Here is a 57,069-nt window from a genome sequence, read left to right as displayed (position 1 = left end):
CCTTCCGCGGCGACCTCGCGGCCGGCCCCGAGGCCAGCCTTCGCATCAACGACTACGCGGCCCTCACCCGGCTGTTCCTGAAGGGGGACACGGGCTTCGCCGAGTCCTACATGGACGGCCACTGGGATACCCCCGATCTCGTGGGCTTCATGACCCTGGTGAAGCACAACGAGGACCATTGGAGCCGCCAGCTGGAGGGCAGTGTCCTGAGCCGCGCCGTCAACCGCATGTTTCATCGCCGGCGGGATAACCATCGCCGCGGCAGTCGCCGCAACATCGAATACCACTACGACCTCGGCAATGCCTTCTATGCCGCCTGGCTGGACCCCACCATGACCTATTCCGCCGCCCTCTTCGGAGCGGGCAGCGGCGAGCCCGGCCAGGGGGATCTGGAGACCGCCCAGCGACGCAAGTACCGGCGCATCGGGGAACTCGCGGGGATCCACGGCGCCGCCGACGTGCTGGAAGTGGGCTGCGGCTGGGGCGGCTTCCTGGAGCATGCCGTGGCCACCACCGGCTGCCGGGCCACGGGCATCACCCTCAGTCGTGAGCAGCTGGCCTACGCCGGGGAACGCCTCGCCCGCGGCGGTCTGGCGGAGCGGGGCCGGGTGCGCCTGGAGGACTATCGCGACGTGGCCGGCAGCTACGACGCGGTGGTGTCCATCGAGATGCTGGAGGCGGTGGGGGAGGCCCACTGGCCCGACTACTTCCGTACCCTCCACGGGCGCCTCAAGCCCGGGGCGCCGGCGGTGGTGCAGGTGATCACAATCGACGACAAGGTGTTCGAGAGCTACCGCCGGCGCCCGGATTTCATCCAGCGTTATATCTTCCCCGGCGGCATGCTGCCCTCCCCGGGCCGCCTGCGCCGGGAGGCCCGCCGCGCCGGCCTGGTGCTGGACCATGTGGAGACCTTCGGCGCGGACTACGCCACCACCCTGCGCTTATGGCGCGAACGCTTCCACGCCGCCTGGCCGCGGCTGCGGGAACTCGGCTACGGCGAGCGCTTCCGGCGCTTGTGGGAGTACTACCTCTGCTATTGTGAGACGGGCTTTCGCGATGGCGTCATAGACGTGGGGATCTACCGTTTCCGCCGCCCGCTCCAGGGGTAACACCCTCGGCACGGGCACCGTAGCCCTCTACGGCCTGCCGGGGCTGGTGACCGCCATCCCCATGATCCCGGTGTTCACCCTGCTGCCGGCCTTCTATGCCGAGGAGGTGGGCCTCGGGCTCGCGGTCACCGGCGCGGTGATCTTTCTCAGCCGGCTGGTGGACGTGGTCACGGACCCCCTGGTGGGACGCTGGGCCGACCATGCCGGCGGCGCCTCGGTGGGGCGCCTGGTGGGCGGCGGGGCCCTGCTCGCCGCCCCCGCCCTGGTCCTGCTGCTGGCGCCCCCGGCCGGGGTGGGCTGGTTGTGGTTGCTGGCGTGGAGCGTACTGCTCTACCTGGGCTGGACCCTGGTGCAGATCCCCTACCTCACCTGGGGGGCCACCCTGTCGCCCGACTACCACACCCGCACCCGCCTCACCGCCAGCCGCGAGGGGGCGGTGCTGGTGGGCATATTGCTGTCGGGCGGGCTGCCTGCCGCCTTCGGGCTGCTGGGCTACTCCACCGCCGCGAGCCTGGCGGCCATGGGCTGGGTGGCCGTGGCGGTGGGTATCCCGGTATTCTGGTTGCTCCTCACCCGGGTGCCCCGCCCCCGGCCCCATACCCCCGCCCCGGGGGGCTGGCGGGGTCTGCAGCGCAACGGGTTGTTCTTGCGCCTTCTCAGCGCCTGGTTTATCAACGGCCTGGCCAACGGCTTCCCGGCGGTGCTGTTCCCCCTCTACTGCGCCCACGTCCTGGCCGTGGACGACGCCACCCGCAACCTGCTGCTGGCGGTGTACCTGGTGTGCGGCGTGGCCGGCGTGCCCCTGTGGCTGATCTTGAGCCGGCGCCTGTCCAAGCACCGGGCCTGGGCCAGCGCCATGCTGGTGGCCTGCCCGGCCTTCGCCGTGGCCGCCACCCTGGGGTCCGGCGACATATACCTGTTCATGGCCATATGCGTGGTCACGGGCCTGTGCCTGGGGGCGGACATGGTGCTGCCCCCGGCCATCCAGGCGGACGTGGCGGACTGGGACCGCCTGCGCTTCGAGCGCAACCGCACCGCCGGTCTGTTCTCCCTGTGGAACATGTCCACCAAGCTGTCCCTGGCCCTGGCCGCCGGGGTCGCCCTGCCGGCACTGGGGGCCCTGGGCCTGGAGGCGGCGCCGCCCACCCCCGCTTCCCTCTTCGGCCTGACGCTGATCTACGCTCTCGTGCCCTGCGTACTGAAACTGACGGCGGTGGTGATGATGCTCCACCTGCCCCTCACCCCCCGGGCCCAGCGGGCCGTCACCCGCGGCCTCGAACGCCGGGACGGGCGGCGGGCCGAGGGGCACGCGGCCGGGGCAGACCCTGTCGGGTCCCCGGGGCCGCGCCACCACCTCCAGGAGACACCCTCATGAAACGCCTGTTCATCGCGGCCCTGTTGGTCGCCGCCACCACGGGATGCACCACCATGAAGCCCGAGACCTTCGCCCAGGGCACCCCCGCCTTCGATGTATTCGAGTACTTTATCGGCACCACCCGCGCCTGGGGTGTCTTCGAGGACCGCTTCGGCACCATCCGCCGCCAGTTCACCGTGGACATCCACGGCGAGGTAAGGGACGGTGAACTGGTGCTGGAGGAGAGCTTCCAGTTCGCCGACGGCGAGACCGACCATCGCACCTGGACCATCCGTCGCGACGGCGAAGGCGGCTACCGGGGAACCGCCGGCGACATCATCGGCGAGGCCGTGGGCCGCGCCGCCGGCAACGCCCTCAACTGGCGCTACGACATGGACCTCGAGATGGGCGACAACACTCTGCGGGTGACCTTCGACGACTGGATGCTGCTGCAAGCCGACGGCGTGCTCATCAATCGCGCCTGGGTGAAGAAATTCGGCATCGAGATAGGTTCCGTGTCCATATTCTTCAAGCAGCAGGACACCGGGCCGGAGGCCTGAGCGGCTGACCCCGGCTATCGATGATTTCACTCAACTACGAAAGACGCGAAAGAACAAGAGATGATGGCGGGCGCGTCTGGCCCGACACCCCGAGCCCACCGGCCCCTCGCCCAGCTTGCCTTCCCTTAACTTGTACTTTCCGCGTCTGCCGTAGCTCCCGTTTTCTTCCTTAATTGAGTGTGTAATGCGTAGGTTGGGATGAGGAACGAACCCCAACATCGGTTTTTAGCGACCAACGCGCCCCCGTTATTTCGAACCGATCAGCAATCAGATGGCGGCACGCGCCTTCGATCACGCCGGTTGCTATCGGGTAACCCTGTTGCATGAACTGGTCGTAACGCAACATCGCAGTATGGTTGGTCAAGTAATTCGCCACTGTCGCGATGACCTCTTGCTGGGGGTGGCTGTAACCCTTTCTGCGGTAGATGACTTCGCCAAACATACTCTCTATCTGACGCTCGCAGCCTTCCCGGTAATAGGTGCGCCCGACGTTGTCATGACCCGTCACCGCTTCCCGCTTCACCTCTTCATTCGAGCGCACATCAAGCCTCGCCTGATACAGCAGCCGGCACAGCTCCTGCCCTTCCTGGTGGATCATGCTTTCCAGTTCGTCATGGAGTTGATTGGACACTTCAGGTGACCGCAAACGGCCGATCACTCGCTCTAGCCGATCCCTCGTTGCGGTGAATTCATCGAATGTGGTCGGCTCGACTTTCGTATATGCTTTTTGCACAGGGTGTCTCCAATGGGGGGGGAGTTGGCCTCAAACTGCTTGTCTCCCCGTTGGTTACACCCTGTATTCTCTCCGCAAAATATGAAACTGCTTGTTTCTATTGGCCGATCAACTAGTTCTATAAGATCTGCACCCGAAGCATTTAAGAACGGCTCGAACTCGACAGACGTCTCGCGTGGCGCTGCGAAGCCGGCGGCTTGAACTGGGGTGGAGGAAAAGTGCCCGTGAGAACGAAGGGGAAAATTGCATCGTGGAACGATGACAAGGCGTATGGCTTCATCTCGCCGCTGGCAGGAGGTGAACGTGTATTCGTACACATCAAGGCCTTCGCAAATCGCACCCGCCGCCCGGTGGTCGGGGATATCGTGACCTATGGGGTGGCCACGGATAGGCGGGGCAGACCGTGCGCGGAAGGGGCCACCATCGCGGGTGTGCGGAAAGCGGTAAGGCCCAAATGGTCGTCCGGCGCGCTGCCGGTTTTTATGGCCGCAGGGTTTTTGTTGGTGGTCGGTGTCGGGGTTCTTGTATCGGCAGTTCCCGCGCCCCTGCTGCTGATTTACCTGGGTGTCAGTGCCATTACGTTTGCTGCTTATGCCCTCGATAAAAGGGCGGCTGCAGAAGGGTCCTGGCGTACCAGCGAGGGTACGTTGCACCTTTTGGCCCTCGTTGGGGGGTGGCCTGGCGCGGTGGTGGCGCAGAGTCGGTTACGGCACAAAACGAGAAAGCAACCATTCCGAGCGGTTTTCTGGGTGACGGTGGTCATGAACTGTGGTGCCTTTGGCTGGTCGCTGACTTCGGAGGGTACTGAAGCATGGCGCTCGGTTGCGGCTGCGGTGGCGTGAAGGCCGACGACGCGTTCGAGGTATTCGCTGGGCTCAGGTGGGTGGCGGGCCCTCGGCGCCTTTCCGCCTGTGGCCTTCCGTTTTTTCGCATGCGCCCGTTGCGGGTGACCGCTCAGCCCCCCGTTGGGGGTCATTCCAGCTGGATCCCGAAGGATCGGACCTGTGTACATATTGGGGGGGCTATTGGGGGGTCAGAGTAAAAACTCTCCCGCCAACATGACGTAGCTGCATTACGAACTCAACGGTCTGCTCTTCCTGGTTTTTACTGACCCCAACTTGCGCTAGTTTTTACCCTGACCCCAAATTGCGGTCCCGTGCTCCCGGCTTCGGGGCCAAGATGGCGCGGGGTGCTCCGCAGTGGTGCGTGCGCCGGGAGCACGGCCATGATCGCCGGCGGCGGCCCGCCGGAGCCGCCGCCGGACGTCTTTCGGCCACTTCACTCTAATGGCATGAAAACATAGCATTTTGTTGGGGCCGGGGGGCGCTGCTGGTGGAAACGCCCGGGGCAGTGCGCCGGTTGGCCTTTATGGCACGCGCCTTGCTTAGCATATTCCGCACCTTCCCCGCGGCGTGGCGCCGCGAGCCCTCTCTCCTACCCGAGGACCCATCCCATGCCCGGAAACGAATCCCGCCTGCAGGCGATCGACCATATCGCCAACCGGGCGGCCATGCCGCCGAAGACCCCGGAGCCCCTGGAGAACCTGTGGGCCGTCGACGTGTTCAATCTCGCCAAGATGCAGGCCAGCCTGCCGAAGGCGGTCTTCAAGTCCCTCAAGAACACCATCCAGACCGGCGCCGAACTCGACCCCACGGTGGCCGATGTGGTAGCCGCGGCCATGAAGGACTGGGCCCTCAAGAAGGGGGCTTTGTACTTCTCCCACGTGTTCTATCCCCTCACGGGCCTGTCGGCGGAGAAACACGACGGCTTCATCATGCCCGACAGCGACGGTTCCGCCATCACCGAGTTCACCGGCAGCCTGCTGGTGAAGGGCGAGCCCGATGGCTCCTCTTTCCCCAATGGCGGTATCCGGGGAACCTTCGAGGCCCGGGGCTACACCGCCTGGGACGTCACCAGCCCCGCCTACATCATGAACACCGACAACGGCAAGACCCTGTGTCTGCCTACGGTCTTCATCTCCTGGACGGGGGAGGCCCTGGACAAGAAGACCCCCCTGTTGCGTTCCAACGCGGCCATGGACCGGGCGGCCCGGCGGGTGCTCGGGCTGTTGGGTGAGACGGACATCGCCCCGGTCAACTCCAGTTGCGGTGCGGAGCAGGAGTACTTCCTGGTGGATACCAATTTCGCTATCGGTCGCCCCGACCTGCTGCTGGCCGGGCGTACCCTGTTCGGCCGACCGCCGGCCAAGGGGCAGGAGTTCGACGACCATTATTTCGGCGCCATCCCCGAACGCGTCCAGGTGTTCATGCAGGACGTGGAGGAGCAGCTCTACCGCCTCAGCATCCCGGCCAAGACCCGCCACAACGAGGTGGCACCGGGGCAGTTCGAGATCGCGCCCTACTTCGAAGTCGCGAATGTGGCCGCCGACCACCAGCAACTGTTGATGACCCTATTGAAGAGCACGGCGAAGCGCCATGGCTTCACTTGCCTGCTCCACGAGAAGCCCTTCGCGGGCATCAACGGCTCCGGCAAGCACGTCAACTGGTCCATCGGCAACAAGACCCAGGGCAACCTGCTGGACCCCGGTAAGACGCCCCATGACAACGCCCAGTTCCTGCTCTTCTGCGGCGCCGTGATCCGGGGTGCCCACAAGTACGGCCCCCTGCTGCGGGCGGTCATCGCGTCGGCGGGCAACGACCACCGGCTGGGTGCCAACGAGGCGCCCCCGGCCATCCTGTCGGTCTATCTGGGTAGTCAGCTGGAGGATGTCTACGAGCAGATCCGCCGGGGTGAGCTGACGGGTTCGCGGGCGGGCGGCATCATGGATATCGGCCTGCCCACCATCCCCACCTTCAATAAGGATGCCGGCGATCGCAACAGGACCTCGCCCTTCGCCTTCACCGGCAACCGCTTCGAGTTCCGCGCCGTGGGTTCCAACCAGTCGGTGGCGGGCCCGCTGATCGCCATGAATACCATGCTGGCGGATTCCCTGAACTGGCTGGCCGACGGCATGGAGGCGGAGATGGCCGCCGGTGCCACCCTCAACGAGGCCATCCTTAAAGTGCTCAAGGTCGTCATGGAGGAACACGGCAACGTGGTGTTCGGGGGTGACGGTTATTCTGCCGAATGGCACCGGGCGGCGGTGGAGGAGCGTGGGCTCATGAACATCCCCACCACCGCCGATGCCCTGCCGGCCTTCAAGGACCGCGACATCGTCCGCCTGTTCGAGTCCACCGGGGTGCTCACCCCCGTGGAGTTGCACAGCCGCTTCGAGGTCTATGCCGAGCAGTACATCATGGCCATCTCGGTGGAGGCGAAGCTGGTGATCAGCATGGCCAAGACCCTCATCCTGCCGGCCGCCACTCGCTATCTCAGGGAATTGGCGGCAAGCACCGCAGAGGTGGCCGCCATGGGGCTGGAACTCGGCAAGGAGAGCGCCACCCGCATCGCCGCGGAGATCGCCGCCATGATGGCTCGTGTGGACGAGTTGGGGGAGGCGGTGGAAATGGCAGATTTCGCGACCGATGAGGAGCATCTGCAGCACTGCGCCGGCACCATCCGCAGGCTCATGGATCAGGTCCGGGTGCATGGGGATGTCCTGGAGGGGGAGGTGGCCGACGACATGTGGCCCCTGCCCACCTACCAGGAGATGCTGTTCATCAAGTAATGCGGGCGCCCCGATGATGGCCTCTCATTACGGATCAGGCGCGGCCCAGGGCCAGCAGGCCGCGCATGAGGGGGCCGATGAGGGGCAGGCGGGCGTAGAGGCCGCCGGCGGCGTCCCAGTAGTCCACGTGGGCGCATACCCGGCCATCCGCGGCGAAGGTGATCTCGCTCATGCCCGTCACCCGCCAGTCGCCCAGGTATTTCACCCGACCGCCCAGCTCCCACTTGATGAAGGCCACATCGCCGGACCAGGCGGTGTCCAGCACCGTGAGGCGGACGTCCCGGATGTTGCCGAGGGTGTGTGCGAGTACCCGCAGCATGGCGTCATGGCCTCGCACCTCGTTGAAGGGGTCTCTGAACAGGACATCCTCGGTGGCGCAGGCCGCCAGGGCCTCACGCGCCGGCAACCGCCCTTCCCGCAGGACGTCGAACAGCCCGATCCAGGCCGCCAGGGCGGCCTTACGCGCGGCGGGCGCGCCATTGTTCATTCTTTGGCGAGCCGTGCGGCCAGGGGAAAGAACAGGCCGTAGGGCAGCAACCGGGCGAGCTTCATGACCAGGGCGAAGCGTCGCGGGAAGGCGATCTCGAAGCCCGTGCCCCGCAGGCCGGTGATGATGGCGGTTGCGGCGTCTTCCGCTGTCATGAGGTCCGGCATGGTGAAGTCGTTCTTCTCGGTGAGGCGGGTGGCCACGAAGCCCGGGTTGACGATGCGCAGATCCACGCCGCTGCCGCCCAGTTCGGTGCGCAGGGTCTCGGCGAGGTTGATGAGGGCGGCCTTGGTGGGGCCGTAGTAGGCGGCTTGCGGCAGGCCACGGTAGCCCGACAGGGATCCCATGAGGGCCACTTGGCCGCGGCCCCGTTCCTTCATGGCCGGCAGCACACCGTGAAGGCCGTTCACCACACCCATGTAGTTGACCTCCATATGGCGGCGGAACACCGCCGGGTCACCGAGCCCTCCGGGCAGGGGATCGTAGGTGCCGGCATTGAAGAGCGCCAGGTCCAGGGGGCCCTGACGGCCCTCCATATCGGCCACCGCCGCGGCCATGGCCGCGGTATCCGTGACATCGAGGGGCCGGGGGGTGATGGCGGAGTGTGCGTCATGGAGTTCCTCCAGGGCTCCGGCGCTGCGGGCCGAGGCGGTGACCGCGCAGCCCCCCGCAGCGAGCCGCAACGCCAGGGCACGCCCGATGCCGGCGCTCGCCCCCGTCACCCACGCCGAGGTCCAGGGCAGGTCTTCAGCCATCGTGGCCGGAGCCATCGTGGCCCGTGCAGTTGCGGCAACGGTATTCGATGATGGAGCCGTCCCGGGCCTCGAAGTCCATGGCCAGCCAGCGCCCGTCGTCGTCGTACCAGCTGTGGAGCCGCAGCTCGCCATCGAAGCGGTACCGGGTGGCGGCCACGGTGGCCGAGTCTAGAGTCAGGGCGTCTTCGCCCACCCGCTGCACGGTAATGTCGTTGACCTTGCCGGTGAGGGTGTTCAGTACCCGCTGCTGCTCCAGGATAATGGGATGCCAATGATTGGTGGGCACCAGGGGCAGGGGCAGCCGGCGCTCGCCGTCGGCGTCGGTGACTTGGAAGGCGTCGTCCCGGCGCTGGCCTGTGAGGAACAGTCGCTCGCCGTTGTGATTCACCTCCAACCGCAGGGATTGCAGCTCGTCGCGGCTCCACAGCTCCTCGGCCGAGTAATTCAGACTGTAGACCGTGAGTCCGAGGAAGCTCACCCGCAGGCGGGTATCTATGGAGGCCCGGGTGGTATCGCCCTCCTTCTGAATCCGCACCTCATGGGTGCCGATGGGACGGCCCTCGCGCGAGACGTCGAAGACATAGCGATGGTCCGTCGCGGACGCACTCGCGGCGCCTGTCGCGAGGGATGACCAGAGCAGGACCGAGGGGACCAGGGCGACGAGGGTGACCGATTTCATGAGTATGGCAACACGGAGATGGAGGATGGTATTGCCTTCAAGATACGGCGGCTTCCGGCCCGTGGATCACTGGGGCGCGAAGCCTTCTGGGGGCGGCGCCCTGACTCTGTTATGCTCTCGGACACCCATTCACCAGCCCCGACACCTTTGACCATTTCCGCAGACAGACAGAGCCTGGCCTTCATGAGAGCGGTCATGTGGGGCTTCGCCGGGGTGTTGTACAGCGCCGTGTTCCTCGGGGTGTGGCGCTATCTCGGTCTCGAGGGCGGGGCCTGGTGGCACCTGCCCGTGGCCACTGCCGCGGCGGGGGCCTTCGTGGCCGCCTTCTACAGCGCCAAACGGGCGGCCATCGTGGGCGCCGTCGCAGGGACGGTATCCAGTCAGGCCGCCCTCATCTACTTCCCCTTCGAGGATGGCCCCGGCAAGCTCATCACGGCCACGGTGGTGACGGGCCTGGTATTCGGGTTTGTCGCGGCCTTCTTTTATGAACGGCGGCGCGGTTCTCTCGCGGTGGTGGTGGTCGGAGGGGTGGCGGGTGCTATCGCCGGTCTCGCCTTGAGCGGGTTGGTATGGTTCCTTCCGGAACCGCCGTGGACCATGGTGATGACCTTCCTGCTGGTGCCCGTCACCGGCTCCATGTTCTACCTCTCGGCCCTCTCGGCCGAACAAAATCGCAGCGTGTACTTTCTTCCCCATGCCCTGAGTGTGGCCCTCGCCGCCACCTGGGTGTCGCTCATCGTGGGCAGCAGCATGTGGTTCCTGGCCCTGTCTCTGTCCTACGACCTCGAGCCCGTTGCCAAGGCCGCCCTGGAAGCGGCCTTCGATGAGTTTCCCGCCGCCCTTCTGGGGGGCGTGCTGGGCGGGGCCAGTGCGGGGGCGGCTATGGAACTGCTGAACGTGCGCTGGGTGTCCCGCATGTGAGCCCCGGCCGGCGGGCCGCGGGGTACCTCAGGGTGGATGCTCTCGCAGGGCGGTGGCGGCGGCCCGCAGGGTCGCCACGTCCTGGGGTGACAGGCGCTCTACGGCGCGCCACTGCAGGGCCGTGCGGGGGTGGTGGGCGAAGCGCCGGCGATGGGTCAGCAGAAAATCCCAGTAAAGAATATTGAAGGGGCAGGCGGTGGCGCCTGACGTGACCCGGGAGTCGAAGGGGCAGGCCGCGCAGTAGTTGCTCATGCGTTGGATGTATTTGCCCGAGGCGGCATAGGGCTTGGAGGCCATGAGGCCACCATCGGCATGCTGGGACATCCCCAGGGTGTTGGGGAGTTCCACCCACTCCACCGCATCCACGTACACCGCCAGATACCATTCGTGCACCTGCCGCGGTTGCACTCCGTAGAGCATGGCGAACAGGCCTGTGACCATGAGCCTCTGGATGTGGTGGGCGTAGCCGTGGTCCAGGGTCTGGCCCACAGCCTGGGCCAGGCAGTGCATCCGCGTGTCAGCGTTCCAGTAGAAGGCCGGCAGATCGGCCCGCGCCCCAAGATGGTTCATCTCCAGGTAGTCGGGCATGAAGCGCCCATAGATACCGCGCACGTATTCCCGCCAGCCCAGGATCTGGCGCACGAAGCCCTCCACCGAGGCAATGGGCGCCTGGCCTTGGTGGTAGGCCTCCAGGGCCGCGTCCATGACCTCCCGCGGGTCCAGGAGGTGGAGGTTCAGGGCGGCGGACAGGGTGGCATGGTAGAGCCACGCTTCGTCCGTCCACATGGCGTCCTGGTGGGGCCCGAACGAGGCCAGGCGGTGGGCGATGAAGTCCGCCAGGGCGCGCCGCGCATCCGCGGTGGTGACGGGCCAGTTGAAGTGCTCCAGGCGGCCGGGGTGGGCGGCGAAACGGCGTTCGACGATGTCCATGACCTCGCGGGTGGTGGCGTCCGGTGCGAAACCCAGGGGGCGTGGCAGGAGGCCCGGGCCCCGGCGGGGAAAGGGCTGGCGGTTGGCGCGGTCGAAGTTCCAGGCCCCGCCCGCCGGCTTGCCGTCGTCGTCCATGAGGATGCCGTGGCGCCGGCGCATGGCGCGATAGAAGTGCTCCATCACCAGGTTGCTGCGGCCGTCCGCCCAGCGGGCAAAATCGTCGTCGTCGGCCATGAAGTGGGGATCAGGCAGTACTCGCAGGGGCACACCGGAGGCTCGGCATTGGGCGGCGATGGCGGTGGCGACGCCGTATTCTCCGGGCTGCACCACCACCAGCTCGCGGGGGGCTGCGATGGCCAATGTCTCCGCCAGGGCGGCCTCCAGGGTGGGATGCCGGTGGTCTTCGAGGGCCAGATAGCTGAGGTGGAAGCCGCTGGAGGCGAGTCCGGCGGCGTAGTGACGCATGGCGGCCAGGAACATGACGATGCGGGCTTTGCCGGACCACACCCGGGTGGCCTCGCCCGGGGCCTCGACCATCAGCAGGCGGTCTGTGCCCGGGGTGAGGGACGTGAGCAGGGGGTTTTGGGGGGAGAGCTGGTCCCCCAGTATCAGTCCCAGACGGTGGCCCGCGGTCACGGTGAGGCGGTGCGGTTCAGGGGCGGGGCCGGGAGGCGGCCACCATGTAGTTGATGCCCAGGTAGTCGCTTAACGCAAAGTGGCGGGTCAAGGGATTGACCCGCACGCCCACGGTGGCATCCACCCCCAGGCCCCCCGCCTCCAGCAGACGGATGACCTCCGCCGGCCGGCGCAGCTTGGCGTAGCGGTGGGTGCCCCGGGGCAGCCAGCCCAGGATGTATTCCGCCCCGACGATGGCGCTGGTGAAGGCCGCCCAGGTACGGTTGATGGTGGCCACGAAGGTCATGCCGCCGGGCGCCACGAGGGCGTTGCAGGCCATCATGAAGCTCTCCAGATCGGCGACATGCTCCACCACCTCCATGTTCAGGACCACGTCGTAAGGCACCCCGCGGGCCGCCAGATCCTCGGCGGTGATGGTGGTATAAGCGATGTCGCGCCCCCCTGCGGCGGCGTGCAACCGTGCCACCTGGATATTCTTCTCCACCACGTCCACGCCGTGGACCGAGAGGCCCATGTCGTGGAGGGACTCGCTGAGAATGCCGCCGCCGCAGCCCACGTCCAGGGCGGTGAGGCCCGCCAGGGGGCGCGGCTTGTCGGGATCCCTCCCGAAGCCGGCGCACAGGCGCTCGCGGATGAAGGCGGTGCGCAGGCGGTTCAGGCGGTGCAAGGGCCAGAACGGACCGCCGTCGTCCCACCAGGTGTGGGCGAGGCGCTGGTAGTAGGGCAGTTCGCTCTCGTCGACACTGGCTGCCAGGGGCTGGTGATTCATTATCGCTGCCTCTGTTCGCTGGTGAGGTGTAGCCGTTCCGCGCCTCGAAGCTATAGGCCCCCCCCTGTCGGGCTGAAGCCCGACCTACGGCCCGACCTATCCAATACCCCCACTCCCTACTCCTTGGGCACGGATGTGGGTAGGGATTCATCCCAACATTCAAACCCGCGGCGCATACCCCGCGCGGGGGCGGTGCCACGCGAAGGCTGTCGGGCTGAAGCCCGACCTACAGCCCGACTTGCACGACACTCCCCTGTCCATTCCCTGGGCACGGATGTAGGTCGGGATTCATCCCGACATTAAAGCCCGCCGCGCATACCACAGGCCGGGCCGGAACCACCCGCCAGCGTTGGGTGTCGGGCTGAAGCCCGACCTACAGCCCGACCTCCGTCTTAGCGAGTGGATATTCTTCTTTCTAAACCCACGAATTCTGCTGACGAACCCGAAATATTTTGTTTAGCATCACCTGCGAGGTCCTCGGCGTCCGAAATTACGGGACAGCTACGCAGTCATGTCCACTACGAAGGGTTCCGGTGACCGGATCCGTCGCCGTCAGGGGCGTCGCCGCGAGCGGCGCCGGCCGCAGAAGCGGCTGATGCCCTGGGCCACCGCCTCGAAGGGCAGGCGCTGGAGGCTGCCATAGGTGGACTGGGCGCGCCCGGCGAGGCCGTGGATATCCGCGACCCGCGGCCTGTGGTCCGGATCCAGCGCGGACTGGAGGCCCTGGAGGCCGCCGGCCTGGAGACGCAGCTCCTTGGCATGGGGCAGGGCACCCGGGATCTGCCGTTCCCCGAGGGCGAAACGGCCCTTGTCCCGGAACAGCTGCAGCAGGGCCCAGCAGTTGCGCGCGGCGTTGTAGTCGGTGCAGCGCACGCACTCCCGCTCTCCGAGGTTGAAGCGCTCCACCAGGGAGCAGTCGCACTGGCGGTTGAGCACTGCCTTCTGGAAGGCGCAGGGCAGTTCCTGGACATCCTCCAGGGTGCGGCGGAATTCGTCTTCGTCGGTCATGGCGCGGGGTAGGGGTGGCGTTTGTGGATGGCCTCGATGGCTTCCAGCACCGGCGGGGACAGGATCACGCCGGCACTGCCGATATTGGTGGCCAGCTGGTCCAGATCGGTGGCCCCGATGATGGTGGCAGCCAGGAAGGGGCGGCTGTTTGCATAGGCCAGGGCCAGCTGGGCCGGATCGAGGCCATGGTGGCGGGCCAGATCCACGTAGGCCCGGGTGGCGGCCACGCTCTCGTCTCCCAGGTAGCGGGCATAGGCGGGCCAGCGGCTGATGCGTGCCCCGGCTGGGCGGGCGCCGTCCAGATATTTGCCCGTCAGCACCCCGAAGCCCAGCGGCGAGTAGGCCAGCAGGGCCAGGGCCTCGCGGTGGGCCACCTCGGCCAGCCCCACCTCGAAACTGCGGTTGAGCAGGCTGTAGGGGTTCTGGATGGAAGCCGGTCGGGGCAGGTCGCCGATAGTGGCGGCGTGGATATAGCTCATGGCGCCCCAGGCCGATTCGTTGGACAGGCCGAAGTGGCGGATCTTGCCCTCCTTCACCAGGGTGTCCAGGGCCTCGAGGGTCTCCGCGAAGGGGGTGAAGGCCTCGTCGGGCAGCACCTCATAGCCGAGACGGCCGAAGAAGTTGGTATTACGCTCGGGCCAGTGTAATTGGTAGAGGTCAATGTAGTCGGTGCCCAGGCGCCGGAGGCTGGCCTCCAGGGCTTCGCGCAGGTTGCCGGCGTCGTAGCGGGAGCGCCCGCCACGGATATGGGGAATCCAGTCCGCGCCGGGCCCGGCCGCCTTGGTGGACAGCACCACGCGGTCACGGTTGCCCCGGCGGGCCAGCCAGGAACCGATGTAGGTCTCGGTGCGGCCGTAGGTCTCGGCGCGTGGAGGGATGGGATAGAGTTCGGCGGCGTCGATGAAGTTGACCCCGTGATCCAGGGCGTAGTCCAGCTGGGCATGGGCCTCGACCTCGCTGTTCTGCTCGCCCCAGGTCATGGTGCCGAGACAGATGACGCTGACCTCGAGGTCGGTGCGGCCCAGAGTACGGTACTCCATCCTTCGCTCCTCCATCGGTGGGGGGGTAGGGCAAGCCAGCCTGGCCTTCTCGCTGCGCGCCAGCTTCATTTTCGGCCACGTGGCGCATTTGGGAAAACGGTGTCAGGAGCCTTTTCCTGCTAGAAACGGTTCCTGACACCCTTTTCCCAGCGGGGTCGGCGTGTAAAGCGAGAGGCCTCGTCTGCCTCAGCTTCCGGTACCCTGGTCGCGGCCCAGGCGTGCCAGTTGGCGGCGATCCCGCTTGGTGGGGCGCCCCGCCCCCTGTCCGGGGTGGCCGGCGGTGGCGCGCTGTGCCGCCGCGGACTGTTGGCGCTGGCGCAGGCTCTCGGCCGTCTCCTCGTAGAGGGCCTCGGCCTCGCGGGCGGGGCGGCGGGTAGTGGCGAGACCCCGCACCACGACCGTGATCTCCCACTCGCCCTTGCGTACCCGTATCACCTGATCCGGTCGCACCGGCCGGGCGGCTTTCGCCCGCTGGCCATCCACATGGACCTTGCCGCCGCTCACCGCCTCGGCGGCGAGGCCACGGGTCTTGAAGAAGCGCGCCACCCACAGCCACTTGTCGAGGCGTTGCGTACCCTCAGCAGACACTATTCCAGTCCCAGCAGGGCATCGAGACGCCCCTCGCGCTCCAGTTGCACCAAGTCGTCGAAGCCACCCACCGCCACCTCGTCGATGAAGACCTGGGGCACCGTGCGGCGCTGGCTGCGTTGCATCATCTGCCGCCACAACTCCCGGTCCGCGCCCACGTCCACGACGTCGTAGCTGATGCCCTTGTTATCCAGCAGCCGGCGTGCCCTGATGCAGTAAGGACAATGGGTCGTGAGATATATTTCTACGTTAGCCATCGGCATGAATCCAGGCCGTTCGTGTGAGGGAATGGTATGGCGGCCCCGGCGGCGGCGCCGGGACAAAAAAAAGCGGTCCCGCGGGACCGCATCGATACTGCATGACGGCGGGCGCACCGTGGCGGGGCGCCCTGATTGGCGGAGCCGTCGTTACTTTTTTACCCACTTGTCGAAGTTGTCGGTGGTCTTCTCTTTGCCATCGCCGTAGCCGGCCTCGTAGGCCTCTGTCACGCGCTGCTCCTCGCGCTCCGGCATCAGCATGTACCCCGACTGCCAGCCGATGATGTACTCGGGCTCCACGCCCAGTTTCTCCATTTTGTCACTGGCCTCATAGTAAAAATTATCCACGCTTGCCTCCTGAACGGACTATATCAACAATGAACGAAGATCTAATATAACCATTAATTCTCCCACTGCGGGTGCTGATTGGCAAGAGCAGCGGGCTTATCGGGGGGCGGGAGGCGCCGGCAGCGGTTATAATCCTACGGCCGGTAGGGTGGGGAAGCCTTCCAATGCCACGGGAATAGACGGGAAATCGGTGCTTCCCACCGTGATCCGGCGGGCTGTACCTGCCTTGTCGCCGGCCCATCCTGCGCCTTAACGTGAAAGTCGCGAAGCACGAACTCCATCGGACGAACCATGGATCCCGCCACCACTGCCCGCCTCCTCATCACCTGTGCCGACAGGCCAGGTATCGTCGCCGCCGTGTCCAACTTTTTCTACAACCACGGTGCCAACATCACCGCCCTGGACCAGCATTCCAGTGATCCGGAAGGGGGGCGCTTTTTCATGCGCCTGGAATTCCAGACCCCCCATATCGAGCTGCCGCGCTCGGTGCTGGAGCGCGCCTTCCAGGGCATGGTGGCGGAGCGCTATGCCATGGAGTGGCACATCAGTTATGCCGCCGAGTTGCCCCGCATGGCCGTACTGGTATCGCGCCACGAACACGCCCTGCTGGAGCTGCTGTGGCGCTGGAGCCGGGGCAAGCTGCCGGCCGAGTTCGCCATGGTCATCTCCAATCACCCCGATGTGCGGGAGCGGGTGGAGTCCTTCGGCATCCCCTTTCATCACGTGCCGGTGACCCCGGATACCAAAGCCACGGCGGAGGCGGAAATCCTGGCGCTGCTGGATGGTGCCGCCGATGTCGTGGTGCTGGCGCGCTACATGCAAATCCTCAGCCCCGACTTCGTGGCCGCCTATCCCAGCCGCATCATCAACATCCACCACTCCTTCCTGCCGGCCTTCGCCGGCGCGGATCCCCACAAGCGGGCCTGCGAGCGCGGGGTGAAGCTCATCGGCGCCACCGCCCATTACGTCACCAGCGAACTGGACGAGGGACCCATCATCGAGCAGGACGTGGAGCGCGTGTCCCATCGCTTCAACGCCGACGAGTTGCGTGAACTGGGGCGGGACATCGAACGCAACGTGCTGGCCCGCGCCGTGCGCTGGCACCTGGAGAACCGGATCATCGTGGATGGCAACAAGACGGTGGTGTTCGCCTGATAACGCCCCCGCGGCCGATAATCGCTGCAAATCGCTACCGCGGTTGCCGCGGGTCCATCAGTTGCGCTCCAGGGCATCCAGGGCGTGGCGCAGCCAGCGTGTGCCCTCAGCGGCGCGCCGGCGATCCGACAGCAGCAGGGCGGCGATGCTCTCGGCGTTGCGCACCGGCCGGCCCTGGGTCTTCTCGTAGATGCCCTCGAGGGTGAAGATGAGTTCCTTCAACTCCGATTCGGGATAGCCCTTGCGGTGCAGGTGGCCGAACAGGTCCCCGGTCACCGAGCCGCTGCGGCTGGGACAACGGCGCTCGTAGGCCTCCAGCAGGGGGGCGAGCAGCCGTGCGGCCTCCGCCGGGGAGGTGAGGTCGGCGGTGAGATAGTCCACGAGCCGCGCCACCGCCTGTTCCAGGCTCGGCTGTGGGGCGGCGGACCCGGATCGGGATTCCTTTGGGGCCCGCGTGGCCCGCTCGCGCCAGTAGGTGCTGAAGCCGCCGGGGCCTGCATGGTTGAGAAACTGGCGATGGACGATGTCCGCCAGGGCATCCAGGCAGCCGGCGGCCCTGCTGTCCGGCGCCCATACCACTACCGGAACCTGGTTGCGCACCGCCTGCTCCACGCGGGTGTCCGCGGCCACGAAGCCGAGGTAGTTGACGTTGCTCTTGAGATATTTCTTCACGGCGCCGAGAAAGCGCCCGTGGACCCGCCGGCTGGTCTGATAGTCCGGGGCACGGTTGACCACCACGTAGAAGGGCGCCCGGGAGCCCCGGGACAGGGCCAGCTTGAGGAGGGAGAAGGCATCGGTGAGGGCAGTGGGTTCCGGCGTGATCACCAGTACCTTGTATTCGGCGGCGTCGACGAAATCGAGGACGTTGCGGGTGACTCCCGCGGCAGTGTCGATGATGATGTGGTCGTAGTTCCTTTCCAGGGTGCCGAGGGCGTCCACCAACTGGCCGCGGGCGGCGGGGGCGAGTTCGGCGCAACGTTCCACCCCCGAGGCCCCGGGCAGGATGTGGAGGCCCCAGGGGGTGGTCGCCATCACCTCGCCGACGGTGTACTCGCCTGTCACCACCTGTTCGATGGTGCGTGCGGGGGATATGCCCAGCAGGATATTGACGTTGGCGAGTCCGGTATCGGCATCGAACAGGCATACCCTGGAGCCACGGCGGGCCAGGGCCACGCCCAGATTGACCGCGATATGGGTCTTGCCGACCCCACCCTTGCCGCTGGTGATGGCGATGACTGTGGCCACGGAGCCCCTTGAGATCGATGTCGTCGTGCCGTGGGCCCGCAGCGGCCCGTGACTGGGACTTTATTATCTTACAAGGGGCGCTGGAAACGCGTTTGCGGGCCCGGCGGGGGGCGACCGGCTCGGGGCCATGCGGATGGACCCGCTACCACATGGGGAAGAAGGAATTCATGAAGGACATGGGCCTCACCACGTTGGACGTCATCGCCCCCATGTCCCGGCTCATGTAAGCGGTGTTGGCGGTCATGGAGTCGACGGAGCGGCTCATGGCCGCGATGCTGGTGAGCATGGGATCGAGGGCGTTCATCTTCTGGGAGATGTCCACCATGTCCCGATGGACGTTGGTGAGGTTCAGGTTCATGGCCTCGGTGTCCATGGCGATGGTTTCCATGTTCAGGGACATCTCGTTCATGCGTTCCGTCATGTGACCCACGTTCTCCGACAGCTTCACCATGTTGTGGTGCATGCCCTCCAGATGTACCGACATGCGGGGATCGACGCTCTTGGCCAGCACGTGCATGTCCTGGGTAAGGCTGAAGATGAGGAAAAAACCGTAGCCGGCGAGGATGATGAAGGCAAACAGCGCCGGGTAGACCACCAGTTCCCAGCGCCGTGCGCTGGTCTCGAAGGCACGGGCGAATCGCTCCAGGGCGGCCTCGTTGGCGACGAACACGTCGCCGCCGTTTTTCGTGCTGGCGGCAGGGGAGGGATCCTGTGCCGAAGGGGGATTGCTTTCCATAACGCTTTGCACCAGTTGGGGAGACGATGAATCGCCGCCGCTTATTGTTGTGGCACTCGTTGGACTATTTCGAGTTGCTTATGTTCAAAGGATAAAACGATACCCGTATCAGAGATTTCTGAAATCGGGAACCCGCGCCCGTCGTGGCGCGAGGGTTCCAGGAGGCGATCGGCTGTGTCGATGATGCCATGTGTGACCAGCCAGTGGCGGGCATCCTCGGCGTCTTTCTCGAACCATGCCCGGGCGGAACCCAAGCGGAAGCTGTAACCCCAGCGATCCATGTCCGCCAGCAGCCGCCGGCGTCCCAATCCGGGGACGGCGTCGGCCAGCAGCACCTGCAGGTAGCACACGGCGCTCTCTTCCATGAAGTCGCCAGCGGCGTCCGTGTGCAGCCGCGCCCGGCGTCCGTCGTCCATGCAGATGTAGTGGCAGGCTTCATGCAGCAGCGAGTGCACGGGGGTATCCACGCGGAACAGCAGCCGGTGGCCCACCAGGCCCGCTTCCGGCGCCCCCCAGTAGCTTCCGGGTATAGGGCGGTGGTTCGCCACCTCCACCGCCTCGAGGCCGAAGGGGGCCAGCAGTCGCCGGGCATGGCCGGCGGGCAACTCGGCACAGCGCATGACGCCGGTGGGATCCACCATGGCGACGGCTCAGACCGTGCCCCGTTCCCGGGGGATGTCGTCGTCCTCCCGGCGTTCGGCGTCCTCTTCATCCGCGGGCAACATGTCCACGATGGCGTCGATATTCCCCATGGGTTGGTGTCCTTCGCCCGAGGGGTTTGTGAACTGGTCGTTGAGGGACTGGATGTACTGGTCGGCATCCGCCAGCACGCTGGAAACGCGTCGCTGGGCCCGTTTGTTCCAGCCCACGGGCATCACCCGGAACAGCAGGCGCCAGGGGCTGGTGTTGAAGCGGAAGGCCCGGCGCAACATCTCGGTGGTGAGCATGGGGATCCCCTTGGCGTCGATGCGCTTCTCCATCCTGCGGGCCACCAAGGCACGCACGGAGAAATGTATGTACAGCGCAGCGCCCAGGATGATGACGCCGCCCAGCACGGTGATGACGGGATGCTGGAACAGCATGGACCACCAGGGCACGTAGGTGCCGAGCACGCCGGCCAGTATCAGGATGGTGAGGAAGATGGCTCCATCGGCGATGAGTACCCGTTTGCGCCAGCGCCGGCGCAACTCGATCATGCGGTTCACGAAGCCCTCTTCCACGCATTTGGCGGTCTGCTCCAACACGCCGATGATGCGATAGGACCGCTCCACCTCCACGCGCTTGATGCGGGTCTCGATCTCGTTGAGATCGGTGTCGCGCTTGGACTCGAAGCGGGCGCGCCGGGCGTCGTCCTCGATGGGGGTGGCGGCGTTGGGGTTGTAGATGCGGTAGAAGTATCCGGCGGTGAGGCCGTGTTGGGACAAGGCTCGCTGCCATGCCGCGAACACCTCCTCGGGGTTGTCCTCCCGGGCGGTCACGTCCACCTGGTTGAGGATATAGAGGAATTTGTTGGAGTCGGCGCGCTTGATGGTGCCTGACACCAGATGCTGGAGGGTGTCGTGCATGGCCCCGGCCTCGGGATGGCGGGCATCGAACAGCACCAGCACCAGGTCGGACAGATCCATGATACGGTCCGTGATCTGCAGGGTGGAGGTGCGCTGGGCGTCGGCGTCGAAGCCGGGGGAATCGATGAGGATCTTGCCCCGCATCTTCTCGCTGGGGCAGGTCTTGAGCTGCAGGTAGGCGTCCACCCGGTAGCCCTGGCCCGCGTCGACGTTCTCGATCTCCTTGCTGATGCGGTAGAAGGGGAAGCGGGGATCCGAGTCCAGGGAGATCCCCGGCAGGGTGCGTGGCGTCTCGTCCACGCCGTAGCAGATCACCGTGAATTTGTCGTCCACTGCCTGGGTGCCGGTCTTCTGCAGATCCATGCCCAGGTAATAGTTGATGTAGGTGGATTTGCCGGACGAGTAGGTGCCGAGGATGGAGATCATGGGCCACCAGGAGACCCGGGTGGCGAAGGATTCGGAATGGTCCAGCAGACCGAGAGCATAGGCCACCTGGTCCATTTGGCGAAAGCTGTGGACCACCTGCAGGAGTACGGGGTTTTCCGCCTTGAGGTGCTCCTCCAAGCGCTCGAGGCGCTGCTGGACCTGACGGGATTCCTCTTTATGGCTACGAATTTCCATAGGACATTGGCCTCTGCCGGCGAAGGGACACAATTACTTAATTTTAACCCATAACGCGGGCCCGCTGCGATGGTTCCGTTGTCCCGGAGTTCACGCCATGCGTTTCGATCCGCCCCTGATACGGGGCCGACTGGTGCCGCGCTACAAGCCGGCGGGCTGTCGGGCTGAAGTCCGACCTGCAAATACCTCTCCCACCGTCCATTCCAACGGCACGGATGTAGGTCGGGATTCATCTCGACATCCAATCCCGCCGCATGCGCTCGGGGCCGGGCCGGAATCTCCGCCGGCGGGCTGTCGGGCTGAAGCCCGACCTACAGTCCGACAGCCCGACATCCAACCCCCGGACATCAGGCCACCCCGTCATCCGAGTTGGCTGTGAATGGCCTTGTCGAGACACTGCACGATGGCATGGTCCAGGGGCTCTCCGTCCATGTCGGTGAGGAAGAAAATGTCCTCCACCCGTTCTCCTAGAGTGGCCACCTTGGCCGCCTGCAGGCGCGTGCCGCAGTGGGCGATGACCAGGGCCAGATGGGCCAACAGACCGGGCCGGTCCCCGGTCCTTACTTCCATGATGCTGCGGTGATTCACCGTGTCGGTGTAGTAGTTTATCTCCGTGGGCACGTAGAATTGGCGCAGCCGCCGCTCCATCAGGCGCTGGGGTGGCGTGGGGGGCACCGAGGACTGGGCAAGGGCCGTGCCCATGGCCCTTTCTATCTCGCGCTGGCGGGCCGGCTCCACCACCGGGCGCAGGTCGTCCTCGCCCAGCAGGATGAAGGTGTCCAGCGCGCTGCCGGAGGCCGTGGTGATGACCCGGGCATCGAGCACCGACAGGCCGAGGCGGTCCAGGGTGGCGGTGGCGGTGGCAAACAGGAAGGCGCGGTCCCGCGCGTAGACGAATACCTCGGTACCGCCCCGGTGGGTCTTGGACCGTACCCGCACCAAGCGGTCCTCGCCCTCCCGGCGGGCCTCGAGGATGGCGGCAGTCTGCCACTGGATCTCGTCGGGCGAATGGCGCAGGAAATACTCCTCCGGCAGCTCCGCCCACAGCGCCTCCACCTCGTCCCGTCCGAAGGCGCCCTGGGACAGCCTGAGCCAGGACACCTCCTGGGTCTCCTTCACCAGATCCGGCGTCTCGGTGGGCTTTTCCGGACCCAGCCGCAGCATGCGCAGGGTGGCGTTATAGAGCTGCCATAACAGGGCGTTCTTCCAGTCGTTCCAGAGGGTGGGATTGGTGCCGCGGATGTCCGCCACCGTCAGCAGATAGAGATAGTTCAGGTGGCCGCGGTCCCCCATCTTATCGGCGAAGGCGGCCACCACCTCGGGGTCGGAGATGTCCTCGCGCTGGGCCGTCACCGACATGATGAGATGGTTCTTCACCAGCCACTGGACGAAATCCGCCTCGCGCCGCGTGAGGCCGAGACGGATGCAGAAGTCGAAGGCATCCCGCGCCCCCAGTTCCGAGTGGTCGCCGCCCCGTCCCTTGCCGATGTCGTGGAACAGGCCGGCCAGGTAGAGCACCTCCGGGCTCGGCAGGGTGTCCATGAGGTCGGAGCAGTAGGGGAACTCGTGATGGAACTCGGGTACCGTGAGGCGGCGCAGGTTACGCACCACCATGAGGGTGTGCTCGTCCACGGTGTAAACGTGGAACAGGTCGTGCTGCATCTGGCCCTCCACGGCGCCGAAGGCCGGCAGCCAGGCGCCGAGCACGCCGTAGCGGTGCATGCGCCGCAGGGCATGGGTGATACCCCGGGGTTGACGCAGGATGTCCAGGAACAGCCGCAGGTTGGCCGGGTCGTGGCGATAGTCCTCGTCGATGAGGTCGAGATGGGCCTGGACCTGGCGAATGGTGGGGGCGCTGACGCCGGTGAGTTCCGGGTGCTGCTGCATCACCAGGAAGAGTTCCAGCAGCGCCGAGGGCCGGTCCGCGAAGACCCGTTCGTGGGTGGTCTCCAACTGGCCGCCGCGGTTGCGGAAGCGCTCGTTGATGGACGCCGGCGGGGTGTCGCTGCCCTTGCCGAGGATGACCTCGTCGAACAGGGACATGAGCATCTCATTCAGGCAGGCCAGCTCGGCCACCGTGCAGTAGTACGCCTTCATGAAGCGCTCCACCGCCAAGTGATGGTCGTCCGGCCGGTAGCCGAAGCGCTCGGCCAGGGCCCGCTGGTGGTCGAACAGCAATCGCTCCTCGGCGCGCCCTGTCATCAGATGCAGGCCGCAGCGCACCTTCCACAGTAAGGACTGGCCTTTCATCAGGGCCACGTATTCCGCATCCGTGAGGAAGCCGCCGCTGACCAGTTCGTAGAGGTCGTCCGTCTCGAAGTGCCGCTTCAGCACCCAGCCCACCATCTGCAGGTCCCGCAGGCCGCCGGGGCCTTCCTTGATGTTGGGTTCCAGGTTATAGAGGGAATCGTGGAACTTGCGGTGGCGGGCCGCCCGCTCGGCACGCTTGGCCTCCAGGAACTCCCGCGCCGGCCACATGGATCGGCCATCGGTGGCGGCGCGCATGGCGCTGAACAGGCGCTCGTCCCCCGCCAGCAGCCGGGATTCCGTGAGGTTGGTGACCACCGACAGATCGGCGGCGGCCTGGCTCACGCATTCCTCGACGGTGCGCACGCTCTGGCCGATCTCCAGGCCAATGTCCCACAGCTCCACCAGGAAGCGCTCCAGGGTGTCGGTGTCGCCGGCGGCGATATCTTCGGGCAGCAGGACGAGAATATCGATGTCCGAGGCCGGATGGAGTTCGCCGCGACCGTAGCCGCCCACCGCCACCAGGGCGGGGCGCTCGGCGAAGTCGCCCAGCCGCGATCGCCACAGGGCCGTGAGGATACGGTCCACGGCCGCGGCGCGGGCGGTCACCAACTGGTCGGCGGGGAGCTGGTGGTCGAAGGCCTCGGCGAGGCGCCGGTCCACCCGCCGCACCGCATCGCTGAATACTGCCATGGGCACGCCTGCCCGGTTGAGGGCCGCCGTCTCGTCAGCGGGGAGCAGGTTCAGGGAAGGGGAGAGCGTCGCCGCGGGGTTGGCCATGGTAAGGGGTCGTCGCGGGACTAGACCGCCTCGTCGCTGCGGCGGGTGAGGACCTCATGGCCGTCGCCGGTGACGAGGATGGTGTGCTCCCACTGGACCGACAGGCCATGGTCCTTGGTGACCACCGTCCAGTTGTCCTTCAGGAGCTTCACGTGGCGCTTGCCGGCGTTGATCATGGGCTCGATAGTGAAGGTCATGCCGGCCTGTAACACCATGCCGGTCCCGGGATTGCCGTAGTGCAGCACCTGGGGATCCTCATGGAACTTGCGGCCGATGCCGTGGCCACAGTATTCCCGCACTACCGAATAATTGTGTCGTTCGGCATGGCTCTGGATGGCATGGCCGATATCGCCGAGGGTGGTACCGGGGCGCACCAGGTCGATGCCCATCTCCAGGCATTCCTTGCACACGGTGGTGAGCCGCCGCGCCATCACCGAGGGCTCGCCCACGAAGAACATCTTGCTGGTGTCGCCGTGGAAGCCGTCCTTGATGACGGTGACGTCGATGTTGACCACGTCTCCGTTCTTGAGCCGCTTGTCCCCCGGGATGCCGTGACAGACCTGGTGATTCACCGAGGTACAGATGGATTTGGGAAAGCCCCGGTAGTTGAGGGGGGCGGGAATGGCCTGCTGTTCGTCGACGATGTAGTCGTGGCACAGGCGGTCCAGCTCGCCGGTGGTGACACCCGGCACCACGTGGGGACCGATCATCTCCAGTACCTCGGCGGCCAGGCGGCCGGCCACACGCATCTTCTCGATCTCTTCGGGAGTCTTGATAGTCACCGCCATGTTTCGTTGGGCTGGGCCTTCGCGCACGGGAATCGGGCTCCGCTGATTGGGGGACGGCCGGCGCAGCCCCGTGGCCTCCGGTCCGTCCGGGACTCGTACACCGCCGGTGCCTGCCCGACAGCTCGGCGACCAGGGCCCTCGCCTGGCCAAAGCTTCCCGGAAATGCTCCTGTTTACAGGAGGTTATCGGTCTGGGAATGACGCACGGTGGATTGTGATGGAAACGCACCTATGGTATAAAGCCGCCCCCCGTTTGGCAACGGCGCGTTTCCTGTGGAAATAGCCGCCGCCGCGGGCGAGCCCTGTCCGGGCGGATATGCCGTCGGACCAGGGTCTCTTTGGACCTGATATGTCCCCGCCGGGGGCGTTCAGGCCGTTTTAACGTGAAAGTCGCGAAGCACGAACACCCCGTCGCCCTCTGGGAGAGGGATGGGGTGAGGGAACGAACATGGCGATACGCGCTCCTCTTTCATCATCTTGGGCGGCGCGTATCGCCATGAGAGTCAGCGGGAAACGCCGCGCAATTCGGCATTTCCTCATAAAAATTCCACACGCGTGCCAGCCACGTGCGTCGCGGGTGCCCGGAGATTCGGGTTACGGCGCACGGGCACGCGGAGGCCCAACCCACACAGGAGAAATGACAGATGGCAAACGTAACCATGCGCCAGATGCTGGAGTCCGGCGTGCATTTCGGTCACCAGACCCGTTTCTGGAACCCGAAGATGGCCCCCTATATCTTCGGCCAGCGCAACAAGATCCATATCGTCAATCTGGAGCAGACACTCCCCCTCTATAGCGAAGCCATGAATTTCCTCGGCCGCATGGCGGCCAACGGCGGCGCCATCCTGTTCGTGGGCACCAAGCGCACCGCCCAAGAGGCGGTACGCGCCGAGGCCCTGCGCTGCGGCATGCCCTATGTGGATCGCCGCTGGCTGGGGGGCATGCTCACGAATTTCAAGACCGTCAAGCAATCCATCGCCCGGCTCAAGGAGTTGGAGGCCATGATGGAGGACGGTTCCATGAACCGAATCAACAAGCGCGAAGGCCTGATGCGCCAGCGCGAGCTGGATAAGTTGGAGAGCAGCCTCGGCGGTATCAAGAACATGAACGGCCTGCCGGATGCCATGTTCATCATCGACGTGGGCTTCGAGAAGATCGCGGTGGCCGAGGCCACCAAGCTGGGCATCCCCGTGGTGGGCGTGGTGGACACCAATAACAGTCCGGACGGTGTGGATTACGTCATTCCCGGCAATGACGATGCCATCCGCGCCATTCATCTCTACGTGAGTGGTGCCGCCGATGCCATCAAGGAAGGCCGGGAGGCCGCCCGCAACATGCTGGTGAATACCGAGCAGGACGAGGGTGGACAGCCCGTCGCGGAGCAGGCACCGCCCCCCGCCGAGGCCTCCCCCGAGGCCGCGGCCCCAGCCCCCGTCGAAGCCCCGGCCGAGGCGGAGGCTCCAGAGACCAAGGCGGCCGATACCTCGGCATGAGGGGCGGGTGGCCCGCCTCGGTGATGTGGCGGGCCACTGGTGTCACCCGAACCCATTTTTAAGGTTTCAGAGAGGACAGTGGCAATGCAGATCAGCGCTGCACAGGTAAAGACGCTGCGTGAACGCACCGGCGCAGGCATGATGGAATGCAAGAAGGCCCTGGTGGAAGCCGGGGGTGATATCGAAACAGCCGTGGAGGTCATGCGCAAGTCCGGTGCCGCCAAGGCGGACAAGAAGGCCGGGCGGGTGGCTGCCGACGGTATGGTCGGCATGGCCGTGGCCGGCGACGGTCTGCGCGCCGCCATGGTGGAGGTCAACAGCGAGACCGACTTCGTGGCCAAGGAGGAGAACTTCCGGGGCTTCGTCCAGGCCCTCGCCGATGTGGTGCTGCGGGAGCAGCCGGCGGACGTGGAGGCCCTGTCGGCCCTGAGCCCCGAGGAGTTCGGCGGGGCCTCGGTGGAGGATGCCCGCCGCGAACTGGTGGCCAAGGTGGGTGAGAATATCGCCATCCGGCGTCTCGAGGTGATGGCGGCTGCCGGCGACCGTATCGGCCAGTATCAGCACGGCGCACGCATCGCGGTGTTGGTGGACATGAGCGGCGGCAGCGACGAGCTGGCCCGTGACGTGGCCATGCATGTGGCCGCCAGTCGGCCCGTGTGCCTGGACGAGGGCAGTATCCCCGAAGGCATGCTGGACAAGGAGCGGGAGATCTTCGCCGCCCAGGCCGCCGAGAGCGGCAAGCCACCCGAAATCGTCGACAAGATGGTGACGGGCCGCATCAAGAAGTTCGTAAAAGAAGTGACCTTGTTAGGCCAGCCCTTCATCAAGGACCCCGATACCACCGTCGAGAAGCTGCTGGCGGACCAGGGTGCCCGGGTGAACGCCTATGTTCGCATGGAGGTGGGCGAGGGCATCGAGAAGAAGACGGAGAACTTCGCGGAAGAGGTGGCGGCACAGGCCCGCGTCTGACCATCATGGGAACGTGCAGCCGCCCATCACCCCGCCCCGGGTCCCCGGCATGACGTCCGCGGCGCTGCGCTATCCGCGGGTGCTGCTCAAGCTGAGCGGCGAGGCGCTCATGGGGGATGGCGAGTTCGGTATCGATCCGGTCATGGTGGAACGCACCGTGGACGGTATCCTGGAACTGGTGGCCGCAGGCGTGCAGTTGGGGCTGGTGCTGGGGGGCGGTAACATCTTCCGCGGCGCCGCTCTGGCCCGGGGTGGCCTGGATCGGGTGACCGCCGACCACATGGGCATGCTCGCCACGGTGATGAACGCCCTGGCCATGTCCGATTTCCTGGTGCGCCGGGGTCAGCGGGCCACGGTCATGTCGGCCATCCCCATGGGTGGCGTGTGCGAGCCCTACGACCGCCGGCGCGCCGTGACCCTGCTCGAGGACGGCCATGTGGTGCTGTTCACCGCCGGTACGGGCAACCCGTTCTTCACCACGGATTCGGCGGCCAGCCTGCGGGCCATCGAGGTGGCGGCCGATCTGCTGGTCAAGGCCACTAAGGTGAACGGCGTCTACGCTGCGGATCCGATGACTCATCCGGACGCCGAGCGCTTCGTGAAGATCAGCTACGGAGAGGTGATTCGACGCCGCCTCGCCGTCATGGATACCACCGCCATCGTGCTGTGCCAGGACCACGGGATGCCCCTCAAGGTGGTGGACATGGGGCGGCCGGGGTCCCTGATGCGGGCGGTTCGGGGCGAGGACGAGGGCACTTTGGTCTACAGCGACGACTGAGGTCCCTCGCGGCCGGCGGGCGGCTCGCCGGAACTCAAAATAGACGCTCTCTCATTGATGGAACGGTTGATACCATGATAAACGACATTAAGAAAGACGCCCGCTTGAGGATGGACAAGAGCATCGAGGCCCTGCGCCAGGAGCTCACGAAGCTGCGTACCGGCAGGGCCCACACCAGCCTGCTGGACCATCTCCACGTGAGTTACTATGGTTCGGATGTGCCCATCAACCAGGTGGCGAATGTCAACGTCATCGATCCCCGCACCCTCGGTGTCGCGCCCTATGAGAAGTCCATGGTGCCGGACGTGGAAAAGGCCATACTCAATTCGGGACTCGGTCTCAACCCGGTGACCTCGGGCACCATCATACGGGTGCCCCTGCCGCCCCTCACGGAGGAACGGCGCAAAGACATGATCCGGGTGGTGCGCCAGGAGGCGGAGCAGGCGCGGGTGGCCATTCGCAATATCCGCCGCGATGCCAACCATTCCCTCAAGGAGTTGTTGAAGGAAAAGGAGATCTCCGAGGACGACGAGCACCGCGCCCAGGATGAGATCCAGAGGCTCACCGATACCAAGGTGGCGGAGGTGGACAAGGTACTGGAGGCCAAGGAAGCCGATCTCATGGAGGTGTGACTCCGCGGTCCGGGGTTGCGACGTAAACCATCTGGAGGGGTGTCACAGTTTCATGAGTTCCGAGCAACCTCCGACGCTCCGCGAGGATTCGCGGCCCCGGCATCTGGCCGTCATCATGGACGGCAACGGTCGCTGGGCCCGGCGCCGCCATCTGCCGCGCTTCGCAGGCCACAAAGCGGGTGCGGACACCGTGGAAATGGTGGTGGAGGCCTGCGGCCAGCTCGGCGTAGAGGTCCTCACCCTGTTCGCCTTCAGCAGCGAGAACTGGCAGCGTCCCGAGGACGAGGTGGGGATGTTGATGGGGCTCTTCGTGTCCACCCTGGAGCAGAAGTCCCGCCGCCTGCATCGCAACAACGTGCGGCTGCGGGTCATCGGTGACCGCAGGCCCTTCAGCAGCACCCTCAGACAGCGCATCGTCGAGGCCGAGGAACTCACCCGGGACAATACCGGCCTCCACCTCTTCATCGCCGCTAATTACGGTGGCCGCTGGGACATCGTCGAGGCCGCCCGCCGGCTGGCCGTCGAAGTACAGGCCGGCACCCTGGCGGCGGCGGATATCGACTTGGAACACTTCGCGGCCGCCCTGTCGCTGGCCGGCCATCCGGAACCGGACCTCTTCATCCGTACCGGTGGCGAGCAGCGCATCAGCAACTTCCTGCTGTGGCAACTGGCCTACACGGAACTCTACTTCAGCGACGTGCTGTGGCCCGATTTCGGTCGCGGCGACCTGCTCGCGGCCTTCGCCGATTTCGCCCGGCGCCAGCGGCGTTACGGCAAGACGGGGGAGCAGGTGGCCCGGGTGCAGGGTGCGTAGGCCATGAGCCGCCCCCTGTCCTCGCTGACCCAGCGGGTGCTGACGGCCCTGGTGTTGGTTCCCCTGGTGGTGGCGGCCATCCTGCTGCTGTCTCCGCCCGGGTTCGCGGCCCTGCTGGGCCTCTTCGTGCTCGGTGGCGCCTGGGAATGGTCGGCCATGGCGGGGTTGGGGGATACCCGCCGCCGGGTGGCTTATGTACTGGTGACGGCGGCCGTCCTGGGGCTGGTCTACGGGCTGCTGGCGCGCCCCGCCGCGGGCCCCCTGCTGCTCCTGCTGGCCCTGGTGTGGTGGGCCCTGGCGGCCGCCCTGGTGGTGCGATTTCAGCTCCAGGGTGTTTTCACCACCGGCGGCCCGTGGAGCCGTGGGGCGAGCGGCCTGCTGATCCTCGTCCCGGCCTGGTTCGCCCTGGTGGTGCTGCACCGCCAGGAGGCCGGCGGCCCGTGGCTGGTGTTATTCCTGCTGGTGCTCATCTGGGGTGCCGACACGGCGGCCTTCTTCGTGGGACGGCGCTGGGGCAGCCGCCGGCTGGCCTCGCGGGTCAGCCCGGGCAAGAGCTGGGAGGGGGTGGCCGGCGCCGTCGTTGCCGTGCTGGTGCTGGCCCTGGCGGTGGGCGAGCCCCTGGGTTTCGGGGAGTCACTGGTGCCCTTTCTCACCCTGGTGGCCCTGACCGTGGCGGCCTCGGTACTGGGTGACCTCACCGAGAGCCTGTACAAGCGCGAGGCGGGCCTCAAGGACAGCGGCAGCTTGCTGCCGGGCCATGGTGGCGTGCTGGATCGCATCGACAGTCTCACCGCGGCAGCGCCCCTGTTCGTGCTCGGCCTCTACGGCATGGGGCGTGTGGCGTGAAGGGCGTGACCATCCTCGGTTCCACGGGCAGCATCGGGGTCAGTACCCTGGATGTCCTGGCGCGCCACCCCGGGCGTTTCCACGTGGTCGCCCTCACGGCCAACGGCCACGTGGAGCGCATGGCCGAGCAGTGCCGGCGCTGGCAACCGGCCTGGGCCGTCATGGTCGACGAGGACGCCGCCGGGCGGCTGGCGGCGGTGTTGCGGGCGGAGGGGAGCGCCACCGAGGTGCTGGCCGGCCGCGACGCCCTCGCTACCGTGGCCACCCTGCCCGAGACCGACTACGTGATGGCGGCCATCGTGGGCGCCGCCGGCCTCATGCCCACCCTGGCCGCCGCCGAGGCCGGTAAACGGGTGCTGCTGGCCAACAAGGAGGCCCTGGTGATGTCGGGAGACCTTTTCATGGGGGCGGTTCGCGACCACGGTGCCGAGCTCCTGCCCATCGACAGTGAGCACAACGCCGTCTTTCAGTGCATGCCCCCGCGCTTCGCCGAGGGCCTCGCCGGCCGTGGCGTGCGACAGATCCTGCTCACCGCCTCGGGCGGGCCGTTCCGCGACCGCGACCCCGCCACCCTGGCGGAGGTGACCCCGGAGGAGGCCTGCAATCATCCCAACTGGGACATGGGTCGCAAGATCTCGGTGGATTCCGCCACCATGATGAACAAGGGCCTCGAAGTCATCGAGGCCTGCTGGCTGTTCCATACCACCCCCGACCATGTCCGGGTGGTGCTGCACCCCCAGAGCATCGTCCACTCCATGGTGAGCTATTGCGACGGCTCCGTGCTCGCCCAGCTGGGCAATCCCGACATGCGCACCCCCATCGCCTACGGCCTGGCATGGCCGGAGCGCATGGACTCGGGCGTTGAACCCTTGGCCCTGACCGGTGTCAATCTGACCTTCGGCGAGGCCTCCACCGAGCGCTTCCCGTGTCTCGGGCTGGCCTTCGATGCGGCGCGCGCGGGCGGCACCGCGGGGGCCATACTCAATGCCGCCAACGAGGCGGCGGTCGCGGCGTTCCTGGACGGGCGCCTGAGATTTCCCGATATCGCGCGGGTGGTGGATCACGTCCTCGGTCGAGCCGTGGCGGTACCGGCGACGGATATCGCCACCATCATGGCCGCCGACGACGAGGCCCGGCAGTTGGCGGGCGAGTACCTGATGAACCTGGGGAGACGCAACTGACATGGATACCTTGAACGCCATCGTGTTTTTCATCATCGCCATCGGCGTGCTGGTGACCATCCACGAAGCCGGTCATTTCCTGGTGGCCAAGCGCCTCGGCGTCAAGGTGTTGCGGTTCTCCGTGGGCTTCGGCCGGCCGCTGTGGCGCCGCCGGGCGGGGGCCGATGGCACCGAGTACCAAGTGGCCATGTTGCCCCTCGGCGGCTACGTCAAGATGCTGGACGAGCGTGAGGCCGAGGTGCCCCCGGAGGAGGCACACCGGGCGTTCAACAACCAGACCCTGGGGGTGCGCACGGCGGTGGTGGCGGCGGGACCCCTGGCCAATTTCCTCTTGGCGGTGGTGGCCTACTGGTTGATGTTCATGGTGGGTGTGGGCGGGTTCCGTCCGGTAGTCGAGGAAGTCGAGCCCGGGGGCTTGGCCGACCGCGCGGGACTGCGGGGCGGCGACGAAATCATCGCCGTGGACGGCACGGCCACTCGCAGCTGGGATCGCGTGATGCAGGCCCTGACGACCGCCGCCGTGGACGGCAATGACGCCCTGGTGCGGGTGGATACCGGCGGCGCCGACCACACCCTGACCATCGCCGCCTCGGCCATCGACGTGGATGCCCTGGCGCGCCGGGGGTTCCTCGACCAGTTGGGGGTGGAGCCCATGCGTCCGGCCATCGAACCCGTGGTGGGACGCATCGAGAAGGGGAGTCCGGCGGCGGCGGCGGGGCTGCAGGCGGGTGACCGTCTGGTGGCGGCCGACGGCGAGGACATCGGCGGCTGGCGCGCGTGGGTGGACTACGTGCGGGCGCGGCCGGGCAAGGCCATCAGCCTGGTGGTGGAGCGGGGGGGAAGCCGGCACATCCTCGACCTGGTGCCCGCGGCGACCCGGGACAATGGTGCCACCGTGGGCCGCATCGGGGCCGCGGTGGTGGCGCCCGATCTGGCGACCCACCCCCTCTATGTGGTGGAACGTTATGGCCCCGTCGCGGCGCTGGGCAACGCGGCGGCGAAGACCTGGGAGGTCACGCGGCTGACCCTGGCCATGATCTGGAAGATGTTGACCCTGCAGATCTCGGCGGACAACCTCAGCGGGCCCATCAGCATCGCCCAGTATGCCGGGGATTCGGCCAAGGTGGGGTTGGCCCGCTACCTGGAGTTCCTGGCCCTGGTGAGCGTCAGCCTGGGTATCCTCAACCTGTTGCCTATCCCGCTACTGGATGGTGGTCACCTGATGTATTACCTTATCGAGCTTTTTAAAGGAAAACCCGTTTCCGAGGAGGCGCAGCTGGCGGGGCAGCGCCTCGGCCTGGCCATGCTGGCGGGCCTCATGGGACTGGCTTTCTTCAACGACTTCGTGCGCCTGTTGGGCTGATCGAGGAATGGGTGTGACCGACCGACGCGGGTGCCGAGAATAATAATGAATCAGTTGCGACGCTACTTTTACGCCGTTGTTTTCACCTGTTGCGCCGTGGCGGCGCCCGTTCAGGCGTTCGAGCCTTTCATGGTGGATGACATCCGCATCGAGGGGCTGCAGCGGGTCACGGCGGGCACGGTGTTCAACTACCTGCCGGTGCAGATGGGCAGCCGGCTGGACGAGCGGGGTGCCACCGAGGCCATCCGCGAGTTGTTCAAGACGGGATTCTTCAAGGACGTGCGCCTCGAGCGGGACGGCGACGTGCTGGTGGTGTTCGTCAGGGAACGCCCGTCCATCGCCAACATCGAGATAAGCGGCAACTCCGCCATCGAGACCGACCAGATCCTCGAGCAGTTGAAGTCCATCGGTTTCGCCGAGGGCCGGGTGTTCGAGCAGGCGCAGTTGGAATCCGTGCAGCGTGAGTTGCAGAACGTCTATTTCTCCCTGGGCAAGTACAGCGCCACCATAGAGCCCACGGTGACTCCCCTGGAGCGCAACCGGGTGGGCGTCAGCCTGGACATCGAGGAAGGTGATGTCGCCCGCATCAAGCAGATCAACATCGTCGGCAACAAGGCCTACGACGAGGACGAGTTGCTGGACCTGTTCCAGCTCTCCACCGGTGGCCTGCTGTCCTTCATCTACGGTGACGACCAGTATTCCAAGCAGAAGCTGGCGGGCGATCTGGAGACCCTGCGCTCCCATTACCTGGACAGTGGTTTCATCAACTTCAACGTCGAGTCCACCCAGGTCACCCTGACGCCGGACCGCGAGCAGGTCTATATCACCATCAACATCACGGAAGGCGACAGGCATGTGGTGGACCGGGTCAAGCTGGCGGGTGATCTGGTGCTGCCCGAGGAGGAACTCTTCAAGCTCCTCACCATCGGTTCCGGCGACGTGTTCTCCCGCCGCAAGGTCACGGCCACCAGCGAGGCCATCACCACCCGCCTCGGGGAAGAAGGCTACGCCTTCGCCAACGTGAACGCGGTGCCGGAGATCGATGACGAAGACAAGACCGTCGAGCTGACCTTTTTCATGGACCCGGGCAAGCGGGTCTATGTCCGGCGCATCAACGTCAAGGGCAACACCCGCACGCGGGACGAGGTGTTGCGCCGCGAGATGCGCCAGCTCGAGGGCGCCTGGATCGACACCTCCAAGGTGGACCTCTCCAAGCAGCGGCTGGACCGGCTGGGTTATTTCCAGGAGGTCAATGTGGAAACCCCGCCCGTGCCCGGCACCACGGACCAGGTGGATGTGGATTTCACCGTGGCGGAGAACCCCTCCGGCAACCTCATCGCCGGCGCGGGCTTCTCCCAGTCCCAGGGCATCATCTTCAGCACCAGCATATCCCAGGACAACTTCCTGGGTTCCGGCAAGCGCATCGGGCTGGCCTTCAACAACAGTGACGTCAACACGGTCTATTCCTTCTCCTACGACGACCCCTACTGGACCATCGATGGCGTGAGCCTCGGCTTCAGCCTTTTCAGTCGGGAGACCGATGCCGAGGAGGCCAACGTCTCCGATTTCACCACGGACCGTCTGGGGGGCGCCCTGCGCTTCGGTCTGCCCATCAGCGAATTCGAGCGCATCTTCCTCGGCGTCGGTATCGAGAATACCGCCATCAATCTGGGATCCTTCCCATCCACCCAGATCGTCGATTTCCTCGATCGCGAGGGGGACGAGTTCACCTCCTGGACCCTGACGGCGGCCTGGAGCCACGACTCACGCAACCGCGCCATATTCCCGGACCGCGGCGTGTTTCAACGTTTTTCCGGGGAGGTGGCCATGCCCGGCGGCGACCTGAATTATTACAAGGTCACCTATCGCCATGACTGGTATATCCCCCTGTCGGAGCGCTTCACCCTGCTCCTTAAGGGTGATGTGGGCTACGGCGACGCCTACGGGGACACCGGCGAACTGCCCTTTTTCGAAAACTTCTTCGCCGGTGGTGTACGATCCGTGCGCGGTTTCGAGGACAATACCCTGGGTCCCCGGGACAGCCAGGACGACCCCCTGGGCGGCGACGTGAAGCTGGTGGGCAATGCCGAGTTGCTGTTGCCGGTGCCCTTCGCGGCGGACAGCAAGTCCCTGAGAATGTCCGCCTTCGCCGATGCGGGCAACGTTTTCGGGCCGGGAGATGACGTGGATACCAATAATTTCAGGTTTTCCGTGGGTGTCGGGGTGACCTGGCTATCCCCCCTGGGGGCCCTGACTTTCAGCATCGCTCAGCCCCTCAACGACGAAGACGGTGATGAGGTCCAGAACTTCCAGTTCACCTTCGGCAATACCTTCTAGTGCCCTGCCTCCCCGATAAATCATCAGGAGTGAGAAATTGAATAGATTGGTCATATCTCTGCTAGCCCTCGCCGTCGGCGCATTGCCGGCCCTGACCCATGCCGCGGACGTGAAGGTGGGCTACGTGAATATCGAAAAGGTCCTGGAGGCCGCGCCCCAGGCGGACAGCGCCCGCGAGGCCATCGAAAAGGAGTTCGCCCCGCGGGACCGGGAACTGGTGAGGTTCCAGAAGGATCTGCGGGACATGGCCGAGCGTCTGGAGAAGGACGGGGCGATCATGAGCGAGAGTGATCGCACCAATCTGGCCCAGGAGATCCGCGCCAAGAAGCGCGACCTCAAGCGTATGACGGACGAATTCCGTGAGGACCTCAACATCCGTCGCAACCAGGAGCTCGGCAAGCTCCAGCGCCGGGTGTTGGAGGCCATACAGGCCCTGGCGAAGCAGCAGGATTACGACCTGATCGTTCGGGATGTGCTCTACCACAGCGACAAGGTCGATATCACCGCCCAGGTCATCGATCGCCTGGAGAGCCGCTGAGGGATCCCGCAGTCAGAACCCCGGGCGGCGGCCGTGGACCTCAGCCTGCACGAACTCGCAGAGTGCATCGGGGCACGCCTGGAGGGTGACGGCGAGGTCCGCGTCGGTGGCATGGCCACCCTGGCGGGGGCGGTGGCGGGCGATGTCAGTTTTCTGACCAACCCTGCCTATCGCGCCCAACTGGGAACCACCCGGGCCTCCGCGGTCATTCTGGGCGAGGAGGACCTGGGGGCTTGCCCGACCAACGCACTGGTCATGGCCAACCCCTATGCCGGTTACGCCTACGCGGCCACCGCCCTGAACCCCCCCGATGCCGCGCCGGTGGGGTGCCATCCCGGGGCCCACGTGGACCCGTCCGCTTGTATCGGGGAAGGCGTGTGGCTCGGTCCCGGCGCCGTGGTGGAGGCCAATGCCCGGATCGGGGCGGGTTGCTTCATCGGCCCTGGCTGCGTGGTTGCCCGTGGTGCCGGGTTGGGCCCCGGCGGGCGCCTGGTGGCAAACGTCTACATCGGCGAGTCGGTGCGGGTGGGGGCGCGATTTCTTATCCATCCGGGGGCGGTCATCGGCGCCGATGGTTTCGGCTTCGCCCAGGATGGCGGGCGCTGGATCAAGATCCCGCAGCTGGGCTCGGTGGTGCTGGGGGATGACGTGGAGATCGGCGCCAATACCGCCGTGGACCGTGGGGCCCTGGAAGATACGATCATCGGCGACGGCGTCAAGTTGGACAACCATGTGCAGATCGGCCACAACGTGCGTATCGGCGAACATACCGCCATCGCCGGCATGTCGGGGGTCGCGGGTAGCGCCGTCATCGGCAGACACTGTGGGATCGGCGGCGGGGTGGGCGTGAATGGTCATGTGGAGCTGGCCGATGGCGTCTACTTGACGGTGCACACCACCGTCTATCAGAGCATCCTCGAGCCCGGGGTCTATTCCTCGGGGGTCATGGAGCAGGACAACCGGAGCTGGCGCAGGAACACCCTGAGGTTCCGTCAGCTCGATGAGATGATGAAGCGCATCAAGGCGCTGGAGCACAAGCTCGACGGCGGTATGTGACGTGATGGGATGCCGACTGTCATGACCCGTCCCGCGGCACGAGGCGAGTCCGCCGGCGGCGCCCCTTGCGTCATTCCGTGGCAGGTGCCTGGCGTGCCGGTGATTTCTGCCCGACGCGGGCGCCTTACCGTGCGGCGGCATTTCTAAAACACAGAGACCAAGAACGCCATGAGCGAGATAGACGTACTAGATATCCACGGCATACTCGATTTCCTGCCCCATCGCTATCCTTTCCTGATGGTCGACCGGGTTCATGCCTTCGAGAACCACAAATGGCTCACGGCCACCAAGAACGTCACCTACAATGAGCCTTTCTTCCAGGGCCATTTCCCCGACAACCCCATCATGCCGGGGGTCCTCATCATGGAGGCCCTGGCCCAGGCCACCGCCCTGCTGGCACTGTTGAGCGACGACCTGCGTCTCGACGGGACCCGGGTCTATTACCTGGTGGGTGTGGACAAGGCGCGGTTCAAGAGTCTGGTGTCCCCCGGCGACGTGTTGCGCATGCGCGTGGAGGAGAACCAGATGGTGAGGGGAGTAGGGCGTTGTACCTGTGTCGCCTCGGTGGATGACAAGGTGGTGGCGAGCGCCGAGATCATGGGGGCGATCCGGGAAATCAAGCCGTGATCCATCCCACCGCCATCATCGACCCCCGGACCCGTATCCCGGAGGGCACGGAGGTGGGGCCGTATTCCATCATCGCTGCGGACGTGGAGTTGGGCGAAGGCTGCATCATCGGGCCCCATGTGGTGATCAACGGCCCCACGCGCCTCGGCCGGGACAACCGCATCTATGCCCACTGCTCCATCGGCGGCGATCCCCAGGACAAGAAATACGGCGGTGAGGCCTCGGCCCTGGAGATCGGGGACCGCAACACCATCCGGGAATTCTGCACCATCAACCGGGGCACCGAGCAGGACTCGGGCACCACCCGCATAGGCGATGACAACTGGATCATGGCCTACGTCCATATCGCCCACGACTGCCAGGTGGGCCATCACACCGTGTTCGCCAACTGTGCCTCCCTCGCCGGCCATGTCCATGTGGGTGATCACGCCATCCTCGGTGGCTTCACCCTGGTGCATCAGTTCTGCCGCGTGGGCGCCTACAGCATCACCGCCATCGGCACCGCAATGCTGAAGGACGTGCCGCCCTTCGTCATGGCCTCGGGCAACTTCGCCACCCCCCACGGCATCAACCTCGAGGGCATGCGGCGCCAGGGCTTCTCCAAGGAGGCCATCGCCGCCGTCCGCCAGGCCTACAAGGTACTCTACCGCCAGAATCTCTCCTTCGACCAGGCCAAGGCCGAACTTGCATCCCTCGCGGGCGAATTTCCGGAAGTGGCCCTGTTCCGGGAGTTCCTCGAGGGTTCGAGGCGCGGTGTCATCCGCTGACGCCGTGCAATCCCCCCGGCGCAGCTGCGCCATCCCTGCGTGCGCATAGCCCTGGTGGCCGGCGAGCCCTCGGGGGACCTGCTGGGGGCGGGGCTCATGGAGGCCATCCGACGGCGGGTCCCGGACAGCGAGTTCCTCGGCATCGGCGGTCCCCGCATGGCGGCCGCGGGCTGCCACGGCCTCTATCCCATGGAGCGGTTGTCGGTGATGGGGCTGGTGGAGGTGGCCCGCCGCCTGCCGGAGCTGCTGCTCCAGCGCCGGCGCCTGGCGCGCCAGCTGGTGGCCGCCGGGCCGGCGGTATTCGTCGGCATCGATGCGCCGGATTACAATCTGGGGCTGGAGCGCCGCCTGCGACGGGCCGGGGTGCCCACGGCCCATTACGTGAGCCCCTCGGTATGGGCGTGGCGCGCCCACCGCGTCAAGGCCATACGGAAATCCACGGATCTCATGCTCACCCTGTTTCCCTTCGAGGCCGAGTTCTATGAGCGGGCGGGTGTGCCGGTGCGCTTCGTGGGCCACCCCATGGCCGATGCCATCCCACTGGACAACCCTCCCGAAGCCGCCCGCCGGCGCCTCGGCCTGGCGCAGCAGGCCACCTGGGTGGCTCTGCTGCCCGGCAGCCGCGGCAGCGAGATCCGCCGTCTGGCGCCGGCCATGCTGGCGGCGGCTCACTGGATGGCCCGGGCCCGGCCGGGGCTGCGTTTCGTGATCCCCCTGGTGAACGGGCGCACCCGGGGTCTGGTGGAGCAGGCCCTCGGCAACGCCGCGCCGCAACTGGATGTCACGCTGCTGGACGGCCGGAGCCGCGAGGCCATGGCGGCGGCCGACGGCGTGCTCCTGGCCTCGGGCACGGCCACCCTCGAGGCCTTGCTGATCAAGCGGCCTATGGTGGTGGCCTACCGTGTGCATCCCCTCACCTACCGGCTGGTGAAACCCATGCTGCGGGTGGAGCGCTATGCCCTCCCCAACCTGCTGGCGGGGCGCGCCCTGGTGCCCGAATTCATCCAGGACGATGTGGTTCCGGAACGCCTCGGCGCCGAACTGCTGCGGCTGATGGAAGACGAGGCTGCCGCCACCGCCTACCGGCATACCGCGGAGGCCATTCATCTCGGCCTGCGCCGGGATGCCGACGCCCGCGCCGCGGAGGCGGTGCTGGGGCTGGCGGCGGCGCGGGCCCGCCATTGAAGGACACCGCTCGCGACTCGTCTGTGGGGCTCCTGACGGCCGGGGTGGACGAGGCCGGTCGTGGCCCCCTGGCCGCTCCGGTGGTGGCCGCCGCCGTGATCCTGGACCGCGCCAGGCGGCCGCCGGCGGTACGGGATTCGAAGGTTTTGAACCCCGCCCGGCGTTTGACACTGGCCCTGCGGCGTTGCGGCCTCTGTGGAATGCACCGCCGCTCCTTCGCGCCGGTGAAGGCCCTGTTGGTGGCCCAGGGAGAGATTGAGGGCGGTGGCCTGTGTCGGTAATCATAGGGACATGACCCCCGGCTTCGTTCATCTCCACCTCCATACCGAATTCTCCCTGGTGGACGGGCTGTTGCGCATCAAGCCCCTGATGGCGCGCACCCGGGAACTGGGCATGGGGGCCCTGGCCCTCACGGACCAATGCAACCTGTTTGCCCTGGTGCGCTTCTACAAGGCGGCCCAGGCGGCGGGTATCAAGCCCCTGGTGGGGGTGGACCTGTGGGTGGGAGACGGTGAGGGCCCACCCGGCCGGCTGGTCCTGTTGTGCCAGAACGACGTGGGCTACCGTAATCTCACCGGGCTGGTGTCCCGCTCCTACCAGGAGGGCCGCGCCCAGGGCCGGCCCACCGTCGCCCGGTCGTGGCTGGAGGGCGCCACCGAGGGGCTCATCGCCCTCTCGGGGGGGCTCGCCGGCGACGTGGGTCAGGCCCTGGTCGACGGTGACCCGGCGCGGGCCCGGGAGCGGGCCGCCCACTGGCAGCGCCTGTTCCCCGAGCGCTTCTATCTGGAGCTCCAACGCTCCGGCCGCCCCCGGGATGAGGATTACCTCCATGCCGGCGTGGCCCTGGCGGCGGAGGCGGGGATCCCGGTGGTGGCCACCAACGACGTACGGTTCCTGGCGGCCGAGGACTTCGAGGCCCACGAGGCCCGGGTCTGCATCCAGGAGGGGCGCACCCTGGCCGATCCCCGGCGGCCCCGGGAGTACAGCCCCCAGCAATACCTGCGCTCGCCGGCGGAGATGGCGGAACTCTTTGCCGACCTCCCCGAGGCCCTCGAGAACACGGTGGAGATCGCCCGGCGCTGCAACGTGCGCCTGTCCCTGGGCAAGAATTTCCTGCCCGCCTTTCCCCTGCCCGCGGGCAAGGGTGAGGATGAATGGCTACGGGAGGAGGCGCGCCGCGGGCTGGAGCAGCGTCTCGCCACCCTGTTCGATACCGGCGCCGCGGATTTCGCCGCGCGTCGCGCGCCCTACGACGAACGCCTGGCCCATGAGCTGGAGGTCATCATCGGCATGGGCTTCCCCGGCTATTTTCTCATCGTCGCCGACTTCATTCGCTGGGCCAAGGAAAACGGCATCCCGGTGGGGCCGGGACGGGGCTCCGGGGCCGGTTCCCTGGTGGCCTATGCCCTCGGCATCACTGATCTCGACCCCATCCGTTTCGACCTGCTGTTCGAGCGCTTCCTGAACCCCGAGCGGGTGTCCATGCCCGACTTCGACGTGGATTTCTGCATGGCGGGGCGGGATCGGGTCATCGACTACGTGGCGGAGCGCTACGGGCGCGAGAAGGTCTCCCAGATCATCACCTACGGCAGCATGGCGGCCAAGGCGGTGGTGCGCGACGTGGGCCGCGTCCTCGGCCACCCCTACGGCTTCGTAGACAAGGTGGCGCGGCTCATCCCCTTCGACCTCAAGATGACCCTGGCCAAGGCCCTGGAACTGGAGCCGGAACTCAGGCGCCGTTACGACTCGGAAGAGGAGGTCCACGCCCTCATCGAACTGGCGCGCAAGCTGGAGGGGCTGGCGCGCAACGCCGGCAAGCATGCGGGCGGCGTGGTCATCGCCCCCACGGAACTCACGGACTTCACCCCGCTGTACTGCGAGCACGGCTCCCAGAGCGTGGTGACCCAGTTCGATAAGGACGATGTGGAGGCGGTGGGCCTGGTCAAGTTCGACTTCCTCGGCCTGCGCACCCTCACCATCATCGACTGGGCCCTGAAGACCGTCAACGCCCAGCGCGCGGCGGTGGGCGAGACGCCCATTGACATCAATCTCATCCCCACCGAGGACCGTAAGACCTTCGCCCTCATCAAGTCCGCCCGCACCACCGCCGTGTTCCAGCTGGAATCCCGGGGCATGAAGGACCTCATCCGCCGCCTCCAGCCCGATTGCTTCGAGGACATCATCGCCCTGGTGGCCCTGTTCCGGCCCGGGCCCCTGCAGTCGGGTATGGTGGATAACTTCATCGACCGCAAGCACGGCCGGGAGAAGGTCTCCTACCCCGATCCCCAGTATCAGCACGAACGGCTCAAACCCATCCTGGAGCCCACCTACGGCGTCATCCTGTACCAGGAGCAGGTGATGCAGATCGCCCAGGTGCTGGCGGGTTACACCCTCGGGGGTGCCGACCTGTTGCGCCGTGCCATGGGTAAGAAGAAGGCCGAGGAGATGGCCAAGCAACGGGCGGTGTTCGCCGAAGGGGCGGCGGCCCAGGGGATCGATCCGGATCTGGCGACCAAGATCTTCGACCTGGTGGAGAAATTCGCGGGCTACGGCTTCAACAAGTCCCACTCCGCGGCCTACGCCCTGGTGGCCTACCAGACGGCCTGGCTCAAGGCCCACTACCCCGCCGCCTTCATGGCGGCGGTGCTGTCCTCGGACATGGACAACACCGACAAGGTCAAGGAGTTCCGCCGCGAGGCCCTCGACCTCGGCCTCACGGTGCAGCCGCCGGACATCAACCAGGGCGAGTACATGTTCACGGTGGCGGACGATGCCACCATCCGCTACGGCCTCGGCGCCATCAAGGGGGTGGGGGAGGGCGCGGTACAGAACCTGGTGGAGGAGCGTCGCGCCCACGGCCCCTACGCCGACCTGTTCGATCTGTGTTGTCGAGTGGATACCCGCAAGCTCAACCGCCGGGCCTTAGAGGCCATGCTCCGCTCCGGTGCCCTTGACGGCCTGGGGCCGAACCGCGCCGTGATGTGGGCCACCCTGCCCACGGCCCTCAAGGCCGCCGAGCAGGCCTCCCGCAACGCGGACACCGGCCAGGACGACCTGTTTGGCGCCGCCACGGAGCCTGCCCGGGGCCAGCGCACGCTGGCCTATGAGGACGCCGCCCCGTGGCCTGACGAGCAACGCCTGGCGGGGGAGAAAGAGAGCCTCGGTTTCTACGTCTCGGGCCATCCGGTGGATGCCCATCGCGCCCTCCTCGCCCCCCTGGTCAGCGGCCGCCTGGCGGCCATCCGGCCCAGCGCCCCGGAGGCCGGGGTGGTGGCCGGCCTGGTGACGGCCGTCAGGACCACCGAGAGCCGGCGCGGGCGCATGGGGATCCTTACCCTGGAGGACGACTCCGGTGAGATGGAGGTGACCCTGTTCGCCGAGGCCTTCCGGCGCTACCAGCCCTTGGTGGAGAAGGACGCCCTGCTGGTGGCCGAGGGCGAGGCCAAGCCCGACGAGCGCAACGGTGGTTGGTCCTTCAATGCCCGCCGCCTCATGACCCTGGACCAGGCGCGGGCCGAGTTTGCTAAGCGGGTGCGGGTGCGGCTCACCGGCGATGGCGTCACCAACGGGCTGTCCGATCGCCTCAACCACATCCTGGAGCCTTTCCGCCACGGCACCACCCCGGTGTTCGTGGACTACTACTGCCCCGGGGCGTCTGCCAGCCTGCGCCTCGGCGACGAGTGGCGGGTGCGGGTGGCGGACGAACTCATCGTGCGGCTGGCGGAACTGGCGGGGGAGGACGGCGTGGAGGTGGAGTACAACTGAGGGGCACCCGGCGCCTGAAGCCTGATAGAATGAGGGTTTAACCGCCACACCATGGGCCCGGGCGCGATGAGATGGTCCGGCCCCGCTCCAGGTTCTCCGGGGGCGCCATCAGCAGATTGCCATGAACCTGAATTATCTCGATTTCGAACAACCCATCGCCGAACTCGAGGCCAAGATCGAAGAGCTGCGCTACGTCACCGACGATTCCGAGCTCGACATCGACGCCGAGATCCAGCGCCTGGAGCAGAAGAGCGAGGAGCTGGTGAACAGCATCTTCGCCGCCCTGACCCCGTGGCAGGTGGCCCAGGTGGCGCGCCACCCCCAGCGGCCCTATACCAAGGACTACCTGGAGCGGGTCTTCACCGACTTCAACGAACTCCACGGCGACCGTGCCTACGGCGACGACCCGGCCATCGTCGGCGGGCTGGCTCGCTTCGAGGGCATGCCGGTGATGGTCATCGGCCACCAGAAGGGCCGCGACACCAAGGAGAAGGTGCTGCGTAACTTCGGCATGCCGCGGCCCGAGGGCTACCGCAAGGCCCTGCGCCTGATGCACATGGCCGAGCGCTTCAAGGTGCCGGTGGTCACCCTCATCGACACCCCCGGCGCCTATCCCGGTGTGGGCGCGGAGGAGCGGGGTCAGAGCGAGGCCATCGCCCGCAACCTGTTCGAGATGTCGGGCCTCGAGACCCCCATCGTCGCCATCGTCATCGGCGAGGGGGGGTCCGGCGGGGCGCTCGCCATCGGCGTCGGCGACCGGGTGTTCATGCTCCAGTACAGCACCTATTCGGTGATCTCCCCCGAGGGCTGCGCCTCCATCCTGTGGAAGAGCGCAGAGAAGGCCCCGGAGGCCGCCGCGGCCTTGGGTATCACCTCCCAGCGCCTGCTGGACCTGGGGCTCATCGACGGCGTCATCCCCGAGCCCCTGGGAGGCGCCCACCGCGACCACGAGGAGATGGCGGAGAACATCGCCGATGTCCTGCGCGAGGAACTCGAAGCCCTCACCACCCGACCCATGGACCAGGTGCTGGCCCGCCGCCGGGAACGGCTGCGGGCGTATGGGAAGGTGCAGACAAGCTAGGGAATAGGGAATAGGGAATAGAAAGACGCAACAGCGCGGGCACTCTTGGCTTCGAACTCACGCCGGCATGCCACCGGACCGGTCGGGTACACTCCTGCTATTCCCTATTCCCTATTCCCTATTCCCTATTCCCTATTCCCTATTCCCTATTCCCTGATACCCCCGCGCGCTTCGCTTACACTCCCGGTCATGTCTCAAGCCACTCCCCGCAACATCTTCTCCTATCCCCAATTCTGGGCCGCCCGGCTCGGGCCGGCGCCGGTGTTGCCCATGAGCCGGGAGGAGATGGATCTGCTGGGCTGGGATGCCTGCGACATCATCCTGGTGACCGGTGACGCCTACGTGGACCATCCCAGCTTCGGCATGGCGGTCATCGGGCGGGTGCTGGAGGCCCAGGGTTTCCGGGTGGGCATCATCGCCCAGCCCGCCTGGGAGGGGACCGAGGACTTCGCGCGCCTGGGGCCGCCGCGGCTCTTCTTCGGCATCACCGCGGGCAACATGGATTCCATGGTCAACCGCTACACCGCCGACCGCAAGGTGCGCTCCGACGACGCCTATACCCCGGGAGGCGAGGGCGGGCGCCGGCCGGACCGTTCGGTCATCGCCTACGTCCAGCGCTGCCGCGAGGCCTTCAAGGGCGTGCCGGTGGTCATCGGCGGCATCGAGGCCAGCCTCAGGCGCATCGCCCACTACGACTACTGGCAGGACAAGGTGCGGCGCTCGGTGTTGCTGGATGCCAAGGCCGATCTCCTGGTCTACGGCAACGGCGAGCGCCAGGTGGTGGAGATCGCCCAGCGCCTGGCCGCCGGCGCGTCCATTCATGATCTGACCGATCTGCGCGGCACCGTGTGCACGGTCCCGGTGTTACCGGCGGGCTGGGCGGAGGTGGAATCCACCGACGTGGACATCCCCGGCGCGTTGGCTCCGCCCCCGGACCCCTACGCGGCCAGCGGGCCCAGCTGCGAGGAGGCGCCGGCGGGCCGCGAGGTGAGGTTGCAGCCCCGCCCACCTCGCCACCCGCGGGCGCGCACCGTGATCCGCCTGCCGGCCTTCGAGGCGGTGCGGGACGATCCGGTGCTTTACGCCCACGCCTCGCGGCTGCTGCACCTGGAGACCAACCCCGGCAACGCCCGCGCCCTGGTACAGCGCCATGGTGAGCGCGAGGTGTGGGTCAACCCGCCGCCCATCCCCCTCACCACCGCGGAGCTGGACGGGGTGTTCGAGCTGCCCTACACCCGCCGGCCCCATCCCGCCTACGGCGCTGCCCGCATCCCCGCCTACGAGATGATCCGCTTCTCCGTGAACATCATGCGAGGCTGCTTCGGCGGCTGCACCTTCTGCTCCATCACCGAGCACGAGGGGCGCATCATCCAGAGCCGTTCCGAGGATTCGGTGGTGCGGGAGGTCGAGGCCATCTGCGACAAGGTGCCGGGCTTCACCGGCGTCATCTCCGACGTGGGCGGGCCCACCGCCAACATGTACCGCCTAGCCTGCAAGGATCCCGCCATCGAGGCGGCCTGCCGCCGGCCCTCCTGCGTCCACCCCGGGATCTGCTCCAACCTCGACACCGACCACTCGGCCCTGGTCCACCTCTACCGCCGGGTGCGAAACCTGCCCGGCATCAAGAAGGTGCTGGTGGCCTCGGGGCTGCGCTACGACCTCGCCGTGCGCTCGCCCGAGTACGTCAGGGAGCTGGTGACCCATCACGTGGGGGGGTATCTCAAGATCGCCCCCGAGCACACCGAGCCGGGGCCGCTCGCGAAGATGATGAAGCCGGGCATGGGGGCCTACGACGAGTTCAAGCGCCTGTTCGACAAGTATTCGAAGGAGGCGGGCAAGGAACAGTACCTCATTCCCTACTTCATCGCCGCCCACCCCGGCACCACCGACGAGGACATGCTGAACCTGGCCCTGTGGCTTAAAGCGAACGGCTTCCGAGCCGACCAGGTGCAGACCTTCCTGCCCTCACCGATGGCCACCGCCACCGCCATGTACCGCTCAGGGAAAAATCCCCTGCGCAAGGTGACCCGCGCCGGCGAGACCGTGCCCGTCCCCCGGGGCCTCAAGGTCAGGCGCCTGCACAAGGCCTTCCTGCGCTACCACGACCCCAAGAACTGGCCCCTGCTGCGTGACGCCCTCAAGCGCATGGGCCGCGCCGACCTCATCGGCAACGGCAAGCGCCACCTCATTCCCGCCTGGCAGCCGGCAGCGGAGGGCGCCAAGCGCGCCCCGCGGCCGGGCAAGGGCAAACGCTTCGCGACCCAGCACACGGGGTTAGCCAAGGCGCCGCGATCGCGGCGCTCGAAGACCCGGTGACCGGCTGCCGTCAGGCCAGCCCGTGGCCCGGCATCAGGGCGAGAAATGTCGGTCGCTAAGGCGTCGAGTTGAAGCCCGACACCGACAATCGCGGGCTACACTCCTGTTTTCCCCTTTCCCCTTTCCCCTTTCCCCTTTCCCCTTTCCCCTTTCCCTCCAGCAACCACCGTCGGCCACACCTTGACCGGACCTGCCCGAATGATTAGCTTTTCAGGCCGGACACACGGACCGTTCGGAAGTCCACAGGAGGACACCATGGGCTACGCCCTGCGCGACCACAACCGTTATACCTACCACGACTACTGCCAGTGGCCCGAGGACGAGCGCTACGAGCTCATCGACGGCAACGCGTGGCTGATGTCCCCCGCCCCGGGGGTGGACCATCAGACCGTCGCCTTCGAGGTGGCTCGCCAGGTCGCCAATGCCCTGGAGGGCCACTCCTGCCGGGTGCTGGTGGCCCCGGTGGACGTCCTCCTGCCCCGGGGGGACGAGGCCGACGGCGTGGTGGACACCGTGGTGCAGCCCGATGCCCTGGTGGTGTGCGATCCCGGCAAGGTGTCCCGGCGCCGGGTGCGGGGGGCGCCCGACTGGGTCCTGGAGGTGCTCTCCCCGTCCTCCGCGAGCCATGACCAGACCCGCAAGCTGGCCGCCTACGAGCGGGCCGGGGTGCGCGAATACTGGCTGGTCCACCCGGTGGACCGGGTGCTGACCGTCTACCGCCACGACGGCAGCGCCTACTCCCGCCCCCGCATCCAGGCCCTCTCCGGCACCACGACCCTCGAGGTGCTGCCGCAGGTGGCGGTGGACTGGGACCGCATCACCACCCGCCTGCTCCCCGACGCCACCACCGAGATGTAGCCCCAGCCCGGGACGGCCGAAGACTGGCGGGTAGTGAATCGTTGACGGCGACTACGGCGGTGGCGCTGGTACGTGCCGTGCGCTTTTACCATTCACTATTCACCGGCTTTTCAAGTAATCACCGTCGGCCGCTCCATCCCCGTGACCGCCTTCAGGTCCGCCACATCCTGAGCATAGGTGATGAGGTCGGCGAGGGCGGTCTCGGTGTCGAGGCCCTGGCGTTCGGGGTCGGGCTCGTAGCGTTCCAGGTAGACGCGCACGGTGGCGCCGGCGGTGCCGGTGCCGGAGAGGCGGAACACGATGCGGGAGCCGTCATCGAATAGGATGCGGATCCCCTGGTGCTCGGCCACCTCGCCGTCCACCGGGTCCGTATAGGCGAAGTCGTCGGCGGCGGCCACCGTGAGGCCGCCCGCGGATTGGCCGGGAAGTTCGGCGAGGCGCGCCCGCAGGCCTTCCACCATGGCATGGGCGCGGTCCGCGTCCACCTCCTCGTAGTCGTGGCGGGCATAGTAGTTACGCCCGAAGGCCCGCCAATGGCTGCGCACGATGTTGGCCACCGACTCGCCTTTCACCGCCAGCAGGTTGAGCCAGAACAGCACGGCCCACAGGCCGTCCTTCTCCCGAATGTGGTTCGAGCTGGTGCCGAAGCTCTCCTCGCCGCACAGGGTGGCGCGGCCGGCGTCCAGCAGGTTGCCGAAGTACTTCCAGCCGGTGGGAGTCTCGAAACACTCGATGCCGAGGTGCTCGGCCACCCGATCCACGGCCTGGCTGGTGGGCATGGAGCGCGCTACGCCGGCCAGGCCGCTGCGGTAGCCGGGGATGTGATGGGCGTTGGCGGCCATCACCGCCAGGCTGTCGCTGGGGGTGACGAAGAAGCGGTGGCCGAGGATCATATTGCGGTCACCGTCGCCGTCCGAGGCCGCCCCCAACTGAATAGACTTGTCGCCGTTCACCATGTCCACCAGGTCCTTGGCGTAGGTGAGGTTGGGGTCGGGGTGGCCGCCGCCGAAGTCCTCGCGGGGGATGCCGTTGATCACCGAGCCGGGCTCCGCACTCAGGCGTTGTTCCAGGATCTCCCGGGCGTAGGGCCCGGTGATGGCATGCATGGCATCGAAACGGATGCGCATGGCGCCGGCCTCGAACAGGTTGCGGATGCGGTCGAAGTCGAACAGTCGCTCCATGAGGGCGGCGTAGTCGGCCACCGGGTCGAACACCTCCACCACGGTGTCGCCCAGGGTCGTTTCGCCCAGGCGGGACAGGTCCACATCGGGGGCCTCGATGATGCGGTATTCGGTGATGGCGCGGCTGGCCTCGAAACAGGCCGTGGTGAAGCGTTCCGGCGCAGGGCCGCCGTTGGCGACGTTGAACTTGATGCCGAAGTCGCCGTCGGGGCCGCCGGGGTTGTGGCTGGCGGAGAGCACGATGCCCCCCAGGGCCCGGTGCCGGCGGATCACCACCGAGGCCGCCGGCGTGGACAGCAGGCCGTCCCGGCCCACCAGCACCCGGCCGAAGCCGGCGGCGGCCGCCATCCTGATGATGATCCGGGCGGCCTCGCGATTGTAGTAGCGGCCGTCACCCCCCAGCACCAGGGTCTTGCCCCGGCAGTCGTCCAGGCTGTCGAATATGGCCTGGACGAAGTTCTCCAGGTAGTGGGGCTGCTGGAAGGTGTGCACCCGCTTGCGCAGGCCCGAGGTGCCGGGCCTCTGGTCGTCGAAGGGGGTGGTGGCGACGCGCTTGATTTCTATGGCCATGGGGATGAAGGGGTCCTTGAAGTTTGAACCGGGTAATGGGCCCCGACTCTATAACGGACACTCGTCTTTCTCACCCTGGCGGCGAGGATGGCGCGGAATTCGGGGGCGCTGAAGCGGCCAGACGGTGGGCGGGGATGGCCGGCCGGGCCCACGCGGAGGGGCGGGGCCGGGGTCAGAGATCCCTGATGCGCGTGAACTGGGTCGCGATGGTGGCGGGGTCGTGGGGTGGTGCGAAGGCGGCGACCAGCCGCTGTTGGGGGTCCACCAGGAAGATGGAGCTGGTATGGCTGATGAGGTAGTCGTCGCCCTCCTTGCCGGCCTCCCGCATATAACCGGCGCCGAATTGGCGGGCGAGGTCCTCGATGTCGCCGGGGCCCCCCGTGGCGGCGGTGAATTCGTCATGAAAATAGCCGACATAGTCCGCCAGCAACTGCGGGGTATCGCGCTCGGGGTCCACGGAAACGAACAGGGACTGAATATCCGCCGCGTCGCCGGCGGTACGTTCCAGGCGTTTGAATACGAAGGCCAGGGTGGAGAGGGTGGCGGGGCAGATGTCCGGGCAGTAGGTGTAGCCGAAGAAGACGAAACTCCACTTGCCTTCCAGGCGCTCCAGGCCGTAGGGCCGGCCGTGGTGGTCCACGACATGGAAGGGGGCCAGGGGCCTGGGCTCAGGCCGCATCACCGCCCGCAGCTCCGGCGGTACGGCGGCGTTCGAATGGGGCCACGGGGTCAGGCCGAAGCCCAGGGTGGTCACTCCCGCCAGCAGCAGCACCGCCAGCCCGATGGTGGTGGATGACCTCATAGCCATTACGTTGAACTCCCGTGGTTCGATGCCCTTGCCGCCCCGACCATGCGGCCCGCCGGGCGGGGCATGGGGGGCATGATCGGAACGTTAGGCGCCGTCGGGTTGGGCGGCTTTGACTTTAGTCAATCCATGAGTGAGAAACAGGGCGGCAGTGAGCAGGGCCAGGGCGCCCGCCTGGTGGGCGGCGGCCAGGGGTACCGGCACGTGGAGCAGCAGGGTGGTGATGCCCAGGGTGACCTGAAACGCCAGCAGCAGCAGGAGCACATGGGACGCCGCCTGGAGGGCGGTGGGCAGCCGCCGCCGCAGGGATGCCAGCCACAGCATGACGATGGCGATGCTGGTCACGGCGGCCAGCAGGCGATGGTCGAACTGGACCGTGGTGATGTTCTCGAACAGGTTGCGCCAGATCGGATCCATGGACAGCAGGCCATCCGGTACCCATTGCCCGTTCATCAGCGGGAAGGTGTTGTAGGCCAAGCCCGCCCGCAGGCCGGCCACGAAGCCCCCGGACAGCATGGTGACGGCGATGAGGCCCGTGACCCCGTAGGCCAGCCGGCGCAGGCCGGTCATGTCGCCGATTCGGGCCGCCCACCCATGGGGACGGAGCACGTCGAGGGCGACCCAGAACATGTATCCATAGATCACGAATGCGAGCCCCAAATGGGCCGTGAGCCGATAGGGGCTGACCCGGGGGACGTCCACCAGACCGCTCTGGACCATGTACCACCCCAGCAGGCCCTGGAGGCCGCCCAGGATGAACAGGGCGACGAGCTTGCCGGCGAGCGCTTTGTCCACCCGCCGGGTGGCGGCGAAGTAGAGCAGCGGCACCAGGAAGATCACCCCGATGAGGCGCCCCAGCAGGCGGTGGGCGTATTCGAACCAGAATATATTCTTGAAGCTCGCGAGATCCATCCCGAAGTTCTTGACCTTGAACTCCGGGGATTGCTGGTACAACTCGAAGACCCGGAGCCACTGGGCCTCGTTGAGAGGTGGCAGGACGCCCAGGATGGGCCGCCAATCCACCATGGACAGGCCGGAGCCGGTGAGCCGTGTCACCCCGCCCAACACCACCATGGCATAGATGGTGGCGCAGCAGGCGAGCAGCCAGAGGCCGATGGCCCGCCGCCCGTTCCCGGGGTCGGCGGGGCTGGCGGGTGCCGCGGCCTCGCCCATGGCCATGGGCGCCTCGCCGCTGCTCATTCGAGCCCCTCGGCACGGAAGAACTCCCGGTACTTGTAGTCTTCCTCGTTGATATGGTGTTTGAGCCAGTTCCATAGCATGACGCCGAACCTGTCCTTGAACTCCACCCGCCGGTCGTTGATCTTCGATTGCACGTCGATCAGTTGCTTGACGAAGTCATCGTGCAGGCGCTTATGGGCCGCGAAGTCGGGATAGCCGTGGGCCTGCATGAGTGCCTCTTCTTCCTGGAAATGGGTCTGCACGTAGCGCCTGACCTTGGAAAAGAGGGCGTCGAAACGCCGCCAGTCCTCGTTGGTCGGTTCCCTGCCGGACAGCTCGTCCACGATCTGATTGAACTCCACTGCATAGCTCGCCAGCCGCAGGTGCTGGCGATTGATGGCATTGACGCCCACGTCCTTGAGCAGGCAATGGGCCCCCTCCACTACGGTTGTTCGCTTGCGACCCAGCATGGTCAGCCCCCTCCGGCGTACGCCGGATGTCCCGGCGTTCGACGCGCCTCAGTCCGGAATGAATGCAAAGGATGTTACATGATCCTTGATGAGCCCCTTCTTGATAATTCTCATGGACCCGTCATCGAACTTCATCGTACAAGGAACACTTTGGTCGCAATCGAACAGGGTCCGTCCATCGATGCGCTTGACGAAATCGATATGGGCCATGACCCTGCGGTCCAGCACTCCGAAGGTGTCGGAGATATAGGCGCTGCCGCTGGTTTTGCCCGCGGCTCGCCGGAACACCGCTCGCACGGTGTCCGGATCGAGGCTGGTGGCATAAGGGAAGGGAATGACCAGCCGCACCACCCGGTTTTCGGGATAGAACCGGATGTAGTGGCTGCGTCGCGAGGCCCGGGCCAGCTCGCCGTCGTTCTGCTCGCGGGCGTAGTAACCGGAGAGCCTGGCGCCGCTATCTTCATCGGCGTGGCCAGACGACGGCATCAGGAGCGATAGCACGAGGGCCGCGGAAAGTATTGCTCGAAACCTGTATACACCTTTCATGACGAGACCACTCCATCGTTCGATTATTGATGTGTCGGGCCTATCGGCCCCCGGGCGGTGGGCCCGCCGTTGCCTGATGGTCCTGATGGCCGCCGTGTTCATGGTCATAGGGTTCATGGCAGGGGTCTCGGCGGCCGCGGCCGTCCCCCGGGACGGGGTGCCGGTGGCGCAAGCGGAGAACCGTGGGTCGCAGGTGGAACCGCTTGTCGCCGCGCCGGGTCCCGGGGCCGGGGACTCCGCCGATCCCGGCCTGATGGGGTTCTTTTTCATCGGCCTGGTGATCAATCTCGCCGTCATGGGCGGCTTCGCCTGGTGGTTCGTGGGGGAGTGGAAACGAACCCGCTCCGGCCCCGGAGGCCGTCCATGAGGACCCGTCTGCCGGTGGGCACCCTGGCCTTGTTCCTGTTGTGGCTGGTGGTGGTGGGTGTGGTGGCCCTGCTGATGTCCTCCCCGCAGCCACGGTCCGACGGCGGCTACGCGCCGTCGCCCATCATCGACGGGGCACCCCTCGGCTCCTTCGAACTCCAGGACCATCGCGGCCGGGACTTCACCCGCGCCGACATGGAGGGGCGCTGGAGCTTCGTCTTCTTCGGCCACACCCGCTGCCGTGACGATTGCCCCGCGGCCCTCACGGAGCTGACCTACATGATGCGTGACCTGCCGGCCCCGTCCCGGCGGGCGGCCCAGTTGATCTTCGTCACCGTGGACCCGGCCCACGACACGCCGGAGGTGCTGGCCACCTATCTGGCCTTCTTCTCCCGCGCCTTCATCGGCCTCACGGGACCGCCACCGGCCCTTGCCGCGTTCGCCCGGCCCTTCGGTGTGGCGACGGGGGATCCGGCGGCGGATCCGGGCGCCGTATTCCTGGTGGAGCCCGGGGCCACGGTGGTGGCCTCCTTTCCGCCACCCCATCATCGTGAGGAGCTGGCGGCCCTCTACGGTGAGCTGCGTGCCGGCACTACCGCTCCGTCCGGCGGCTGACCGCCCACATCCGCCATCCGAGGATCCCGCTATGGAACTGATCAACGTCATTCCCCACCTGCTGGCCGCCCTGAACGCCACCGCGGCGATCCTGGTAGCGGTGGGTTTCATGTTCATCCGGGCCCGGGCGGTGCGGGCCCACCGGGCATGCATGGTGAGTGCCTTGCTGGTGTCAGTGGTGTTCATGGTGTTCTACCTCTACTACCACGCCCGCATCGGTAACGTGCCTTTCGCCGGTCAGGGTGTGGCTCGGCCGGTGTACTTTACCATCCTGGCATCCCACGTGATCCTGGCGGCGGTGCTGTTTCCCCTGGCCCTCGTCACCGCCGGCCTGGCCCTCGGTTCGCGCACCGGGCGCCACCGCCGCGTGGCCCGCTGGACCCTGCCCATATGGCTCTACGTGTCGGTGACGGGGGTGGTGGTCTATGCTATGGCCTTCCACATCTACCCCGGCATGGATCCCGCCGACATGGCCAAGGGGAGCGGGGCGGCCTCGACGCGCCTCGCTGCGACGCCATGATGGGGGCCGGTCCCATAGACGCCGGCGATGTCCCGGCGCGGCAGATGGCGGACAAGCGGAGCAGGCGATGGAAATGATCCTCTTCATGGCGGTGGGCGTGGCCCTTTATCTCGCGGCGGATCGCCTGTTGAACGCCATCGAGGTGAGGCACGGCGAGCGCCTGCCCAACCGCTCGGTGGTGTTCTTCTTCATCTTTCTCGCACTGGCCTTCGGTTCCTTCTCGCTCATTCAGGCACTGCTCTAGACGCCCTGTCGCCCCGTTGGGGCCTCATGGCACCCAGGGTAAGTACCAGAAAGAGGACGCCGCCCGACACCGCGATCAGGCCGCCCAGGCCCATGAGGCCCATGCCGGCGATCTTCTCCACGGCGTCCAGCATCTGGGCCTCGCCCGCCGTCTTGCGCTGGACCCCATAGCCCCCCGACCAGGCCAGTCCGATGACATGGAGGAGTTGGCCCCCGCCGTAGAGCCAGGGCTGGAGAGTAGCCGCGCGGCCGCTGGGGCGGGCGAAGCCGAGGCGCGGCAGCAGGTGATAGGTCATGCCCATGTAGGCCAGGGTCACGGCCACGATGGAGCCGTGATAATGGGCGGGCACGGTGACATCGCTGCCCTGGATCATGAAGGCCACCAGGCCCCCGGCGCCGAACAGCACCATGGAGGAAAACAGGGCGGCGCGTTCCGGGCGCCACTGGTGGGGGCGCCCCATGGACTGGACGAGATTGAAGAGGATCACCAGCCCGATGGGGACCGCGGCGAGGCCACCGCCGTAGCGCATCAGCCAGGTCATGGTGTGCTGATGGGACGGGGAATCCACCGGGAAGTTGAGATAGGCGAGGGGCGTCAACAGCACCGGGATGAGGCCGACGGCGAACAGCACCAGCACCACCCGGGGAGTCAGCCTGGAGGTGATGCCGGTGGCGGTGGCCAGCCACAGCCAGGCCACCAGCATGAGCTGGATGTGGACGAACTGCAGGGTATGCCCGCCGCCCCAGAACAGCAGCTCGAAGTAACGCTCGCCGTGGATGCCCTCCGGGAGCCCCAGGTAGGAGGCAGCAAAGGCACTCAGGGCCACCACCGCGGCGATGAGGGAGGAGAAGAGACCGAAGCGCAGCGCCCCCGGGCCGCTGATGCGGGCGCCGATGGGGTGGGAGAACACCAGGCTGCGGCCCACCAGCAGCACGAAACCCGCCGTGAACAGGATGAGCCCGGTGAAGAATACGGGGTCGTCCAACACCGGGATGTAATTGACCATCAGGGGCTCTCCGGTGCCCACGAAGGGTGCGGCGGTGAGGGTGAGGGCGCCGGCGGTGGCCAGCACCAGGGCGACCCAGCCCCAGGCCGCACAAGCAGGCCGGCTGTTGAGGCTCCAGAACATCCCTGCCACGGCGAGGAACCACACCAGCACGGTGAGATCCACGTGTACCACCAGCGCGGTGTGAAACAGGTCCGTCCAGGGGAAGACGTCCTGGATGTAGGGGGTGCGCGACAGCACGATTACCAGGGTCAGGAGGCCGCCGAGCACCAGGGAGCCGAGGGCCAAGGACAGCCAGCCGATGGTCAGGCGGCGCACCGCGCGGCCGGCGGCGTCGCGGCCGGGCATGTCGAGGTAGAAGTCGTCGATGCGGCCCGCCTCGACATCCGCCGGGGTGTCGCCGCCGGTGCCCGGCGGGGGAAAGGTCGCCCCCGGGTGGTGGTCCACGGGTTGGAATGGCGTCATCTCTCTGGTCATGTCACGGTTCCTGGTGGGTCCTCATGGGATGTAAAACCCCTGGGCCTTGGAAAAGGCGACCACCAGCCGCTGGGCGGGCCGCAGGACCACGGTGTCCTGCAGCCGGTAGGTCGGCCCTTCCACGCTGGCGTCATCGTTCATCAGGATGGACAGGCGGTGGGCCCCCTCCCGGGCGGTGACCTCGCGGAAGACGTCGATGCGCTGGTCCCGGTAGAGCCCCGGGGGCTGGATCACCTCGCGTGCGAACACCTCGCCATCCAGTCTCAGCTCCAGGGTGACGGGCGAGCGCTCGCGGGGACAGTCCATGGGTTTGCGCATGTTCGGTGCCAGTTGTGCCAGCTCGTCGGGGGTCAAGGCGACACAGGGGGCGATGCGCTCGGAGGTATGACCGAAGGCCACGGTGACCACCGCCTCATCCGCCGCCAGCTGTCGGTAGGGGGGACTGAAGGAGAAATACCACACCACCGCCATGAACATGGCGTAGTTGAGCGCCTGTAGCGCCAAGCGCTTCGCCCTATCGCGCGCCATGATCCGTCTCCGTGGTCGTGCGGGGACTAGGGGGTTGGCTGGGGGGTTGGCCGGGAGGGGCGCGGCCGGCCAACTCTTCGCCGAAATCCGCCAAGGCCTGGCGGATGGCGGTGCCGTCGGTCTCCGCGCCGCGGAACACGCGTATGCGCGAGCGATCGGCGCGAGCCCTCAGGATGGGCTTGCGACTGCCCGCGAAGCGCTTATCCAGCCACAGGTTGCCGAAGCGGTAGTAGCAGTCGCCGGTGCGGCAACCGGTGATGAAAACGCCATGGGCCCCGTGCTTGAGGGCGAACTCCACCAGGGTGGCCGGCAGCATGCCGGTGCAGAACAGGCTGATGGTGGCGGTGTTCGCCGCCGCCAGGGTCGAGACGTCCAGGGCATGGTCGCAGCCGAACACCAGGATGGGGGTATCCGTGTCCAGGCCGGCCAGGGCCTCCCGGGTGCGGTTGCGCATGTCATCGGCAGAGAACTGCGGCATGTCGATGCCTGTCACCAGGGCCCTGTCCCGCATGCGGAAGGGGTTGGAAGAGGGGCAGGAGGCCACGCAGATCCCGCAGGCGGCGCACAGGGCGGGGTCCACCACCACCTCGTGGGGCCAGCGCGCGCCATCGGTGCGGGCCTGTACGGTGATGGCATCGAAGGGGCAGTCATCGGCGCATTGGCCGCAGCCGTTGCAATGGTCGAGATGGACCTCCGCCGCCGGACCGGTGGGCCTGGGTGGCAGCCATGGCAACAGCATCAGCAGCAGGGTCAGCCCGAGGATGGCGATCCAGGTCTGGCCGGGGCTCCAGTAGTCCATCAGCGGATAGAGGCCGAGGTAGTACCAGTCCAGGTTCAACACCGGCGCCACCCGGCTCAGATCGGCCGGGCCATGGCTCTCGGCAGGCGCCGCCAGGGACAGCGCCAGCAGCGCCACCAGGCTGCCCACCGCGAGACCCCGCGGGGGGTTGATCTCCACCCTGGCCAGGCGTTTGACGTGGATCCAGATGGCGAATAGGAACAGCACCGGCAGGCCGAG

The 57,069-nt window shown here is 66.7% G+C and carries 54 protein-coding genes and 1 pseudogene (2 of these 55 running past the window's edge); 30 read left to right on the top strand and 25 right to left on the bottom strand.

Translation table 11 applies throughout. The features are described 5' to 3' along the window. The 3 genes in view from U5S82_05260 to U5S82_05250 are tightly spaced (at most 34 nt apart) and all read left to right on the top strand, a layout consistent with a single transcriptional unit that may run on beyond the window. A protein-coding gene (locus U5S82_05260; GenBank protein MDZ7751069.1) for a cyclopropane-fatty-acyl-phospholipid synthase family protein crosses the window boundary here: on the top strand, positions 1-1,109 show its 3' portion. 172 nt of this gene lie to the left of the window's left edge; 1,109 of the gene's 1,281 nt are visible here — the last part of the coding sequence; its start codon lies off the left edge, out of view; it ends in the stop codon at positions 1,107-1,109. Between the two features lie 34 nt (positions 1,110-1,143). Further along, positions 1,144-2,484, top strand: a complete 1,341-nt coding sequence (locus U5S82_05255) for an MFS transporter (GenBank protein ID MDZ7751068.1) — start codon at positions 1,144-1,146, stop codon at positions 2,482-2,484. Then, positions 2,481-3,023, top strand: a complete 543-nt coding sequence (locus U5S82_05250; protein MDZ7751067.1) for a DUF3833 domain-containing protein — start codon at positions 2,481-2,483, stop codon at positions 3,021-3,023. Before U5S82_05255 ends, U5S82_05250 begins: the two co-directional genes overlap by 4 nt. A 169-nt stretch (positions 3,024-3,192) precedes the next feature. Here U5S82_05250 and U5S82_05245 read toward each other — a convergent pair whose 3' ends face one another. Then, positions 3,193-3,756: a hypothetical protein gene (locus U5S82_05245; GenBank protein ID MDZ7751066.1), complete on the bottom strand. Its 564-nt coding sequence runs from the start codon at positions 3,754-3,756 to the stop codon at positions 3,193-3,195. A 224-nt stretch (positions 3,757-3,980) separates the two neighbouring features. On the opposite strand from U5S82_05245, the gene U5S82_05240 reads away from it, so the two are divergent. Beyond that, positions 3,981-4,598 (top strand): cold shock and DUF1294 domain-containing protein, encoded by a 618-nt coding sequence (locus U5S82_05240; GenBank protein ID MDZ7751065.1) that lies wholly within the window; start codon positions 3,981-3,983, stop codon positions 4,596-4,598. A 611-nt stretch (positions 4,599-5,209) separates the two neighbouring features. After that, on the top strand, positions 5,210-7,384 hold the full coding sequence (locus U5S82_05235) for a glutamine synthetase III (GenBank protein MDZ7751064.1): 2,175 nt from the start codon (positions 5,210-5,212) through the stop codon (positions 7,382-7,384). A gap of 34 nt (positions 7,385-7,418) precedes the next feature. Here U5S82_05235 and U5S82_05230 read toward each other — a convergent pair whose 3' ends face one another. The 3 genes from U5S82_05230 to U5S82_05220 are packed head-to-tail and all read right to left on the bottom strand — an operon-like array spanning position 7,419 to position 9,305. After that, entirely contained in the window at positions 7,419-7,871 is a 453-nt protein-coding gene (locus U5S82_05230; GenBank protein MDZ7751063.1) for a nuclear transport factor 2 family protein, read from the bottom strand. After that, entirely contained in the window at positions 7,868-8,626 is a 759-nt protein-coding gene (locus tag U5S82_05225; protein MDZ7751062.1) for an SDR family NAD(P)-dependent oxidoreductase, read from the bottom strand. Before U5S82_05225 ends, U5S82_05230 begins: the two co-directional genes overlap by 4 nt. Continuing rightward, positions 8,619-9,305, bottom strand: coding sequence for a DUF6134 family protein (locus U5S82_05220; protein MDZ7751061.1), 687 nt, complete (start codon positions 9,303-9,305; stop codon positions 8,619-8,621). Before U5S82_05220 ends, U5S82_05225 begins: the two co-directional genes overlap by 8 nt. Before the next feature lie 195 nt (positions 9,306-9,500). Here U5S82_05220 and U5S82_05215 point away from each other — a divergent pair, with 195 nt between their 5' ends. Next, positions 9,501-10,226, top strand: coding sequence for a hypothetical protein (locus U5S82_05215; protein MDZ7751060.1), 726 nt, complete (start codon positions 9,501-9,503; stop codon positions 10,224-10,226). 27 nt (positions 10,227-10,253) lie between these two features. Here U5S82_05215 and U5S82_05210 read toward each other — a convergent pair whose 3' ends face one another. The 7 genes from U5S82_05210 to U5S82_05180 form a co-directional block, all read right to left on the bottom strand. Further along, on the bottom strand, positions 10,254-11,792 hold the full coding sequence (locus tag U5S82_05210) for a cryptochrome/photolyase family protein (protein ID MDZ7751059.1): 1,539 nt from the start codon (positions 11,790-11,792) through the stop codon (positions 10,254-10,256). Between the two features lie 16 nt (positions 11,793-11,808). After that, the gene (gene ubiG / locus U5S82_05205; GenBank protein ID MDZ7751058.1) at positions 11,809-12,561 is read right to left on the bottom strand and encodes a bifunctional 2-polyprenyl-6-hydroxyphenol methylase/3-demethylubiquinol 3-O-methyltransferase UbiG; all 753 of its coding nucleotides are present in this window, start codon (positions 12,559-12,561) and stop codon (positions 11,809-11,811) included. A gap of 552 nt (positions 12,562-13,113) precedes the next feature. Then, on the bottom strand, positions 13,114-13,569 hold the full coding sequence (locus U5S82_05200) for a hypothetical protein (protein ID MDZ7751057.1): 456 nt from the start codon (positions 13,567-13,569) through the stop codon (positions 13,114-13,116). Further along, a complete protein-coding gene (locus tag U5S82_05195) occupies positions 13,566-14,609 on the bottom strand; it encodes an NADP(H)-dependent aldo-keto reductase (protein MDZ7751056.1) in 1,044 nt (347 codons plus the stop codon). The genes U5S82_05200 and U5S82_05195 overlap by 4 nt, the downstream gene beginning before the upstream one ends. 186 nt (positions 14,610-14,795) lie before the next feature. Next, the gene (locus U5S82_05190; protein ID MDZ7751055.1) at positions 14,796-15,197 is read right to left on the bottom strand and encodes a S4 domain-containing protein; all 402 of its coding nucleotides are present in this window, start codon (positions 15,195-15,197) and stop codon (positions 14,796-14,798) included. Then, on the bottom strand, positions 15,197-15,454 hold the full coding sequence (gene grxC, locus U5S82_05185; GenBank protein ID MDZ7751054.1) for a glutaredoxin 3: 258 nt from the start codon (positions 15,452-15,454) through the stop codon (positions 15,197-15,199). The genes U5S82_05190 and grxC overlap by 1 nt, the downstream gene beginning before the upstream one ends. Before the next feature lie 150 nt (positions 15,455-15,604). Further along, entirely contained in the window at positions 15,605-15,802 is a 198-nt protein-coding gene (locus U5S82_05180) for a hypothetical protein (protein MDZ7751053.1), read from the bottom strand. A gap of 291 nt (positions 15,803-16,093) precedes the next feature. Between U5S82_05180 and purU the strand changes: the two genes are divergently transcribed. Further along, positions 16,094-16,957 carry a formyltetrahydrofolate deformylase gene (gene purU / locus U5S82_05175; protein MDZ7751052.1) on the top strand — a complete coding sequence of 288 codons (864 nt, stop codon included), beginning with the start codon at positions 16,094-16,096 and terminating at the stop codon, positions 16,955-16,957. A gap of 57 nt (positions 16,958-17,014) precedes the next feature. Here purU and U5S82_05170 read toward each other — a convergent pair whose 3' ends face one another. The 6 genes and pseudogenes from U5S82_05170 to map all read right to left on the bottom strand — a co-directional run bounded on the left by U5S82_05170 (position 17,015) and on the right by map (position 24,939). Beyond that, a complete protein-coding gene (locus U5S82_05170; protein ID MDZ7751051.1) occupies positions 17,015-18,202 on the bottom strand; it encodes a MinD/ParA family protein in 1,188 nt (395 codons plus the stop codon). Between the two features lie 142 nt (positions 18,203-18,344). Further along, a complete protein-coding gene (locus tag U5S82_05165) occupies positions 18,345-18,938 on the bottom strand; it encodes a DUF948 domain-containing protein (GenBank protein ID MDZ7751050.1) in 594 nt (197 codons plus the stop codon). Positions 18,939-19,114: 176 nt separating this feature from the next. Then, positions 19,115-19,579, bottom strand: a pseudogene (locus tag U5S82_05160) (hypothetical protein). Between the two features lie 9 nt (positions 19,580-19,588). Further along, the gene (locus tag U5S82_05155; protein MDZ7751049.1) at positions 19,589-21,124 is read right to left on the bottom strand and encodes a dynamin family protein; all 1,536 of its coding nucleotides are present in this window, start codon (positions 21,122-21,124) and stop codon (positions 19,589-19,591) included. Between the two features lie 360 nt (positions 21,125-21,484). Next, a complete protein-coding gene (glnD, locus tag U5S82_05150; protein ID MDZ7751048.1) occupies positions 21,485-24,151 on the bottom strand; it encodes a [protein-PII] uridylyltransferase in 2,667 nt (888 codons plus the stop codon). Between the two features lie 20 nt (positions 24,152-24,171). Further along, a complete protein-coding gene (map, locus tag U5S82_05145; GenBank protein MDZ7751047.1) occupies positions 24,172-24,939 on the bottom strand; it encodes a type I methionyl aminopeptidase in 768 nt (255 codons plus the stop codon). Between the two features lie 643 nt (positions 24,940-25,582). On the opposite strand from map, the gene rpsB reads away from it, so the two are divergent. From rpsB to U5S82_05050, 19 genes are all read left to right on the top strand, one after another. Continuing rightward, positions 25,583-26,431: a 30S ribosomal protein S2 gene (gene rpsB, locus U5S82_05140; GenBank protein MDZ7751046.1), complete on the top strand. Its 849-nt coding sequence runs from the start codon at positions 25,583-25,585 to the stop codon at positions 26,429-26,431. 84 nt (positions 26,432-26,515) lie between these two features. Further along, positions 26,516-27,400, top strand: coding sequence for a translation elongation factor Ts (gene tsf / locus U5S82_05135; protein ID MDZ7751045.1), 885 nt, complete (start codon positions 26,516-26,518; stop codon positions 27,398-27,400). Between the two features lie 49 nt (positions 27,401-27,449). Then, on the top strand, positions 27,450-28,178 hold the full coding sequence (pyrH, locus tag U5S82_05130) for a UMP kinase (GenBank protein ID MDZ7751044.1): 729 nt from the start codon (positions 27,450-27,452) through the stop codon (positions 28,176-28,178). Positions 28,179-28,252: 74 nt separating this feature from the next. Beyond that, complete coding sequence (gene frr / locus U5S82_05125; protein ID MDZ7751043.1) at positions 28,253-28,810, top strand: ribosome recycling factor; 558 nt, start codon at positions 28,253-28,255, stop codon at positions 28,808-28,810. 52 nt (positions 28,811-28,862) lie between these two features. Next, positions 28,863-29,624 carry a polyprenyl diphosphate synthase gene (gene uppS / locus U5S82_05120; GenBank protein ID MDZ7751042.1) on the top strand — a complete coding sequence of 254 codons (762 nt, stop codon included), beginning with the start codon at positions 28,863-28,865 and terminating at the stop codon, positions 29,622-29,624. 3 nt (positions 29,625-29,627) lie between these two features. Beyond that, positions 29,628-30,470, top strand: coding sequence for a phosphatidate cytidylyltransferase (locus U5S82_05115; protein MDZ7751041.1), 843 nt, complete (start codon positions 29,628-29,630; stop codon positions 30,468-30,470). Next, positions 30,467-31,651 (top strand): 1-deoxy-D-xylulose-5-phosphate reductoisomerase, encoded by a 1,185-nt coding sequence (gene ispC, locus U5S82_05110; protein ID MDZ7751040.1) that lies wholly within the window; start codon positions 30,467-30,469, stop codon positions 31,649-31,651. The genes U5S82_05115 and ispC overlap by 4 nt, the downstream gene beginning before the upstream one ends. Position 31,652: 1 nt before the next feature. Beyond that, entirely contained in the window at positions 31,653-33,014 is a 1,362-nt protein-coding gene (rseP, locus tag U5S82_05105) for an RIP metalloprotease RseP (GenBank protein MDZ7751039.1), read from the top strand. A gap of 45 nt (positions 33,015-33,059) precedes the next feature. Further along, positions 33,060-35,351, top strand: coding sequence for an outer membrane protein assembly factor BamA (gene bamA / locus U5S82_05100; GenBank protein MDZ7751038.1), 2,292 nt, complete (start codon positions 33,060-33,062; stop codon positions 35,349-35,351). Between the two features lie 37 nt (positions 35,352-35,388). Beyond that, on the top strand, positions 35,389-35,889 hold the full coding sequence (locus U5S82_05095) for an OmpH family outer membrane protein (GenBank protein MDZ7751037.1): 501 nt from the start codon (positions 35,389-35,391) through the stop codon (positions 35,887-35,889). Positions 35,890-35,922: 33 nt separating this feature from the next. Beyond that, complete coding sequence (lpxD, locus tag U5S82_05090) at positions 35,923-36,945, top strand: UDP-3-O-(3-hydroxymyristoyl)glucosamine N-acyltransferase (GenBank protein ID MDZ7751036.1); 1,023 nt, start codon at positions 35,923-35,925, stop codon at positions 36,943-36,945. A 168-nt stretch (positions 36,946-37,113) separates the two neighbouring features. Next, positions 37,114-37,572: a 3-hydroxyacyl-ACP dehydratase FabZ gene (gene fabZ, locus U5S82_05085; GenBank protein ID MDZ7751035.1), complete on the top strand. Its 459-nt coding sequence runs from the start codon at positions 37,114-37,116 to the stop codon at positions 37,570-37,572. After that, positions 37,569-38,339 carry an acyl-ACP--UDP-N-acetylglucosamine O-acyltransferase gene (lpxA, locus tag U5S82_05080; protein MDZ7751034.1) on the top strand — a complete coding sequence of 257 codons (771 nt, stop codon included), beginning with the start codon at positions 37,569-37,571 and terminating at the stop codon, positions 38,337-38,339. The genes fabZ and lpxA overlap by 4 nt, the downstream gene beginning before the upstream one ends. A 39-nt stretch (positions 38,340-38,378) precedes the next feature. Then, positions 38,379-39,524, top strand: coding sequence for a lipid-A-disaccharide synthase (gene lpxB, locus U5S82_05075; GenBank protein MDZ7751033.1), 1,146 nt, complete (start codon positions 38,379-38,381; stop codon positions 39,522-39,524). A 23-nt stretch (positions 39,525-39,547) separates the two neighbouring features. Next, complete coding sequence (locus U5S82_05070; GenBank protein ID MDZ7751032.1) at positions 39,548-39,805, top strand: hypothetical protein; 258 nt, start codon at positions 39,548-39,550, stop codon at positions 39,803-39,805. Positions 39,806-39,815: 10 nt separating this feature from the next. Beyond that, entirely contained in the window at positions 39,816-43,289 is a 3,474-nt protein-coding gene (gene dnaE / locus U5S82_05065) for a DNA polymerase III subunit alpha (GenBank protein MDZ7751031.1), read from the top strand. 121 nt (positions 43,290-43,410) lie between these two features. Next, entirely contained in the window at positions 43,411-44,370 is a 960-nt protein-coding gene (locus U5S82_05060) for an acetyl-CoA carboxylase carboxyltransferase subunit alpha (protein ID MDZ7751030.1), read from the top strand. 189 nt (positions 44,371-44,559) lie between these two features. Beyond that, positions 44,560-46,686 carry a YgiQ family radical SAM protein gene (locus U5S82_05055; protein ID MDZ7751029.1) on the top strand — a complete coding sequence of 709 codons (2,127 nt, stop codon included), beginning with the start codon at positions 44,560-44,562 and terminating at the stop codon, positions 46,684-46,686. A gap of 255 nt (positions 46,687-46,941) precedes the next feature. Then, complete coding sequence (locus U5S82_05050; protein ID MDZ7751028.1) at positions 46,942-47,544, top strand: Uma2 family endonuclease; 603 nt, start codon at positions 46,942-46,944, stop codon at positions 47,542-47,544. Positions 47,545-47,654: 110 nt separating this feature from the next. Here the strand turns inward: U5S82_05050 and U5S82_05045 are convergent, their stop codons facing one another. The 5 genes from U5S82_05045 to U5S82_05025 form a co-directional block, all read right to left on the bottom strand. Continuing rightward, positions 47,655-49,289 carry an alpha-D-glucose phosphate-specific phosphoglucomutase gene (locus U5S82_05045; protein MDZ7751027.1) on the bottom strand — a complete coding sequence of 545 codons (1,635 nt, stop codon included), beginning with the start codon at positions 49,287-49,289 and terminating at the stop codon, positions 47,655-47,657. 178 nt (positions 49,290-49,467) lie between these two features. Next, positions 49,468-50,103 carry an SCO family protein gene (locus U5S82_05040; protein MDZ7751026.1) on the bottom strand — a complete coding sequence of 212 codons (636 nt, stop codon included), beginning with the start codon at positions 50,101-50,103 and terminating at the stop codon, positions 49,468-49,470. 84 nt (positions 50,104-50,187) lie between these two features. Next, positions 50,188-51,300 (bottom strand): COX15/CtaA family protein, encoded by a 1,113-nt coding sequence (locus U5S82_05035; protein ID MDZ7751025.1) that lies wholly within the window; start codon positions 51,298-51,300, stop codon positions 50,188-50,190. After that, positions 51,297-51,749, bottom strand: coding sequence for a bacteriohemerythrin (locus tag U5S82_05030; protein MDZ7751024.1), 453 nt, complete (start codon positions 51,747-51,749; stop codon positions 51,297-51,299). The genes U5S82_05035 and U5S82_05030 overlap by 4 nt, the downstream gene beginning before the upstream one ends. Positions 51,750-51,797: 48 nt before the next feature. Then, positions 51,798-52,250 (bottom strand): hypothetical protein, encoded by a 453-nt coding sequence (locus U5S82_05025; GenBank protein MDZ7751023.1) that lies wholly within the window; start codon positions 52,248-52,250, stop codon positions 51,798-51,800. Between the two features lie 130 nt (positions 52,251-52,380). Between U5S82_05025 and U5S82_05020 the strand changes: the two genes are divergently transcribed. From U5S82_05020 to U5S82_05005, 4 genes are all read left to right on the top strand, one after another. Further along, positions 52,381-52,662: a hypothetical protein gene (locus tag U5S82_05020; protein ID MDZ7751022.1), complete on the top strand. Its 282-nt coding sequence runs from the start codon at positions 52,381-52,383 to the stop codon at positions 52,660-52,662. Beyond that, positions 52,659-53,276 (top strand): SCO family protein, encoded by a 618-nt coding sequence (locus U5S82_05015; GenBank protein ID MDZ7751021.1) that lies wholly within the window; start codon positions 52,659-52,661, stop codon positions 53,274-53,276. Before U5S82_05020 ends, U5S82_05015 begins: the two co-directional genes overlap by 4 nt. 31 nt (positions 53,277-53,307) lie before the next feature. Then, positions 53,308-53,796: a DUF420 domain-containing protein gene (locus tag U5S82_05010; protein MDZ7751020.1), complete on the top strand. Its 489-nt coding sequence runs from the start codon at positions 53,308-53,310 to the stop codon at positions 53,794-53,796. Between the two features lie 67 nt (positions 53,797-53,863). Beyond that, a complete protein-coding gene (locus tag U5S82_05005; GenBank protein ID MDZ7751019.1) occupies positions 53,864-54,040 on the top strand; it encodes a hypothetical protein in 177 nt (58 codons plus the stop codon). On the opposite strand, the gene U5S82_05000 is transcribed toward U5S82_05005, so the two are convergent. The 3 genes in view from U5S82_05000 to U5S82_04990 are tightly spaced (at most 21 nt apart) and all read right to left on the bottom strand, a layout consistent with a single transcriptional unit that may run on beyond the window. Beyond that, on the bottom strand, positions 54,021-55,523 hold the full coding sequence (locus tag U5S82_05000) for a cbb3-type cytochrome c oxidase subunit I (protein ID MDZ7751018.1): 1,503 nt from the start codon (positions 55,521-55,523) through the stop codon (positions 54,021-54,023). The two genes, U5S82_05005 and U5S82_05000, sit on opposite strands and share 20 nt — an antisense overlap. 21 nt (positions 55,524-55,544) lie before the next feature. Further along, complete coding sequence (locus tag U5S82_04995) at positions 55,545-56,051, bottom strand: hypothetical protein (GenBank protein MDZ7751017.1); 507 nt, start codon at positions 56,049-56,051, stop codon at positions 55,545-55,547. Beyond that, on the bottom strand, positions 56,038-57,069 hold the 3' portion of the coding sequence (locus tag U5S82_04990) for a hydrogenase iron-sulfur subunit (protein ID MDZ7751016.1). 552 nt of this gene lie beyond the right edge of the window; the window shows 1,032 of its 1,584 coding nt (coding positions 553-1,584); its start codon lies off the right edge, out of view — the gene reads right to left on this strand; its stop codon occupies positions 56,038-56,040. The genes U5S82_04995 and U5S82_04990 overlap by 14 nt, the downstream gene beginning before the upstream one ends.

It is taken from the genome of Gammaproteobacteria bacterium, from assembly GCA_034522055.1.
Classification (GTDB): Bacteria; Pseudomonadota; Gammaproteobacteria; order JAABTG01; family JAABTG01; genus JAABTG01.
The sequence above is the reverse complement of the archived record's forward strand: the minus strand, read 5'-3'. Positions and strand labels throughout refer to the sequence as shown.

Coding starts and splice junctions, on each gene's coding strand:
- U5S82_05250 (MDZ7751067.1), top strand. CDS start 2,481: ATGAAACGCCTGTTCATCGCGGCCCTGTTGGTCGCCGCCACCACGGGA.
- U5S82_05235 (MDZ7751064.1), top strand. CDS start 5,210: ATGCCCGGAAACGAATCCCGCCTGCAGGCGATCGACCATATCGCCAAC.
- U5S82_05230 (MDZ7751063.1), bottom strand. CDS start 7,871: ATGAACAATGGCGCGCCCGCCGCGCGTAAGGCCGCCCTGGCGGCCTGG.
- U5S82_05225 (MDZ7751062.1), bottom strand. CDS start 8,626: ATGGCTGAAGACCTGCCCTGGACCTCGGCGTGGGTGACGGGGGCGAGC.
- U5S82_05220 (MDZ7751061.1), bottom strand. CDS start 9,305: ATGAAATCGGTCACCCTCGTCGCCCTGGTCCCCTCGGTCCTGCTCTGG.
- U5S82_05215 (MDZ7751060.1), top strand. CDS start 9,501: ATGTGGGGCTTCGCCGGGGTGTTGTACAGCGCCGTGTTCCTCGGGGTG.
- ubiG (MDZ7751058.1), bottom strand. CDS start 12,561: ATGAATCACCAGCCCCTGGCAGCCAGTGTCGACGAGAGCGAACTGCCC.
- U5S82_05200 (MDZ7751057.1), bottom strand. CDS start 13,569: ATGACCGACGAAGACGAATTCCGCCGCACCCTGGAGGATGTCCAGGAA.
- U5S82_05195 (MDZ7751056.1), bottom strand. CDS start 14,609: ATGGAGTACCGTACTCTGGGCCGCACCGACCTCGAGGTCAGCGTCATC.
- grxC (MDZ7751054.1), bottom strand. CDS start 15,454: ATGGCTAACGTAGAAATATATCTCACGACCCATTGTCCTTACTGCATC.
- purU (MDZ7751052.1), top strand. CDS start 16,094: ATGGATCCCGCCACCACTGCCCGCCTCCTCATCACCTGTGCCGACAGG.
- U5S82_05165 (MDZ7751050.1), bottom strand. CDS start 18,938: ATGGAAAGCAATCCCCCTTCGGCACAGGATCCCTCCCCTGCCGCCAGC.
- U5S82_05155 (MDZ7751049.1), bottom strand. CDS start 21,124: ATGGAAATTCGTAGCCATAAAGAGGAATCCCGTCAGGTCCAGCAGCGC.
- glnD (MDZ7751048.1), bottom strand. CDS start 24,151: ATGGCCAACCCCGCGGCGACGCTCTCCCCTTCCCTGAACCTGCTCCCC.
- map (MDZ7751047.1), bottom strand. CDS start 24,939: ATGGCGGTGACTATCAAGACTCCCGAAGAGATCGAGAAGATGCGTGTG.
- rpsB (MDZ7751046.1), top strand. CDS start 25,583: ATGGCAAACGTAACCATGCGCCAGATGCTGGAGTCCGGCGTGCATTTC.
- tsf (MDZ7751045.1), top strand. CDS start 26,516: ATGCAGATCAGCGCTGCACAGGTAAAGACGCTGCGTGAACGCACCGGC.
- pyrH (MDZ7751044.1), top strand. CDS start 27,450: ATGACGTCCGCGGCGCTGCGCTATCCGCGGGTGCTGCTCAAGCTGAGC.
- frr (MDZ7751043.1), top strand. CDS start 28,253: ATGATAAACGACATTAAGAAAGACGCCCGCTTGAGGATGGACAAGAGC.
- uppS (MDZ7751042.1), top strand. CDS start 28,863: ATGAGTTCCGAGCAACCTCCGACGCTCCGCGAGGATTCGCGGCCCCGG.
- U5S82_05115 (MDZ7751041.1), top strand. CDS start 29,628: ATGAGCCGCCCCCTGTCCTCGCTGACCCAGCGGGTGCTGACGGCCCTG.
- rseP (MDZ7751039.1), top strand. CDS start 31,653: ATGGATACCTTGAACGCCATCGTGTTTTTCATCATCGCCATCGGCGTG.
- bamA (MDZ7751038.1), top strand. CDS start 33,060: ATGAATCAGTTGCGACGCTACTTTTACGCCGTTGTTTTCACCTGTTGC.
- fabZ (MDZ7751035.1), top strand. CDS start 37,114: ATGAGCGAGATAGACGTACTAGATATCCACGGCATACTCGATTTCCTG.
- dnaE (MDZ7751031.1), top strand. CDS start 39,816: ATGACCCCCGGCTTCGTTCATCTCCACCTCCATACCGAATTCTCCCTG.
- U5S82_05060 (MDZ7751030.1), top strand. CDS start 43,411: ATGAACCTGAATTATCTCGATTTCGAACAACCCATCGCCGAACTCGAG.
- U5S82_05055 (MDZ7751029.1), top strand. CDS start 44,560: ATGTCTCAAGCCACTCCCCGCAACATCTTCTCCTATCCCCAATTCTGG.
- U5S82_05050 (MDZ7751028.1), top strand. CDS start 46,942: ATGGGCTACGCCCTGCGCGACCACAACCGTTATACCTACCACGACTAC.
- U5S82_05040 (MDZ7751026.1), bottom strand. CDS start 50,103: ATGGCTATGAGGTCATCCACCACCATCGGGCTGGCGGTGCTGCTGCTG.
- U5S82_05035 (MDZ7751025.1), bottom strand. CDS start 51,300: ATGAGCAGCGGCGAGGCGCCCATGGCCATGGGCGAGGCCGCGGCACCC.
- U5S82_05030 (MDZ7751024.1), bottom strand. CDS start 51,749: ATGCTGGGTCGCAAGCGAACAACCGTAGTGGAGGGGGCCCATTGCCTG.
- U5S82_05020 (MDZ7751022.1), top strand. CDS start 52,381: ATGGCCGCCGTGTTCATGGTCATAGGGTTCATGGCAGGGGTCTCGGCG.
- U5S82_05015 (MDZ7751021.1), top strand. CDS start 52,659: ATGAGGACCCGTCTGCCGGTGGGCACCCTGGCCTTGTTCCTGTTGTGG.
- U5S82_05010 (MDZ7751020.1), top strand. CDS start 53,308: ATGGAACTGATCAACGTCATTCCCCACCTGCTGGCCGCCCTGAACGCC.
- U5S82_05005 (MDZ7751019.1), top strand. CDS start 53,864: ATGGAAATGATCCTCTTCATGGCGGTGGGCGTGGCCCTTTATCTCGCG.
- U5S82_05000 (MDZ7751018.1), bottom strand. CDS start 55,523: ATGACCAGAGAGATGACGCCATTCCAACCCGTGGACCACCACCCGGGG.
- U5S82_04995 (MDZ7751017.1), bottom strand. CDS start 56,051: ATGGCGCGCGATAGGGCGAAGCGCTTGGCGCTACAGGCGCTCAACTAC.